Annotated in this window: 39 protein-coding genes (2 of these 39 running past the window's edge); 8 read left to right on the top strand and 31 right to left on the bottom strand. The window is 71.4% G+C overall.

The window, feature by feature from the left end:
• From RWS82_RS09490 to RWS82_RS09415, 16 genes are all read right to left on the bottom strand, one after another.
• A protein-coding gene (locus RWS82_RS09490; RefSeq protein ID WP_314649302.1) for an RDD family protein crosses the window boundary here: on the bottom strand, nucleotides 1–558 show its 5' end (the start). The gene continues 942 nt to the left of window position 1, outside the view; the window shows 558 of its 1,500 coding nt (coding positions 1–558); it begins with the start codon at nucleotides 556–558; its stop codon lies beyond the left edge, outside the window.
• Entirely contained in the window at nucleotides 555–2,972 is a 2,418-nt protein-coding gene (locus RWS82_RS09485) for a transglutaminase-like domain-containing protein (protein ID WP_314649299.1), read from the bottom strand. The genes RWS82_RS09490 and RWS82_RS09485 overlap by 4 nt, the downstream gene beginning before the upstream one ends.
• Complete coding sequence (locus RWS82_RS09480) at nucleotides 2,969–4,231, bottom strand: DUF58 domain-containing protein (protein WP_314649298.1); 1,263 nt, start codon at nucleotides 4,229–4,231, stop codon at nucleotides 2,969–2,971. Before RWS82_RS09480 ends, RWS82_RS09485 begins: the two co-directional genes overlap by 4 nt.
• Entirely contained in the window at nucleotides 4,231–5,202 is a 972-nt protein-coding gene (locus RWS82_RS09475; RefSeq protein WP_314649296.1) for a MoxR family ATPase, read from the bottom strand. Before RWS82_RS09475 ends, RWS82_RS09480 begins: the two co-directional genes overlap by 1 nt.
• A gap of 46 nt (nucleotides 5,203–5,248) precedes the next feature.
• On the bottom strand, nucleotides 5,249–11,332 hold the full coding sequence (locus RWS82_RS09470) for an Ig-like domain-containing protein (protein ID WP_314649293.1): 6,084 nt from the start codon (nucleotides 11,330–11,332) through the stop codon (nucleotides 5,249–5,251).
• 142 nt (nucleotides 11,333–11,474) lie between these two features.
• The gene (locus RWS82_RS09465; protein ID WP_314649290.1) at nucleotides 11,475–12,323 is read right to left on the bottom strand and encodes a hypothetical protein; all 849 of its coding nucleotides are present in this window, start codon (nucleotides 12,321–12,323) and stop codon (nucleotides 11,475–11,477) included.
• Nucleotides 12,320–13,147, bottom strand: a complete 828-nt coding sequence (locus RWS82_RS09460) for a protein phosphatase 2C domain-containing protein (RefSeq protein WP_314649287.1) — start codon at nucleotides 13,145–13,147, stop codon at nucleotides 12,320–12,322. The genes RWS82_RS09465 and RWS82_RS09460 overlap by 4 nt, the downstream gene beginning before the upstream one ends.
• Nucleotides 13,144–14,661 (bottom strand): DUF5684 domain-containing protein, encoded by a 1,518-nt coding sequence (locus tag RWS82_RS09455; protein WP_314649286.1) that lies wholly within the window; start codon nucleotides 14,659–14,661, stop codon nucleotides 13,144–13,146. The genes RWS82_RS09460 and RWS82_RS09455 overlap by 4 nt, the downstream gene beginning before the upstream one ends.
• Nucleotides 14,658–17,207: a transglutaminase domain-containing protein gene (locus RWS82_RS09450; protein WP_314649284.1), complete on the bottom strand. Its 2,550-nt coding sequence runs from the start codon at nucleotides 17,205–17,207 to the stop codon at nucleotides 14,658–14,660. Before RWS82_RS09450 ends, RWS82_RS09455 begins: the two co-directional genes overlap by 4 nt.
• A complete protein-coding gene (locus tag RWS82_RS09445) occupies nucleotides 17,204–18,574 on the bottom strand; it encodes a DUF58 domain-containing protein (RefSeq protein ID WP_314649281.1) in 1,371 nt (456 codons plus the stop codon). The genes RWS82_RS09450 and RWS82_RS09445 overlap by 4 nt, the downstream gene beginning before the upstream one ends.
• Nucleotides 18,571–19,560, bottom strand: coding sequence for an AAA family ATPase (locus RWS82_RS09440; protein WP_314649280.1), 990 nt, complete (start codon nucleotides 19,558–19,560; stop codon nucleotides 18,571–18,573). Before RWS82_RS09440 ends, RWS82_RS09445 begins: the two co-directional genes overlap by 4 nt.
• A gap of 52 nt (nucleotides 19,561–19,612) precedes the next feature.
• A complete protein-coding gene (locus RWS82_RS09435; protein ID WP_314649277.1) occupies nucleotides 19,613–25,537 on the bottom strand; it encodes an Ig-like domain-containing protein in 5,925 nt (1,974 codons plus the stop codon).
• Nucleotides 25,537–26,670 carry a serine/threonine-protein kinase gene (locus tag RWS82_RS09430; RefSeq protein ID WP_314649274.1) on the bottom strand — a complete coding sequence of 378 codons (1,134 nt, stop codon included), beginning with the start codon at nucleotides 26,668–26,670 and terminating at the stop codon, nucleotides 25,537–25,539. Before RWS82_RS09430 ends, RWS82_RS09435 begins: the two co-directional genes overlap by 1 nt.
• A gap of 111 nt (nucleotides 26,671–26,781) precedes the next feature.
• Entirely contained in the window at nucleotides 26,782–27,351 is a 570-nt protein-coding gene (locus RWS82_RS09425) for a DNA-3-methyladenine glycosylase I (RefSeq protein ID WP_314649271.1), read from the bottom strand.
• A gap of 43 nt (nucleotides 27,352–27,394) precedes the next feature.
• Nucleotides 27,395–28,441, bottom strand: coding sequence for an NAD(P)-dependent alcohol dehydrogenase (locus RWS82_RS09420; protein ID WP_314649268.1), 1,047 nt, complete (start codon nucleotides 28,439–28,441; stop codon nucleotides 27,395–27,397).
• A gap of 157 nt (nucleotides 28,442–28,598) precedes the next feature.
• Nucleotides 28,599–29,582, bottom strand: a complete 984-nt coding sequence (locus RWS82_RS09415) for an oxidoreductase (protein ID WP_314649265.1) — start codon at nucleotides 29,580–29,582, stop codon at nucleotides 28,599–28,601.
• A 47-nt stretch (nucleotides 29,583–29,629) separates the two neighbouring features.
• On the opposite strand from RWS82_RS09415, the gene RWS82_RS09410 reads away from it, so the two are divergent.
• Nucleotides 29,630–30,037: a MerR family transcriptional regulator gene (locus RWS82_RS09410; RefSeq protein WP_314649263.1), complete on the top strand. Its 408-nt coding sequence runs from the start codon at nucleotides 29,630–29,632 to the stop codon at nucleotides 30,035–30,037.
• A 60-nt stretch (nucleotides 30,038–30,097) separates the two neighbouring features.
• Nucleotides 30,098–30,298, top strand: coding sequence for a hypothetical protein (locus RWS82_RS09405; RefSeq protein WP_314649260.1), 201 nt, complete (start codon nucleotides 30,098–30,100; stop codon nucleotides 30,296–30,298).
• 16 nt (nucleotides 30,299–30,314) lie between these two features.
• Here the strand turns inward: RWS82_RS09405 and RWS82_RS09400 are convergent, their stop codons facing one another.
• From RWS82_RS09400 to recQ, 5 genes are all read right to left on the bottom strand, one after another.
• Complete coding sequence (locus tag RWS82_RS09400) at nucleotides 30,315–32,375, bottom strand: acyl-CoA dehydrogenase (protein WP_314649257.1); 2,061 nt, start codon at nucleotides 32,373–32,375, stop codon at nucleotides 30,315–30,317.
• Nucleotides 32,376–32,406: 31 nt separating this feature from the next.
• Nucleotides 32,407–33,486 (bottom strand): HTTM domain-containing protein, encoded by a 1,080-nt coding sequence (locus RWS82_RS09395; protein ID WP_314649254.1) that lies wholly within the window; start codon nucleotides 33,484–33,486, stop codon nucleotides 32,407–32,409.
• A complete protein-coding gene (locus tag RWS82_RS09390; protein ID WP_314649251.1) occupies nucleotides 33,483–34,292 on the bottom strand; it encodes a DUF5819 family protein in 810 nt (269 codons plus the stop codon). The genes RWS82_RS09395 and RWS82_RS09390 overlap by 4 nt, the downstream gene beginning before the upstream one ends.
• A gap of 81 nt (nucleotides 34,293–34,373) precedes the next feature.
• Nucleotides 34,374–38,924 (bottom strand): choice-of-anchor G family protein, encoded by a 4,551-nt coding sequence (locus RWS82_RS09385; protein ID WP_314649248.1) that lies wholly within the window; start codon nucleotides 38,922–38,924, stop codon nucleotides 34,374–34,376.
• 254 nt (nucleotides 38,925–39,178) lie between these two features.
• On the bottom strand, nucleotides 39,179–41,215 hold the full coding sequence (gene recQ, locus RWS82_RS09380) for a DNA helicase RecQ (RefSeq protein WP_314649245.1): 2,037 nt from the start codon (nucleotides 41,213–41,215) through the stop codon (nucleotides 39,179–39,181).
• 254 nt (nucleotides 41,216–41,469) lie between these two features.
• On the opposite strand from recQ, the gene RWS82_RS09375 reads away from it, so the two are divergent.
• Together RWS82_RS09375 and RWS82_RS09370 are read left to right on the top strand one after the other, a co-directional pair.
• The gene (locus tag RWS82_RS09375) at nucleotides 41,470–41,772 is read left to right on the top strand and encodes a GNAT family N-acetyltransferase (protein ID WP_314649242.1); all 303 of its coding nucleotides are present in this window, start codon (nucleotides 41,470–41,472) and stop codon (nucleotides 41,770–41,772) included.
• Nucleotides 41,769–42,686 (top strand): pirin family protein, encoded by a 918-nt coding sequence (locus tag RWS82_RS09370; protein ID WP_314649240.1) that lies wholly within the window; start codon nucleotides 41,769–41,771, stop codon nucleotides 42,684–42,686. The genes RWS82_RS09375 and RWS82_RS09370 overlap by 4 nt, the downstream gene beginning before the upstream one ends.
• A gap of 132 nt (nucleotides 42,687–42,818) precedes the next feature.
• On the opposite strand, the gene RWS82_RS09365 is transcribed toward RWS82_RS09370, so the two are convergent.
• From RWS82_RS09365 to RWS82_RS09340, 6 genes are read right to left on the bottom strand one after another with little or no spacing between them, the layout of a single operon-like run.
• Nucleotides 42,819–44,276, bottom strand: coding sequence for a cation acetate symporter (locus RWS82_RS09365; RefSeq protein WP_314649237.1), 1,458 nt, complete (start codon nucleotides 44,274–44,276; stop codon nucleotides 42,819–42,821).
• On the bottom strand, nucleotides 44,273–44,647 hold the full coding sequence (locus RWS82_RS09360) for a heavy metal transporter (protein ID WP_314649235.1): 375 nt from the start codon (nucleotides 44,645–44,647) through the stop codon (nucleotides 44,273–44,275). Before RWS82_RS09360 ends, RWS82_RS09365 begins: the two co-directional genes overlap by 4 nt.
• Nucleotides 44,644–45,375 (bottom strand): LytTR family DNA-binding domain-containing protein, encoded by a 732-nt coding sequence (locus RWS82_RS09355; protein WP_314649233.1) that lies wholly within the window; start codon nucleotides 45,373–45,375, stop codon nucleotides 44,644–44,646. The genes RWS82_RS09360 and RWS82_RS09355 overlap by 4 nt, the downstream gene beginning before the upstream one ends.
• A gap of 9 nt (nucleotides 45,376–45,384) precedes the next feature.
• Nucleotides 45,385–46,563 carry a histidine kinase gene (locus RWS82_RS09350; RefSeq protein ID WP_314649231.1) on the bottom strand — a complete coding sequence of 393 codons (1,179 nt, stop codon included), beginning with the start codon at nucleotides 46,561–46,563 and terminating at the stop codon, nucleotides 45,385–45,387.
• A 23-nt stretch (nucleotides 46,564–46,586) separates the two neighbouring features.
• On the bottom strand, nucleotides 46,587–46,826 hold the full coding sequence (locus tag RWS82_RS09345; RefSeq protein WP_314649228.1) for a YbdD/YjiX family protein: 240 nt from the start codon (nucleotides 46,824–46,826) through the stop codon (nucleotides 46,587–46,589).
• A gap of 1 nt (nucleotide 46,827) precedes the next feature.
• On the bottom strand, nucleotides 46,828–49,110 hold the full coding sequence (locus RWS82_RS09340; RefSeq protein WP_314649225.1) for a carbon starvation CstA family protein: 2,283 nt from the start codon (nucleotides 49,108–49,110) through the stop codon (nucleotides 46,828–46,830).
• A 183-nt stretch (nucleotides 49,111–49,293) separates the two neighbouring features.
• On the opposite strand from RWS82_RS09340, the gene RWS82_RS09335 reads away from it, so the two are divergent.
• From RWS82_RS09335 to RWS82_RS09320, 4 genes are all read left to right on the top strand, one after another.
• The gene (locus RWS82_RS09335) at nucleotides 49,294–51,849 is read left to right on the top strand and encodes an excinuclease ABC subunit UvrA (RefSeq protein ID WP_314649222.1); all 2,556 of its coding nucleotides are present in this window, start codon (nucleotides 49,294–49,296) and stop codon (nucleotides 51,847–51,849) included.
• A gap of 86 nt (nucleotides 51,850–51,935) precedes the next feature.
• A complete protein-coding gene (locus RWS82_RS09330) occupies nucleotides 51,936–52,481 on the top strand; it encodes an ECF transporter S component (protein ID WP_314649219.1) in 546 nt (181 codons plus the stop codon).
• A gap of 162 nt (nucleotides 52,482–52,643) precedes the next feature.
• Entirely contained in the window at nucleotides 52,644–54,347 is a 1,704-nt protein-coding gene (locus RWS82_RS09325; protein ID WP_314649216.1) for an ATP-binding cassette domain-containing protein, read from the top strand.
• A 29-nt stretch (nucleotides 54,348–54,376) separates the two neighbouring features.
• Nucleotides 54,377–55,162 (top strand): energy-coupling factor transporter transmembrane component T, encoded by a 786-nt coding sequence (locus RWS82_RS09320; RefSeq protein WP_314649520.1) that lies wholly within the window; start codon nucleotides 54,377–54,379, stop codon nucleotides 55,160–55,162.
• A 10-nt stretch (nucleotides 55,163–55,172) separates the two neighbouring features.
• Here the strand turns inward: RWS82_RS09320 and RWS82_RS09315 are convergent, their stop codons facing one another.
• The 4 genes from RWS82_RS09315 to RWS82_RS09300 all read right to left on the bottom strand — a co-directional run.
• Nucleotides 55,173–55,544, bottom strand: coding sequence for a type II toxin-antitoxin system PemK/MazF family toxin (locus RWS82_RS09315; RefSeq protein WP_314649213.1), 372 nt, complete (start codon nucleotides 55,542–55,544; stop codon nucleotides 55,173–55,175).
• Nucleotides 55,541–55,762, bottom strand: a complete 222-nt coding sequence (locus RWS82_RS09310) for an antitoxin (protein WP_314649209.1) — start codon at nucleotides 55,760–55,762, stop codon at nucleotides 55,541–55,543. Before RWS82_RS09310 ends, RWS82_RS09315 begins: the two co-directional genes overlap by 4 nt.
• A gap of 54 nt (nucleotides 55,763–55,816) precedes the next feature.
• On the bottom strand, nucleotides 55,817–56,980 hold the full coding sequence (locus RWS82_RS09305) for an acyl-CoA dehydrogenase family protein (protein WP_314649206.1): 1,164 nt from the start codon (nucleotides 56,978–56,980) through the stop codon (nucleotides 55,817–55,819).
• A gap of 139 nt (nucleotides 56,981–57,119) precedes the next feature.
• On the bottom strand, nucleotides 57,120–57,671 hold the 3' portion of the coding sequence (locus RWS82_RS09300) for a M15 family metallopeptidase (protein WP_314649205.1). 378 nt of this gene lie beyond the right edge of the window; only the last 552 of its 930 coding nucleotides appear in the window; the start codon falls outside the window, past its right edge — the gene reads right to left on this strand; the stop codon is at nucleotides 57,120–57,122.

Raw genomic sequence — 57,671 nt, 5'->3', positions numbered from 1 at the left:
AATCGTCGGCGCGGCCGCGCCCGTGCCGGCGGGGAAGGTGCGGAGGTCGGCGCCGCGCGCGGCCTCGCGCGCGTTCGGGGCCGCGCCCGCCGCATGCCCGCTGCGTGCGGCTCGCGCATCGAGCACGACCGACTTCGCCACCTTGTCGTGCCAGCCCTGGAAACGGCCGGAGCCGTCGAAGAGCGGCGTGAAGTAGCCGACCACGATCCCGCCGGCCAGCCCGAAGATGAGGTTGCGCACCAGCGCGCGGCCGAACCCGAGCGGCGCTCCGTCGGTCTCGCGAGCGAGTCGGAGCCCCTGCGCCCGCATGCCGATCGACCCGGCCCCCGACTGCATCCAGGTGTAGACGACGAACCACCCGAGCAGCAGCAGGCCGACGACCGGACCGCCGACCGCCAGGGTGACCAGCGACGCTTCGATACCGCCGGAGAACGAGACGACGAGAGCCAGCACGACGCTGAGCACGATCGCGAGGCCGCCCGCGATGACCGCATCGATCAGATACGCCACCGCGCGACGGGAGATCGGCGCGATCTGGCCGAAGGGGAGCATCGTCATGGGGTCTCGCTCTCGGGGGCGGGGGCGGGGGTGCTGTTCTCGATGGTGCCAGGTTCGCGGCGTCCGCGCGCGCCCGTGTCGCGGACGCGCGCCGTCGCGGCATCCCGGAGGTTCTGCACGGCCTGCGAGACGGCCGTGCCGCCGAGCAACGACCGCAGGTTGATGCGCGCCTTCCAGCGCCGCCAGAACCCGGCCTCCGCACCGAGGCCGCCGACGATCTCGTCGACCTCCTTCCAGAAGGCGTCGACGTCTTCCGGCGTGGGCTCGGTGGGTCCGAAGACCTCGATGTCGGCGCGCTGCGCGAGCGTGGCCGCGCGCGGCACGCCGAGCGTGCCGACGACCGCCGACGCCTCCTCGACGCGGGTCGCACCCGCAGGGAGCCGTGCGCCGTAGTCGACCGCCCGGTCGGCGAGCTCGTCCCACCCTCCGCTGATCCGGTCGCTGGGGCGCGGGGCCGTGCGCCGCGCACGCCTCTTCGCCGCCTTCCACGCCGCGATGACGATGAACGGCGACGCGAGGATCGCGAGGATCGCGAGCGTCACGCCTCCGATCGCCAGGATGACTCCGAGGATGCCGAGCAGGTTGAGCGTCTCGTCCTCGGCCTTGCGGTCGTCGGGCAGCGTGGGTGGCAGGTCGACGGGTTCCTGCGGCGGGGGCGGCGGCTGCAGCACCTGCGGCTTCGGGTCGACGCGCGGCTTCGTGTTCTGGTCGTTGGGCACCTGATCCTCGGGCGGCGTCGGGTCGAACGGCAGCCACCCCACGCCCTCGAAGTTGACCTCGACCCAGGCGTGCACGTCGTCGCCGGTCGCCGCGAACTCGGCGTCGCCGGCATCCTCCTCGTCGGGGTAATACCCCATGACGACGCGGGCGGGGATGCCGACCTCCCGCGCGAGCAGCGCCATCGCGACCGCGTACTGCTCGTCGTCGCCGATCATCTGGTCGCCGCCGACGAGGGTCGAGATGCGCTCGGCCGTGTGTCCGGCGCGCGAGATGACCTCGCCCTCGAGCCCGTGGCTGAAGAAGCCGCCGTCGGCGAGCATGGTCTCCAACGCCCTCGCCTGCTCGATCGGGCTCTCGGCGTCGGCGATCGTCTCGGCGGCGAGCGACGTCAGCTCCTCCGGCACGTTGCGCTGCTTGGGCTGGGCGACGTTGCCGAACGCGACCTCGGCGAGCCGGTCGTCTTCGATCTCGCCGGGGATGACGGTGTCGACCGTGTAGGTGTCGCCCGCCCCGAGCTTCGGGGTCGCCACGGCGGTGCCGGTCTCGGCGTTGTAGAAGGTGCCCCGACGCAGTTCTTCTGCGCGGTCGCCGGTGTATTCGATCTCGTCGACGGCACCGGCATCCGGCACCCACACCCCGGCGTACTCGCCGATCTCGACCTGCAGCGTGACTGGAAGCCCCTCGGCGTCCGGCGCCATGTCGGACCGCAACGGGGTGAACGCGCTCGACGACCCCGGCCCTCCGTCGGTCACGTTGTAGACCATGCCGTCGAACTGATCCATGACGGCGATGCGGATGCGCGCCTTCTCCGGCAGACCGCGCACCGTGAACAGCGTCTTCTCGTCGAGGTCGCGGGTGTTCTTGCGGAAGGACTGCAGCGGGCTCGGGTAGTCGCGGATGTCGAAGGGCGGGATGATCACATCGCGGAACACATGCCGCGTCTCGCCCGGCACCGCGACCGCCGACGAGGCGATCCCCGCACCGGCCGCGATCGCCAGCACGCCGGCGCCGGCGAGCATGCGACGCAGACGCATGCGGGCCGCCCGCGATGGATCGATGTCGCTCACCGAGATCGCGGCGTTCTGCGGCGCCCAGAGCTGCCGCAGCGCCAGCCACACGACCGCGACGAGGGCGACCACGATGCCCTGCACGAGGGGGAACGCCGGCTCGGGCGTGCCGAGGGCGATGACGACGACGAAGAGCAGGACGGCCGGGATCAGCGCCCAGGCCACGGTCGACAGCCGCAGGGCGAGCGACGCGGTGACGACGGCGCCGACCAGCGCGAGGAGGAAGGGCACGAGCAGATGCCCGTCGGCGGCCGACACCGGCGCGACGGTGGTCAGCATCTGCTTCCACGCCGTCACGACGCCGAGCGCGAGCCGCTGCAGCGTCTCGAGCGTGGGCACGAACCCGGCGATCGTCGTGCCGGGCAGCGCCAGCGCGCCACCGAACACGAAGTACACCGCGACCGTGAGCCCGGCGATGGGGAGGATGCCCCACCGTCGCCACGCGCACAGCCCGGCGACGGCGAGGCCGAGCAGCACACCGCCGATCGCGGCGGGGAGGAACGATCCGCCGGCGAAGGTCGGCCAGAAGCCGAGGAGGATGACGGCCACCACGACGCCCGTGGCGCCGAGGTCGAGCAGCCACCGACGCAGCGGAAGCGCGGGCGGCGAGACGGCGGGCGCGCTCACGCGAGCACCTTCTGCAGGGCGAGCGGCAGCTGTTCGAGGGTTCCGACGGTGACCACGTCGGCGTCGCCGATGCGCCGAAGCGCGGGCGACGGCGTCGAGGTGTCGGTGACGACGGCGAGCACGCGGGCGCCGTACGGCAGGCGCGAGCACGCCACCCGGAGGTCCTCGGCGGGCACGCGCCCCCCGCAGACGAGGACGACGACGCTGGCCAGCGGCATGTTGCGCGCCACGACGCCCGCGAGATCGGCGATGCCGCCCTCGCGGGGGCGCGAATCCTCGACCGCCGACAGCGAGTCGAGCAGCTGCTTGCCCGTTCCCGACGCGAGTTCGCGCCCCTGCACGCGCACGTCGACCCGCTGCGAATCGCGCAGCGCGCGCAGGCCGATGCTCCCCGCCACCGAGATCGCGAGCTCGAAGTCGTCGACCGAGGCGTAGTCGCCCGACGATCGCGAGAGGCCGATGACGAAGTGCGACCGCCGGGTCTCCTCGTACTGGCGCACCATCATCGTGCCGGTGCGGGCGGTCGACTTCCAGTGCACGTGGCGCAGATCGTCGCCCGGCTGGTACTCGAGCAGCGCGTGGAACGACACGTCGTCGCGGGAGAGGTCGGTGGCGGGCATGCCCTCGAGGTCGCGCAGGAAGCCCAGCGACTGGCCGTCGAACAGGATGGTGCGCGGGTGCACGAACAGGTCGACCGGGTCGTCGCGGCGATGGGCCCGCTCGAAGAGCCCCAGCGGGTCTCCGCGCACCACGCTCACCGGCCCGACCTTCACCACACCGCGCTTCTGCGTCGGGATCGCGAACAGTTCTTCGGCGCTGGCGCCCGGCGCGAGCCGCTGGATGCCGAACTCCCCGCGCCCCGCACCGACCGGAAGCACGACCCGCGACGGCAGGATCGCGCGGGTGCCGCGGTTGGCGAGCGTGAGGGCGCCGATGGCCCGCTCCCCCACGACGACGCGCGTGCGCGCGAGGTCGAGCGACACGTCGTAGGCCGTGCGCCCGATGAGGAACAGCGCGCAGAGGGCGAGCGTGAGAGCGACGACGAGCCCGACGATGGTGAACTCCCACCATCCGGCCACCTGCCCGAGGACCCAGCATCCGACCGCTGCTCCGATCAGCACCCAGGCGAGTGGGCGGATCGCCGCGGCGATCGTGCGGAGGCGCGCGGCAGCGCGAGCGCCGAGGACGGCGGCGACGTCACGCCAGTCGGCGTCGCGCTCCGTCGTCGGCGACGCCGTCTGCAGGGCCTCCGTCGTCATCAGGCCGCCGTTCGCGCCTGGGGTGCGGGCACCGTCTCGAGCACCCGGGCGATCACGGTCTCGCTCGTCGTGCCCGAGAACTCGGCCTCGGGGTCGAGCAGCAGGCGGTGCTTCCACACCGGCCGCGCGAGCGCCTTGATGTCGTCGGGCAGCACGAAGTGCCGACCGTGCGCCGCCGCCCAGACCTTCGCGATGCGGATCATGGCGATCGCTCCGCGCACCGAGACGCCCAGGCGGATGGCGCTGTCGCCGCGCGTCGCCTCGGCGAGCTCGGCGGCGTAGCGCAGCACCGCGGGCTCGACGTGCACGGTGGCCGCGAGGTCGGCCATGTCGGCGACCGCGCTCGTGGTGATGATCGCGGGCAGCCCGGCCGACGGGTTGCGGTCGGATGCCCCCGCGAGGATGCTCTCGGTGACCGCGAGGTCGGGGTACCCGATCGAGGTCTTGATGAGGAAGCGGTCGAGCTGCGCCTCCGGCAGCTTGTACGTGCCGGCCTGCTCGATGGGGTTCTGGGTCGCGATCACGAGAAACGGGCGGCCGGTCTCGTGCGTCACGCCGTCGACGGTCACCCGCGACTCCTCCATGACCTCGAGCAGCGCGGACTGGGTCTTCGGCGACGCGCGGTTGATCTCGTCGGCGAGCACGATCGACGCGAAGATCGGTCCCTTGTGGAACTCGAAGCGGTGCTGCTGCTGGTCGTAGATCGTCACGCCGGTGACGTCGGAGGGAAGCAGGTCGGGGGTGAACTGGATGCGCGCGCTGGTGCCCTTCACCGTGGCGGCGAGCGCCTTGGCGAGGCTCGTCTTACCGGTGCCGGGGGCATCCTCCAGCAGCACGTGGCCCTCGGCCAGCATCGCCGAGATCACGAGGCCGACGATCTCCTGCTTGCCCTGCACCGCCTTGTCGACGTTCTCGACGAGGCGCTGGAAGGTGCCCTGGAACCAGGCGGCCTGTTCGGGGGTCATGGTCATGGGTGTGTCGTTCCTCGTTCTCGGGGGGCGGGTGCGCGCGGCGGGGTCATTGCCAGACGCGGTGTTCGTAGGCCTTGCCGTCGATGACCACCCACGCCTCGATCGTGCCCCGGCGCATACCCAGGTAGCAGCCGATCTGCTGATCGAGGTTGCCGTTGCCGTCGGTGGTGACGGTGCGTCCGCCGAAGGTGCCGCCGTACGGGACGGGAGCGTTGCTGGCGCACTGCAGGTACATGCTCGTGTTCGCGGGGAAGTTGCGTCCGGTCACGTAGAAGTAGGCGCAGGTGCCGTCGCTGCAGTTGGGCTGGCCGTTCGCGTCGCCGGTGGAGGTGACCCACGCGCGCGGCTCGGGGCGGGGACCAGACGACTGCTGCGCGGAGCGCACGATCCGCTGCCCTGCCGCGTCGGTGACCTCGACGTCGATGGTGTGGCTCTGGCTGTACCCGTCACCGACCGTGCGGTTGCCGGTCGCATTGACGCCCTGCCAGCCGCCGCCGTCGATGCGGATGCGCACCGAGCTGATGTCGCGCCCGTTCGCCGCCGGGCGCGCATCCCACGCGAAGGTGACGCTCGTCGGGTTCTGGCTCGCCGAGACCTCGGGATTGCGCAGCGGACCGTACGGGTTGCCGGCGACCTGGTTCGAGGGGTCGCCGCCGTACTGGGTTCCATCGACGGTGGCGACACCGCGCACCCGCACGTTGTAGTTCTGCCCGTTGGAGAGACCGCGCACGACGTTGTCACCGGGCATGGCCGCCCAGTTCCCGCCGTTGAGCGAGTACTGGTACTGGATCTCGGTGGTCTTCGCGCCGTTGCGCGCACCGGGGGTCCACGCGAGCGTCAGCGCACGGTCGCCCGGGCTCACCGACGAAAGCGACGGCGCGCCGGGCTTGTTCACACCGCGGCGCGGGGCCGACATCGGGCTCCACTCGCCCCACCCGGCCTTGTTGTGCGCGCGGATGCGGAACGTGTACGCCGTCTCCGACGTCTGCACCGTGACGGCCTGCGAGGTGGCACCGGCACCCGGGGTGAGGGTGCTGCGCAGGGTCGACCCCTCGTAGACCTGCAGCTCGAACGCGTCGATGGGGTCGCCGTTGGCGTTGCCGGGCTGCCAGCGCACCTGCATCTGCGCCTGCGACCCCACGCCGGGGATCTCGGCGGTGGTGGGCGCCGCGGCGGGCATCGGCGGGCCGGCGGGAATTTCGGATGCCGACCACCCGCTCCAGCTCGACGGCTCGGGCGCGCGGTTGTGCGCCTGCACCCGTACCTGGTAGTTCGAGCCGTTCTCCAGACCCTCCCAGGTCATCGAGTTTCCGGTGACCTCCTTCTGGGTCACACCGGAGGGCGGCGCGGGCGAGATCTCGAGCGTGTAGCGCTCGACGGGCGAACCGGGGGTCGTGGGCGTCGTCCACGCCACCTTGAGCGACTTGTCGCCGAAGGCGAGGGTCGGCGGGTTCGGGGTGTCGGGGCGGGCATCCGGGCGCGCCACGGCCGACGCGCCGGACGGGTCGGACTCGCCGACGCGGTTCGTCGCCGTGACCTGGAAGCTGTACTCGACGTTGTTCGTGAGCCCGTCGAGGGTGCAGGTGGTCGACCTGCACTCCTTCGAGTAGGCGTTGCCGCTCACCGAGCGCACCGTGTACTTGGTGATCTCGGCGCCGTTGTTCGACGGGGCGCCGAACGAAACGACCACGGTGCGGTCCTGCACGCTCGTGACGGTCGGTGCGCCCGGAGCATCCGGCACTCCCTGCACCGTCACGACGATCTGTCCGTTCGCCTCGCGCTCGGGGTCCTTCGTCGCGTCCTGGATGCGGTAGCGCACGACCATCGTTCCGACGAAGTCCGCGGCCGGGGTCACGACCACGTCGTCACCCTTGACGGCGGCACCGCCGGAGCCCGACTCGGTCGCGGCGGTCATGAGCTTCAGCGGGGTGTCGGGGAACGGGTTGAAGTCGTTCGCGAGCACCGGCACCGTGATGCTCTCGCCCTGGTTCGCCTCCGAGACGGTGTCGGTGTTGGCGGTCGGCAGCGGACGGGTCGATGCGCCGACCTTCACGGTGACGGTGCCCTCGATCGGCTCGGTGGTCCCGTCGGTGATCTCGAGGGTCAGCGATGCCGTCGCGCCCTTCTCGGCGTTCGACGACGCCTCGACGAGCAGCTCGCTCCCGTCGGTGCGCGCGCTGATGCCCTTGCCCGCTCCGCTGATGTAGCGGAACTGCAGCTTGTCGGCGTCTTCGGGGTCGGGGTCGGTGGTGAGGGCGGCGAGGTCGACGACCGTGGGGTCTTCGCCCGGCGCCACGGCGATCTCCGTGCCGATGAACTCGGGCTGCTGGTTGTCGGGCGGCAGCACGTTGATCGGAATGCTCAGGGTGGCCTTCCGGCCCTCGGGGTCGTCGGGGCCCGTGCCGTCGGTCACCTCGAAGGTGATCGCGTCCTGCCCGAAGTAGCCGTCGGCCGAGGTGTACACCAGCGTCGTCTCGTCCTGCACCAGGTCGGCACCGTTGGCGTGCACGGCGCTCACCTTGCCGTGCTCGGTGATGCGGGCGGTTCCGCCCCCGGCGACCGTGACGTACTTCGAGAGCGGGATCTCCTTGGTCTCGCCGCTCATCACCTCGATGGGCTTCGTCGAGTCGAGGATCGGGCGCAGCTCCGACTCGGCCGGCACGAAGATGAAGGCGGATGCCTCGAGCCCGTCCTGGTCGGTGAGGGTGTAGCGGATCAGCTGCATCTCCTCGCCCACCTCGACCCGCACCTTGCCGTTCTCGAGCGCGGTCGCCCCCTCGCCGAGGGTCACGTCGAGTCGGTCGGTGGTGCCGTCCGGGTCCTCGTCGTTCTTGAGGATCTCGATGTCGGCCCGGAGCGTGCCCTCCGTGAGATCGGTCGGTCGCACCCGGTCGTCACGGGCGATGGGCGCCTGCAACGGCACGTCGTCGTCGACGGTGATCTGCAGGGCCGCGGTGGCGGTCGCACCGCGAGCATCCGCGATCGTGTACTGCAGCGAGGTCTCCAACTCGCGATCCGGAGCCTGCACGAGCACGCGGTCGCCCGAGACGCGCGCCTCGATGCCGAGATCGGTGGGCACCTCGAGTCCGTCCTCGACGAGCGAGATCTTGTCGCCCTCCGGGTCGGAGTCGTTCTCCATGACCGGCACGGCGATCTCGCGGCCCGGACGCACGACCACGGCATCCTTCACCGCGTACGGCGCCTGGTTGACCTGCTCGCCCGGGGCGATGCCGACGCGGATCGTGGCGATGCCCTCCTTGCCGAGCCGATCGCGCACCCGGTACTTGAACACGTCGACCCCCGTGGAGTCGTCGAACGCCTCGTACGAGAAGTAGTTCTGCCCCGTCTCGGTGATGCGGCCCTTCGACGGGCTGCTGGCGATGTCGATGAGTTCGACCGAGTCGCCGTCGGCGTCGATGCCGTCGAGAGGGACGGCGATGTTCGCCGTCGAACCCGCCAGCACGCGCGCCACAAGGTCCTGCGGACGCGGGGCCGCGTTGGTCTCCTCGTCGACCGGGAGGATCTGGATCGTGACGTAGGCCGCCGCCTTCTGCTGGCGGGAGTCGACCGCGTCGTACGTGAGGTACACGGTCTTCGCCTCGGGGCCGGCCTTGAACCGCACCGTGTCCTGCGAGACGAACGCCTCGCCGTCTTCCGGGTCGGGCGCCTCGACGAGTTCCGGCGCGACGTGCAGCACGTCGTCGTTCGGGTGCGTGTCGTTGTCGAGCACGGGGATCGTGACGACGTCGCCCGCGCGGACCACCGCCGTGTCGGCGTTGGCGACCGGTTGCAGGATCTCGTCCGACGCCGGGATCGGGATGACGACGACCTCGCCCTCTGCCGACTTCGATCCGTTCGAGATGCGGTAGGTGATGCGCGCCTGGTCGGTGAGCGATCCCTGATCGGTGATGCGCAGGGTCTCGTGGTTGATGACCGACACCGAGATGCCGGAGTCGTCCTCGATCGACACGGACTGCACCACCAGGATGCCGCCGCCGGGGTCGATGTCGTTCGCGAGCACCCCCACGAGCACGTCGCCGCCGGTGGGGAGGAGCGCCACGTCGCGCACGGCGACCGGCGGGAGGTCGCTCGCCGTCTCCTCGCGCACGTCGACGCGCACGATGCCCTCGCCGTTCTCGGGGCCGGCGGTCGCGAGATACAGCACGTAGTAGGTGCCGGGGCTCTGCGCGGTGAACGTGAAGGTCTTGTTCTGGAAGTCCGGGACGATCGTCGCACCGGGCGTCTCGTTCACGCGCCCCAGACGCAGCGGCTCGCGGCCCGAGCTGGTGTCGTTGGCGAGCGGGGCGATCGTCACCTGCTCGCCGACGCGCGTGACGACGTGATCGGCGTTCGTCTTGGGCTTGGTCGACCCCTCGGGCCGCACGTCGAGAGAGATCGACCCGGTCGCGGTCTCGTTGTTGCCGTCGGCGACGGTGACCTGGATTTCCTTGCGGCCCTGCGCGCTCGCCGTCGCCTTGTAGGTGATCTGGCCGTCGGTGCTGAAGTCGACCTCGTCGCCCGGCGCGGGCACGACGTCCTTCAGGTAGACGTCGTCGCCCTCGGGGTCGATCCAGTCGGGGAGGATGTTGTACGAGATCGTGCCGCCCTCTTCGACCGTGAGCGACGTCTTGCGCTTCGGCACGGGGGCGGTGTTGATGCTCTCCTCGTAGACGGTCAGCGTGACCGTGGCGGTGTCCTTCCCGCCGCGGCCGTCTTCGGCTTCGTAGGTGAACGTCGACGATCCCGAGGCATCCTCCTCGACCGCGATCTGCAGCGCCCCACCGTTCTGCACCTGCTGGATGGTGCCGATCGACGGCTGGCTCTCGGCCAGTGTGGCGACGAGCACGTCGCCGTCGGGGTCGTTGTCGTTGTCGAGCACCGGGAGCATCGTCGTGACCCCGGGGCGCACACCGAAGGAGTCGTCTTCGGCGATCGGGGGCGTGTTCTCCTCCTTGCGCTCGGGCAGCGTCGTCTCGACGGTCACCTCGGTGGAGTCGTCTTCGTTCTCGGTCTCGCCCTCCGGCGGAGTCAGGTCGTTCCAGTTGTCGACGCGCTGCAGGCTCTCGTCGGCGAGCCAAGCCGCCCCGCCGACCGCGTCGTTGAGGATGATGACGTCGCGATTCACTCGGAACACGAGGCTCGCGGAGTCCTGCGCGCCCTCGACCGTGGCGTTGACGTCGTTCGCGCTGCCGGGGCACTCGCGGATGAAGGTCGCCGAGCCGGCCCATGCGCCGTAGGTGCAGCCACGCAGGTAGACCGGGGCCGCGGGGGTGCCGGATGCACCGGCGTCGACCGTGGTCGGCTCACTGCCGTCGAGCGGCACGGTCACGAGACCGTCGGCGGTCGCGACGGCGACCGCGTCGTTCTCGGCGGATGCCTGCTGCAGCACCGCATCGCCGGCGCCGCCGACCTCGGTGCGCAGTCCACCGGCGGTCGTCACGACGCCGGCGGCCGGATCGAGCACGACGGCGGTGGCACCGACGGCGGTGATGCTCGCCTCGGACGACGTGCCGTCGTCGCCGAGCGACGCCGTCGAGGGTTCGAGCGCTTCACCCTCGGCGTCGACGGGGACGGTGACGATCTCGCCGCGCTCCGACGAGAGGCCGAACACGGTGCCGTCGGTCGCGACGGCGACATCGGCGTCGGCCCCGAGCTCGGCCACCGGATCCTGCGATTCGGGCTCGAAGCCCGAGACGCCCTGCACCGGGAGGACCCAGAGCTCGCCGGTCTGCTCGTCGAGGATGGCGGTCGTGTGGTGACCGAGGGCGATCTTCGCGGCGGCGGGCACGGCGGCCGAGTCGCCCAGCGAGACACGCGAGGGGTCCACGGCGGTGACGGTGGAGGCGTTCTCGTCGACGACGAGGATGTTCGTCGCATCCTGCAGGATGTCGTAGTCGTCACCCGTGGTGCGCAGGCCGCCATCGAGCACGGTGGACTCGTGGTTGAAGTGCCCGACGAGCAGGCTCGAGGTCTTGGTGATCCAGACGCCGCCGTCGTTGAGATCGACCTTCGTGGTGGGGAAGCCCTCGTACGCGAAGGCCATGGTGGTGATCGCGACCACTCCGACGGTGACGCCCGCGGCGGATGCGAGCGTCTTCGGGCGCGAGCGCATCCACGACATCGCCTTCATCCGGTGTTTCCCCCCACGTGCCCGTGCTCGGCACCCTGCCGGTCGGCTGGGGCCGCACGGCGCACCCTGTCATCCTAACCGCGCCTGGAATACCGAAACATGGGGAGAGTTCCCCACTTCGGGGGACTCGTCCGTCTCTCCGTCAGCCGATGATCAAGAAGACGAGGCCCGTGAGGCCGACGACCGAGACGACGCAGGCGGCGACGAACGCGGCGAGGGTCAGGCGACTCTCGCGCACGGCGCCCTTCGCCACCGACGGACGGGCCGGATCGAGCGTGCGAGTGGGGGCGGATGCCCCCTGCACCTGCACCGGCGGAGCAGACGGCACGAGCGGCGCGGGGCGCGGCTTGTAGATCGCCGGGTTCGTGAGTCCGGCCGGTCGCTCGAACGATGTCGTCGAACGGGGGACGGTGTCGGCCGGGAACGTGTCATCGACGGTGCCGTCGGTGTCTGCGGGCGCCGGGCTGCGGCGACGGAGCAGGCGCGGCCCGCGGCGGGGCACTGCGACGGTTGCCTCGTCGGGCGACGCCTCTGCCGACTGCTCCGCAGGCGTGCTCTCTGCAGGCTGGGAGCGGTCGATCGCGATGGTGCGTTCATCGACGGCGCCATCGGCATCCGGATCGGCAGGGCTTGCGCTCGCCGACTCGTCGGGGGCGGAGTCGGTGGTGGACCGCGAGCGATTCACGACCACCGTCGCCTCGTGCGCGAACTCGTCGTCTGCCGGTGCGTCGGGAGCGGAGTCGGTGGTGGACCGCGAGCGATTCACGACCACGGTCGCCTCGTGCGCGAACTCATCGTCCGCCGGCACGTCAGCGGCGGCAGCATCCGACGACCGCGAGCGATCGACGACCACCGTCGCCTCATGCGCGAACTCATCGTCCGCCGATGCCGGGGCTGCGGACTCGGAGTCGGCGGCGCGGCGACGCGCGCGGCGCGAGACGACGACCGTCTCGTCGACCTCGACCTCGACCTCGTCGCCCGGAGTGCTCATCGCGCGCGTACCGGCACGGTCGTGCCCTCGAGCATCGTCTCGGTGCCGATCGAGACGGCCAGACGTCCGGCGGTGTCGTCGTCGCGGCCCGCCCGCAGACCTCCCGAGACCACGTCGACCACCACGACCGACACGTTGTCGCGACCGCCGGCCTGCAGCGCTCGACGGATCAGCGCGGCGGCGGCCGTCTCGGGCCGCCCGCACATCGTGAGCGACGCACGGATCGCCTCGTCGCTGACCTCCCCACTGAGCCCGTCGGAGCACAGCAGCAGGCGCTCTCCGTCGACCACCGGCACCAGCCAGCTGTCGGCGGCGCTGTCGGTGGCGCCGATCGCGCGGGTGATGATGTTGCGCTGCGGGAACGTGGCGAGGTCTTCGGGTCGCATCTCGCCGGCATTCACGAGCTCCTGCCCGAGGGAGTGGTCGACGGTCAGCTGCACCAGCTCGTTCGCCTGGTGCCGGTAGACGCGCGAGTCGCCGACGTTGAAGATCAGCCAGTGCGGAACGCCCTCGTGCTCGACGAGTGCCGCGCCCGCCACGGTGCTCCCCGCGCCTTGCCGGTGCGCGGCCGCGATCGCCTCGACCACCGCGGCCGCACGCCCGAGCGCGATGCGGATGTCGTCGACCCCGACGGAGGTTCCGCTCAACGGCGCGAAGGCGTCGACGACCGCGGCGCTCGCACGGTCGCCCGCCTCGTGCCCGCCCATGCCGTCGGCGACGAGGAAGATCGGCGCAGCCGCCAGCACCGAGTCCTCGTTGGCGGCGCGTTTGAGGCCGGTGTCACTCAGGGCGGCGACGTTGAGGACGACGGACGAGAGGGTCACGACATGCTCTCCGCGACGACATGCATACCGACCTCGCCCAGCACGAAGCGCCCGGTGCCGAGCACGCTCTCGCCCGGATCGAGCAGCACCTCGGTGCCGTCCTCGGCGACGACCACCACGCCGTTCGTGGCGTGCAGGTCGGTGAGCCGCCACTCGTCGTCGGTGACGACCAGGCGCGCGTGGGTCTTCGAGAGGGTACGGGTGGCATCGGTGATGGCGAGACGCTGCTCGCCCGGTTCGCCGACGGGGTTGCGTCCGATGACCACGCTCGCACCCGACAGCGCGAAGGTGCGGCCGTCGTCGAGCACGAGCGAACGACGCACGCCGCGCTTGCGCGCGACGATCACCGTCGCCTCGAGGTCGTCGTCCTGGCGGCGCGGCACCACGACGGTCTTCGCCACGTCTTCGTCGAGCGCATCGGTCGGCGGTGCGGGGACGATCGGCGTCGGCACCGTCGGCGCCGCCGGTTCGGCGGGCGGCGCCGGATGCGTGAGGGGCGATGCACCGGGGGCCGCGAGCACCTGCGGGGTGAGCACATACGGCTCGGATGCCGACGCCACCGGGCCGGCAGCCGGAACCTCCGGCGCAACCGGCGAGGACGCCTGGGCGTACGGCGCGGCGGGCGGGGGTGCGGGAACCGTGTCGAGAGGCGCCTCCGAGGCGACGGGCGGCGCGAACGGCGACGGGGCCGGCACGGATGCCGTCGGAACTGCGGGAGCCTCAGAGGCGGGGGCTGCCGGAGCCGGTGCGGCGGACGGGGCCGGGAACGGCGAGCCCTCGAAGGGCGCCGCCGGGGCCGGCGTTTCCGCGAAGGGCGCCGGGGTGGTCGGCGTTTCCGCGAAGACCGGAGTGGGGGCCGGAGCCGCCGGGGCAGCCGGCGCCTGGGGCGGGGACGGGGGCTGCGGCGCGGGCGCGAAGGCCTGCCACTCGGGCGGGAGCGCCGACGACGCGGCCGGTGCCGTGGGCGCCGAGGGGATGAACCCTCCCTGGGGCGACGCGCCAGCGTGGCTCGTCGCGAGGCGCTGCGGCGCGGGCGGCGCGAGCAGTCCGCGAGACCCCTCGGCGTCGTCGCTCGCGTACGGCTGCGGCGTGCGACGCGGTCCGGGAGGCTGGAGCGCCGCGAGGCGATCCCCTTCCGGGTACGGCGGCGCACCGACGGCGAGCACCGTCGCCCAGACGGGCGGCAACAGGATCGCGAGCACGGTCGACCCCGCTCCACGGCCGAACTGCTGGTTGATGCGGTGCGTCGCCCTCACCTTCAGGTAGATCCCGTAGAGCTGCACGATCGGGATGAAGTAGAACACGACCGACCACGCGGGAACCCCGCCGCGCGCCAGGATCTCGGCCTCGTTGAGAACCGGCACCCAGCCCTTCCAGGACTCGCCGCCGATGCGCGGGAAGAGCCGCGACAGCGCGATCGCGTACCAGACGTAGAGGCCGATGGCGATGATCAGCCCGACGCCGATCGCGACGAGGAAGGTCGCGATCGCATCCGACGCTGCCGACGGTGTCATGGGGTCCCCTTCTCCCGGTCGTGTGGCGGACCGGCTACTGCGAGCGTACCGATGCCGAGACGCCGACCCGCGAAACCGCGCGCATCGACCGGGCGGGCCCGCCGGAGGAACGAGGCCGGTCGCAGCCGCACGCGCAGCCGCTTCCACCGACTCTGGTCGGCGACGAGGGCGGTGCGTTCAGCATCGACGATGCGCCACCCGGCCTCGGCCTGGTCGGCGCTCGGCGGGTCTCCCGCGAAGACACCCTGGTCGACGAGCGCCGCGAGCCGCAGCGCGGCGCCCCGGTCGGTCGAGCGCGCCCGCTGCACGCGGGTGCCGTGCACGTCCATCGCGATGTCGTGGTCGGCGTAGAGGTCGACCAGCTCCTCCCATGCGCCCGCCAGACGGGTCTCGGGGTCGTCGGCCTGACGACGCGAGCGGGTGCGCCGGCGCTTCGCGAAGAGCAGCACGAGCAGCGGAAGGGCGAGCAGCGCAAGCACGAGCAGCCCCAGACCCGCCGCACGCAGGATCGGGAGGAGGATCGCGAGGAACCCCGACTCCGGCGCCTCGAGCGGGGGCGCGTCGTCATTCGAGTCGCTCTGCGCCTGGGGCGGGTCGAGCGCCTCGGAGCGTGGCTGCTCGGGAACGGTCGGATGCTCCGGCAGCTGCTCGCCCTCGGTGATGGCGCTGGGCAGCATCGCGAACTGGGGGGTGACGTCGATCGGCAGCCAGGCGCCGCCCTGCGACCGCACCTCGACCCAGGCGCTCATGTTCGCCCCGGTGCACACCTCCTCGCACGCGGGGATGCCGGGCACCTCGTCGGCCGCGGGGGTGCGCACGCCGACCACGACGCGGGAGTCGAGGCCCCAGTGCCGCGCGAGCAGGGCCGCCGCGGCGGCGAACTGCTCGTCGTCGCCCACGGCCGACACCAGCAGTTCGGGCGCTGCGTCGGAGCCCGCCCGGCGCTCCTGGTCGATCAGCGTCGTGAAGACCTCTTCGACGCGCGCCGCCGAGTGCCCGGCGTAGCTCGCCGCGAAGGAGTACCCGTCGCTCTGCTGGAGCGCACCCACCCACGCCGCCGCCGAGGCGTCGTCGAGCAGGGCATGGCTGAGGTAGCCCCGGGCGCGCAGCCGATCGACGAGCTCGACGAAGCCGGCGCCGGTGCGCGGCTGCTCCTGCATCTCGGCCCACTCCACGAGCGCCGGGTAGGCGTCGGCGTCGAGGGTGGAGTCACCTCCGCGCAGCTCGGTGATCCCGTCGCTGCGTGCGGGCGCGTCGGCGAGCACCGTGTAGGCGTCGCCGGGCACGAGGCCGTCGCCGGCACCGGGGGCATCGGCCACGGTGAGCGCTGTGTCTCCGTCGACGTCGACGTGGAAGCCGTCGGCCAGAGCATCCGCCCGCGCCCCCGAGAAGCGCGGTGCCTCGGCCAGCCCGGCCGGAGCCGGCACCCAGATGCCGCGGTAGCCGTCGCCGACCGTGACGTCGATGGTCACCCGACCGTCGGCCGGCGGTGCGGTGCGCGGAAGGCGACTGAACCGCTCCTCCGGTGCGACATGGAAGTCGTCGCCGTCGTACGCGTCGAGGGTGACGAAGCGGATGCGGTCGACCTCGCTCACGTCGCCGCCGAGCTCGATGACGGGCGTCTCGAGGCGGTCGGCGGTGAACCATCCGCGGTATGCGCTGAGCGGGCTGGTCTGCCGCTGCACCACGACCATCGGCTCGACCTCGTCGCGCAGCACGGACCGGTCGGTCCATCCGGCCGCGGCCGGGGCGATCGCCAGACCGGCGACGAGCGCCACCACGACCAGGGCCCCGGACAGCAGGTGGCGACGTACGGCGAGCCAGACGGGCGCGCCGCGGCGACGCACTCCCGTGGCGGCGACCAGCCGCAGCGAGCGTGCGCGCTGGATGCGGGAGCGCCCGACGAGCCAGACCAGCGACGCCGCGAACAGTGCGACGCCGATGAGCCACTCCCGCGGGGCGGGCACCTCGACACCGGCGATCGTGACGCCGTCGCTCGTCGCACCGAGGCCGAACGCGATGCCGAACACGGTCATGGCGGCGACGATCGGCGTGGCGATGATGGCGCGGCGTCCGGTGCGCAGTGCGAAGGAGGTGGCGAGGAACGCGCCGAACAGCGACACCACCAGGAAGGGGATGAGCACCGCCTGGTACTCGCCGAGGGGCGGGCTGAGCGTGAGCATCTGCTTCCACCCGAGCACGACGCCCAGCACCGCGTCGCGCAGGCCGCCGAGCAGCCCGGTCGGTGAGAGGGCCGAGGGGATCGCGAGCGGCACCGACACGACCAGATACGCGCCGACCGCGACGAGGGCGCCGAGCAGCAGCCCCCAGCGCAGCAGACGGGCGATCACCGCGACCGCGGCACCGAGGGCGCCGCCGACGAGGCCGACGAGCAGCACGCGCGGGGTCTGGTAGACGGGCCAGGCCGCCGCCGTCGCGAGCAGGATGCCGACGAGCACGTAGCCGAGGGCCCAGACCTGCAGCGCCGTGATGCGGCTGTCGGCGTCGCGCGGGAGGCGGGTGCGCGTGGTCGCGGGGGCGCTCATCCGAGGGCTCCCCTCGCCAGCATCTGGGGCAGGTCGCCGAGCGCGCCGAGCGTCATCACCGACAGTTCGCGCGCCGTCTTCATCGTCGGCTCCTCGCCGAGCTCGGTGCGCACGGCCACCGCGTCGACCGCGGCGGGGAGCTTGACCGCGGCGAGGCGCAGACGATCGAGAGGGGTGCGCGAACCGGTGAGCAGGAACCCGATCGACAGATCCGGGTACGACTGCGCGGTCAGTGCTGTCACGGCTTCGAGACGCATCACGCGGTCGGCCGCGTCGAGGGTCGACGTGGCGTCGAGGAGCGCCTGCGGGGTGACGGTCGGCAGGGTGCGGATGGAGAACACCTCGGACCGGCTCTGCTCGGGGATCTCGTCACTCACGACGAACAGCACGTCGCGTCCGTCGCGGACGCCCTGCAGCGCGAGCGAGGCCGCCGCACTCACGGTGCTCTCGAACTCGTCGTCGGTCTCGTACGATTCGGCGTCGAGGTCGAGCACGATGGCGATGCGCGCATGACGCGATTCCTCGTACTGCCGCACCATCAACCGCCCGGTCTTCGCGGTCGACTTCCAGTGCACGTGGCGCTGCGAGTCACCGACGACGTATTCGCGCACGGCGTGGAACGACAGGTCAGCGTCGACGAGGGTCGTGCTGGGAGTGCCGTCGAGGTCGCGGATCAGGCCGGCGCTCGTGCTGGGGATGCGCACGGTCACCGGGTGCACGTGGATGCGCTGCACCTCGGGCCAGCGCATCTCACGGCGCAGGATGCCGATGGGGTCGCCGCGCGTGATGGTCATGGGGCCGACGTCGATCACGCCGCGGCGGCGTGCGGCGATCGTCAGCTGCTCCTGGTGCTGGGCTTCCGGGCGCAGCAGGGGCACGTGCGCCTCGATGAGTCCTTCGCCGACGGGCACGTCGACGACACCCGGCAGCGACAACCGCGCACCGTTGTTGCGCACGTCGAGGGTCGCGGCGATCTCGGATCCGGCGACGACGCGGTCGCGATCGAGCGTCAGGCGGATGCCGTAGTCGTGCGCGCCGAGGATGAAGGGCACGCAGACGACGAGGAGCACGAGGGCGATGGCGGCGACGGCCCAGCCCTCGATCCAGCCGAACGCCAGCCCCGCCACGACACCGAGCACGAGCGCGACGACCGTGAGCATCCCGGCAGCCGTGACGGTCTCGCGCACCCACCCAGCCGTCCGCCGGGCCGTGCGCGCCGTCGCGCGCGCCGCGCGGCGCAGCCCGAAGACCGCGCCGCGGACGGGGCCGCGTCGCGTGCGGGTGTACCGCGTGACCGTCGCCGTGCGCGTCGAGGTCGACGTGCCGGCGGCGGTGCGCGTCAGGCGCGATTCGGTGGTGAAGCTCACGCAGCGCCGTTCTCGCGGGGCGGTTCGACGTCGAGCAGGATCTGGCCGATGACGGCCACGGCGGTGACGCCGTCGAACTCGGCCTCGGGCTCGAGCACCAGGCGGTGGGCCAGCGCCACGACGGCGAGCTCGCGTACGTCGTCGGGGGTGACGAACGTGCGACCGTTCTTCGCGGCCCAGGTCATCACCAGTCGGGAGAGCGCGAGCGCGCCGCGCACGCTCACCCCCAGGCGCACCTCGGATGCGCGTCGGGTCGCATCGACGATGCGCATGATGTAGTCCGAGATGAGCGGGTTGACGTACACCCCGCGGGCCATCTCGCCCATGGTGAGGATCGTGTCGGTGCCGACGAGGCCGTCGAGCACGCGCGGAGGCTGCGCCGCACCCTGAAGGATGCGCATGGTCGCGGCCTCGTCGGGGTAGCCGATCGACGACTTGATCATGAAGCGGTCGAGCTGCGCCTCGGGCAGACGGTAGGTGCCGCCCTGCTCGATGGGGTTCTGCGTGGCCAGCACGAGGAACGGCGAGCCGACGGGGCGGGTGACGCCGTCGACGGTGACGGTGCCCTCCTCCATCACCTCGAGCAGGGCCGACTGCGTCTTCGGGCTCGCCCGGTTGATCTCGTCGGCGAGCACGATGTTCGCGAAGACCGGTCCGGCGTGGAACTCGAACGTGCCCTCCTTCTGGTCGTACACGGTGATGCCCGTGACGTCGCCGGGGAGCAGGTCGGGGGTGAACTGGATGCGCGTGCTCGTGCCGCGGATCGTCTGGCCGATCGCGCGCGCGAGCGCGGTCTTGCCGGTGCCGGGGAAGTCCTCGAGCAGCACGTGACCGCCCGTCACGGCGGTCGCGAGCACGAGCTCGACGATGTGCCGCTTGCCGAGCACCACCTGCTCGACGTTGCCGGTGAGGATCGAGAACGTCTCGGCGAACCACGTCGCCTGCTCGGCGGAGATGGTCACGGGTGCGGTGGAGGCAGCGGGCATGGCACTCACAGTCCTGGAGTCGAGGGGCGGGGATCGCGGGAGCGGTCGGTCATCACGGGCACACACCCGTCACGCGGTGGGTGATCGGTTGCAGGGAGCCGTAGGCGCCGTTCCAGCTGACGGTCACGTCGACCGCGCCGGGAACGTCGGCGACGGGTACGGGGTTGCCGACGCGGTAGGAGCCGCGCGCGGCCGCCGAGACGGTCACGACGTCGTCCTTGTCGGCGGGGAGGCACGCCTGGAACTGCACGTTCACGACCGTGGGCACCGTCTCGGCCGAGATGGCGACGGGCGCGGAACACGACAGGGTGAACGTCGTGTGGCACGCGCGCGCGGTCGGCTGGTTCGGAGCGGTGTCCGGGCTGAGCGCGAAGTCGCGCTTCCACTCGTTGTAGAGGTTGTACTGCGCGGCGAAGCCGTCTCGCACGGTGATCGACGGCGCCGACTCCAGTCGGTACTCGTACCGGTTGCCGTCGACCTGCGGGGTCGTCGCCACGCGGTAACGCGCCTGGCCCGACGGGCCGTCGACCGAGGTGAAGGTGAACACCTGCGTCGTGTTCGACTCAGCGACGCCGTAGCCGTTCGATGCGCAGACCTTCACGTTGTAGAGCTGGTACTCGGCCAGCCCCGTGATCGACGGGCTCGCCGACTGCGCCTCGGCGCCCGAGACCACGAGGCCGCCGTTCGCGTTGGCCGAGCACGACACGTTGCCCGAGCGCCACGCGACGTACACCAGCTGCACGCCCTGGGCGCTGCCGTTCGGCTGCGCGGAGGTCGGCGAGGTCACGCTGATGGAGGTGTTCGATGACGCCCCCGCCTGGGTTCCCGCGTCGAAGTACGGCGCACCCGCCACCGTCACCGAGGTCTGGAAGGCACCGCCCTCGTTGCTGCCGCCGCCGGTGGGAGGCTGGAACTGGCTGATGGGCACGATCGTGAGGGTCTGCGCACCGGGGGCGAGCGAGATCTCGGCCGTCGTCGTCGGGCCGGTGCGGTCGATCACCTGGCCCGTCTCCTCGACGCGGAAGGAGCGCGCGTCGTCGGAGGCCGCGATCGACAGAGCGACCACTCCGCGGCCGCGGTCGCTGCCACCCGGACGGTAGACGGGCGTCGCCGTGGCGTTCGAGACCACCGGTGCGGCGTACGCCCAGCTCGTGTGCGCCGACGTCGGCCCCGACGTGCCGACCGCGTTGACCGCAGCGGCGGAGAAGGCATGGCGTTCGCCGTTCACCAGGCCCGACACCGTGCACTGGTACGACGACCCGCTCGACGGCACGCACGACGCATTCGAGGGGGCGCCGTCCTGCAGGATCGTGACGCCGCTCACGGCGGGATGCGCGCGCCCCGCCTCGCCGAGGGGAACCTCGAGCACGACGGAGGAGCGGTCGTAGGCGACGGTCGTGACGCTCGCCGGCGCCTGCGGGAAGCCCTGGAGGTCGAGGGTGAGGGTGCCGGTGCCCGTGCGGCCCTGCGCATCCTCGACGACGAACGGCATCACGCACTGCCCGCCGGGCGTCTGCCCGCCGCGCGGCCAGGTGGCGGTGACGGCGCGGTCCCCCGACACGGTGATCGACGCGACGTCGCAGCGCGCGCCCGCACCGAGCGAGACGAGCCGCAGACCCGCACCCGGCTTGCCCGCGAACGGGTCGTACTCGCCCGCCGCGTCGACCAGGTCGATGGAGCAGCTCGGGCTCGTCACCACGCACTGCCGGGTGAGGGTGGCCCCGCGCGGAGCATCCGGCGGCGCCTGCGCGACGACCAGCCGGATGGATGCGGTGGGCTCGCCGTACTGCGGCACGCTCACCGTCACGGTCTCGGCGGTTCCCGGCCGGGCATCCGCCCTGGCTTCGACCGTCAGCGACGCACCCTGCTGCGTGACGACGAACGCAGTGCCCGAGTAGACGGTGCGGAACTCGAGCGACCGGGCGTTGCCCTCGCGTCCGCCCTCCCACGACGCCATGTTGGCGAAGAGGTCGAACTGGGCGGATCCGCCCGGCGCCACGGTGTGGGCGATCGACGAGAGCAGCAGCTGGGGCTCGGCGGGACGGATGCTCACGGGCACGTCGACGTACGACCACCGCTCCTGCCCCGCGAGGCGCACGGGCACGAGGCACGTGTCGGACCAGGGCGCATCACGGCCGGCGGTGTAGGTCGCGCGCCCGGCGCCTTCCGGTACGCACGAGGCGGCGGCCCGCTGCGCGGTGAAGTCGTCGGAGCCGACCTCGATCTCGTCCGATCCGCGCAGGTCGACGTAGTCGCGCACGGCGAACGACGCCGAGGCGTCTTCGTCGACGACGACCGGAGTGGCGCCGGGACGGATCTGCACCTGCATGTCGTCGAACGCGGGGATGTGGAGGAAGCCGTAGGCGACGATGTCGCGCCCGCCCGCCGCGGTGCCGGTGAGCTGGAACGGCACGAGGCCGCCCTCTTCGGGCGCCGGGCCGACGATGCGATTGCCCTGCACCGAGTAGCCCGGCTGATCTCCCCACAGGCTCAGCTTCAACGAGCTGACATCGCCCGAGGGCCACCGCACGCGATCGGAGACCACGTCGACGCCCCGTTCGGGCAGATCGGTGCGGTCGCGGGCGGTGAGCACGGTGTCGGCGACGGTCGGCTGATCGGTGACGGCGCCGTCAGTGACGGTGACGACGATGAGTCCCTGCGCCGTGCTCGCGGTGCGCGACGAGCGCACGGTGTAGAAGTACGAGTTGGTGCCGGCCACGTCGCCGGCGCGCAGCACGACACGACCGTCGGGCAGCGACGTGTCGGAGTCGATGAGTCCATCGAGCCGCCCGTAGAGGGGATTGCCCTCGACGGCCGGGGCGTTGGGCACGAGCTCGGTGATCTCGAGCTCGCCCTGCGCGGGGTCGAGGTCGTTCGACCGAGGGTCGAGCACCACGGGGGTCGACGAGCCCGCCTCGACCCGCACGTAGTCGCTGAACGTCACCGGAGCGGTGTCGTCGACCTCGGCATCGAGCACCCCGATGCGCACGAGACCCGTGCCCTCTTCACCCTGCGGGTCGCGCACGGTGTAGCCGAAGCTCACCTGCCCGCCGTCGACGCCGCCCGCCGGGGCGCGGTAGACGATCGCGTCGCCGCGCGCCGAGATCGTCGCCGACCCGGCCCCCTTGCCCGGCTGATCGATGCCCGCGAGCACGACCCGGTCGCCGTCGCTGTCCATGCCCGTCGCGGGAACGGAGAGCGTCACGGTCTGCCCGCTGAGCACGCGACCGGTCAGCGTCGTCGGCGTGGGAGCCCGGTTGGTGCCCGGCGGCAGCACCGTCACGGTGACCGCGCCGTCGTCGGAGAGGGTCGGGTTGCGCTCGAGCGACACCGAATAGGTGAGGCGGTAGGTGCCGGGCGTGGAGGGGGCAAGATAGCGCAGCGCGTTGCCGTCGGCGAAGACGAGCTCGCCCGCCTCGCCCGATCCGGTCACCTCCGGTCGCACCACGAGTGGCTCCCCGCGCGGGGCGACGTCGTTCGCGGTCACCGGGATGCGGGTCAGCGACCCCGCCCGCACGGTGGCGGCGTCGGCGAAGACGATCGGGCGCGTGACCGTCGACGGCGGTGTGAGGAACACCGTCACCGATCCCCTCACCGCCGCTCCCGTGCCGTCCTCGACCGTGACCGTCGCCCGGCCGATGACCCCCGGCGTTCCGTCCTCGGTGATGCCGCTCACTCGCAGGCTCTCGTTGTTCACGACCCGGGCGCTGAGCTGCGGCGTCGAGCTCTCGACGCCCGAGAGCATGAGCACGCGTCCGCTCGTGTTCTGCACGGCGCTGAGCACGTCGACCGTCGTGTCCTCCCCCTCCCGCACGAATGCGGTGAGGGGCGCCATCGCGAGGGGCGCGGCACCGTCGACCGCGGTGATGCGGATGACGGCGGACTGCTCCGCCTGCGTCAGCGTGTCCTGCGCGGTGTACGTCACGACATACTGACCCGGCTCGGCGACCGTGAGCTCGACGTCGCCCGATGCCAGGTTGGGGGCGACCTCCAACCCGGGCGCCGTCGCCGCGGTCTGCACGGCGTCGACGAGGCGGTACGAGCCGGAGCCGCCGGAGAGGTGATCGGCCACGGTGATCGACTGCGCCTCGCCGATCCGAGCGGTGACGGCCACGGGAGATGCGGTGAGCGCCGGGCTGCCCGTCACCTGCACGTCGAGCGTCTTCTCGGCGCGCGCGCCCCGCGAGTCCTCGACGACCACGGTGACGGGAATGACGGCATCCGTCGCGTTCGGGTCGGTGTGCCGGATCGCGACCCGCCCGTCGGCCATCGGGACGACCATCACGGGAGCTGCCGGATCGGCCTCGTAGGCGTCGGCGAGCACGAAGGGGTCTCCTTCGGGGTCGACCCAGGCCGACAGTGCCGAGACGATGGTGCTCCCGCCGGGCAGCAGCTGCGGAGTGGGCCAGTCCTGCCTGCAGGCATCGACGCCGCACCACACCGGCGCGGAGTTCACCCCGGTGTCGACGACGGTGAGGGTGACGGTCGCCGGCGGCGAGACCGCCGAGCCGTCGGTCACCGAGTACGTGAAGCTCGCCTGCCCCGAGGTCGCCGCCACGTCGACGACGATCGCCTGCCCGTCGGCCACGAGCGACAGTTGCCCGAACGCAGCATCCGAGGTGCCCGAGACCGACGACGGCTCGATCGTGAGCACGTCCTTCTTGTTCGGGTCGTGGTCATTGAGGAGCACGGGCAGGAGCACCTGCTCACCGGCGCGCACGCCGAACGCGTCGTTCACGGCAACGGGCGGGAGCTGCTCGGCCACGTCCTCGACGATGACCGTGCCCTCCTCCTTCTCGGTGTCGTCTTCGAGCGCCCACTGCTCCAGCGGGATGAGCGTGCCGTCCGGCGCCGTCCAGAGCAGGCCGGTGCTGACCTCGCTGAGCACGGCGCGATCGCCGTTCGCCCGGAAGACGGGCACGATGCTCGCCGATTCGAGCGTGTCGCCCGGCACCTCGAGCGTGCGGGATTCGCCGTCGACCCAGAGGGTTCCCGCCCCGGTGTCGAGCCACGCGGCATGGAGGCGGTCGCGCACGACGATCGGCGTCGCGGGCACGCCCGTCGCCTCGACGACACGCTCCTCCTCGCCCGAACCGAGGTCGACCGACACAAGGCCGCCCGAGTCGGCGATCACCACTGCATCCGCCTGCCCTGCGCCCTGCTGCAGTCGCGCGTCGTCGGCGACGTCGAGCGAGACGGGCTCATCGCGGCCCGAGAGCCAGAGGGCGCCGTCGCCGGACTGCAGAAGCGCCCACCGGTCGCCGATGACCGTGAGAGCCACCCCATCGCCGCCGTCCGGGGCGTCGGTGATCTCCGCGGCGTCGCCGAGGAAGCGGTGCTCCTCGATGTCGAAGCGGCGCACCGCGCCCTCTTCGGCCGAGTACATGGCGAGCACGCCGTCGGGCGAGAGGCCGATGGCGTCGGCGGAGTACGACGGCGGATCCTCGCCCTCGGCGACCTCGATCTCGGCGAACGGGTCGACCGGCGCGGTGGCCGCTCCGGCGTCGAGCGTGGTGACCGAGACCTGACCGGTGTCGGTGCGGTAGGCCGCGTACGGGCCGGCCGAGACGATCTCCCGGGTGCCGGCGGGCGTCGGCTCGGACGCCGAGGGCGCGCCGGAGTCGGCGGCGTCGCTGAGCAGGTTCGCGGGCCTCGCCGGGTCGAGGTCCCACCGCTGTCGGTTGCCCTGCGAGTAGAGCACGGCGGATGCCCCGCTCTGCCACACGGCTTCGGGGTCGTCGACCTCGCGCACCGTGTCGATCTCGCCGAGGTCGGTGTTCACGCGGGCGTACTGCCCGCTGTCGCGCATGACCCACACCGTCGACTCGAGTCGTGGCACCTCCTGCGACTGGTAGCCCTGAGCGGTGACCGCGAGGGTGACCACCACGGCGAGGGCAGCAACACCGGAGAGCCCGGCGATCAGCCGACCGCGGGAGCGGGGCTTCGCGGCGGTACGGTCGCGGTCTCCGATCGCCATCAGATCACTCCCGTGAGCAGCAGCACGCCCACGCCGACGGCGGCGATCACGGCGGCTCCGACGACGGCACCGATGATCCCGGCGACGAGCGGGGAGCGCGTGCGGGGGCGCGACGCGACGGGAACGTCGTCACGATCGCGGGGTGCGCCGTGCTGCTTGGCGGCTCGCGCCGCGCGTCGCGAGTCGGGCGCCACGGTGGTGATGACGGGGCCGCGCGGGGCGGAGTCCGAGAAGCTCACGGGAGCGGCCGCGGCCCACTCGGCCGATGCGGCCTCGAAAGCCGTCGGCACGAGACCGAGCTCGTACTGGGCGTGCCGCAGACGCTCGGCGAAGGCCGCCATGCTGGGGAACCGCCGGGCGGGGTCGCGCTGCATCGCGGTGGCGAGGATCTCGTCGACGACCGGGGGCATGCCCGAGAACGGCAGCGTGGGGTACTTCGCGCGGATGATGCGCTGGGTGAGCTGCTCGCGCGTGTTGTCGGCGCGATCGGGCTTCTCGAACGGGCTGCGCCCGGCCAGCAGCGTGTACAGCGTGGCGCCGAGGCTCCAGATCTCGCTGGGCACCGAGCCGGACACGCGCTCCTGCAGCACCTCGGGTGCGCTCCACGGCACCGACATCGCAATGGTCTCGGGGTCGCCTTCGTCGAGCACCGCTGCGGCGATGCCGAAGTCGGCGAGCACGGGCGCTCCGAGCGAGTTCACCAGCACGTTCGACGGTTTGATGTCGCGGTGCAGCAGGCCGGCGCGGTGCACCGTCTCGAGCGCACCCGCGATGCGCACGCCGATGTCGAGCACCTCGGGCAGCGGCAGCGGTGCCTTCTTGTACCGGGCGCTCATGGTGTCGGGGCAGTACTCCATCGCGAAGTACGGGCGCCCGTCCGACGAGATCGAGGCCTGGTAGATCGTGACGATCGACGGGTGCGCGCTGAGGCGGGCCGAGATGTCGGCCTCGACGTTGAACGAGCGCAGCACCTCGGGGTTGACCGCATCGGCCAGGAGCACCTTCACCGCGGCGACCCGACGGGGCATGTCCTGCTCGTAGAGGAAGACATCGGCGAATCCGCCGGATCCGAGCGGGCGCACATAGCTGTAACCGGCGAGCACGGGGGGCGTCGAGGCAATGCGCTTCGCCACTCGTCCTCCTCCGGCTCCGGATGCGTCATCGACGGGGGTCGCGCGAATCGCGCGACGGCAGTGCGGCGCCGGTCCCCCCGCGCACGAGTATAACCGCGGCGCGGCGGATGCTCAGGCGCGCCAGCATCCCTCGATGTGGTCGTCGACCATCCCCGTCGACTGCATGAGGGCGTACATGGTGGTCGCGCCCACGAAGCGGAAGCCCCGACGACGCAGCTCCTTGCTCATCGCCGTCGACTCCGGGGTCACCGCCGGGACGTCGCCGAAGGCCGTCGGCCGCTCCGCGCGCGGGGGCGGAGCGAACGACCACATGAGCGCGTCGAGCTCGCCGTCGGACATGTCGCGCACGAGGCGGGCGTTGCCGATCGTCGCGAGGATCTTCGCCCGATTGCGGATGATGCCCGCGTCGGCCATGAGACGCTCCACGTCGTCGTCGCCGAACTGCGCCACGCGCTCAGGATCGAATCCGTCGAACACCTCGCGGAACCGGGGACGCTTGCGCAGGATCGTGATCCACGACAGCCCCGCCTGGAAGCCCTCGAGCGACATCTTCTCGAACAGCGCACGGTCGCCGTGCAGCGGGGTTCCCCACTCCTCGTCGTGGTACCGGCGGTACTCGTCGTCGTCGCCGACCCACGCGCAGCGGGCGCGGCCGTCGGGGCCGGTGAGGAGGGAGGTCATGCGCACCACGCTAGCGCCGCCCTCCGACACCGGCCCCCGCACCTCAGGCGTCGAAGGTGGCGGCGTCGATCACGAAGCGGTAGCGCACGTCCGAGGCGAGCACGCGCTCGTAGGCGTCGTTGATGTCGGATGCCGGGATGACCTCGATCTCGGCGGCGATGCCGTGCTCGGCGCAGAAGTCGAGCATCTCCTGCGTCTCGCGGATGCCGCCGATGTTCGATCCGGCCACCGAGCGGCGTCCCCCGATGAGCGATCCGACGGTCAGCGCGAGAGGCTCGGGCGGGGCGCCGACGCACACGATCGCGCCGTCGATGTCGAGCAGGCCGAGGTAGGCGCGCAGGTCGATCGGGGCGCTGACGGTGTTGAGGATGACGTCGAACGACTTGCGCAGCGTGCGGAACGTCTCCTCGTCACGGGTGGCGTAGTAGTGGTCGGCCCCGAGACGCAGCCCGTCGTCCTTCTTGCCGAGGGTCTGCGACAGCACCGTCACCTCGGCACCGAGCGCGTGGGCGATCTGCACGCCCATGTGGCCGAGACCGCCCAGACCCACCACGGCGACCCGCGAGCCCTCGCCGACCTTCCAGTGGCGGAGCGGCGAGTAGGTGGTGATGCCGGCGCACAGCAGCGGCGCGGCGACATCGAGTGCGAGCGCGTCGGGGATGCGCAGCACGAACGACTCGGTCACGACGACCTGCTGCGAGTACCCGCCCTGGGTGATCGTGCCGTCGCGGTCGACCGCGCCGTAGGTCATCGTCGCGCCGTTCTCGCAGAACTGCTCCTCACCGCGGCGGCACTGGCGGCACTCGCCGCAGGAGTTGACCATGCATCCGACGCCGACGCGATCGCCGACCGCGTGCCGCGTCACCTCGGAACCGACGGCGGCGACGGTGCCCGTGATCTCGTGTCCGGGCGCGAGGGGGTACTGCTGCGGACCCCAGTCGCCGCGCACGGTGTGGATGTCGGAGTGGCAGATGCCGGCGAACGCGACGTCGATCAGCACGTCGTGCGGACCGAGCTCGCGGCGCTCAATCGTGGTCTTCTCGAGGGGTGCGGCTTCTGCGGGGGCGGCGTAGGCGGTGACGCTGGTCATGGATGCTCCGTTTCGGGTGGGGGTGCGAGCGACGTTACGTCACCGCGGAGGGAGGGGTTCACAGGCATATCGGATAGAGGTGGCTCCGGTCGCGCCGGCGGCCCGGTCGCGCGAGGGCGCTCCGGTCGAGTCGGCAGGCCGGTCGTGGGAACGGCGCTCAGGCAGCGAAGGGGTCGAGGCCGGTCGCCTGCACCGACAGTGCCCACAGGCGGTCGGCGGCGTCGACGTCGACCGCCCACTCCTTCACTCCTCCCGCGGTGAGGTCGGTGGCGTCCTGGGGCACGACGCGCGCGACCGCGCAGTCCTCGCAGTAGACGCCGCCGCGGTCGGCGAGCTCGGGTGCCGTGGCCGCCCAGAGCCCGGTCGACGCCCCTTGCGCGGGTGTCTTGAAGCGCGGATTCGGGGTGCCGTCGGCGTCGATCCACTGCCGGCGGACCATCTCCTCCCGCGGCAGGTGGCGCTGCAGGTCGGTGAGGATGCCGCCGGGATGCACGGAGTACGCGTGAACACCGCGCGCGGCCGCACGGGCGTCGAGGCCGACGGCGAACAGCGCGTCGGCCGTCTTCGACTGGCCGTAGGCGACCCAGGGGTCGTAGGGGGTCTCGGCGAAGTTGACGTCGTCGAACCGGACGGGCGAGCGGAAGTGCGCACCCGAGGAGTAGGCGATGACGCGGGCGCCGTGAGAAAGGAGGTCGGCGACCCCGGCGACGAGCGCGAAGTGCCCGAGGTGGTTCGTGCCGAACTGGGACTCCCACCCCTGCGGGGTGAGGGCGAACGGCGACGCCATGACCCCGGCGACGTTCATGATCAGGTCGATCGGCGCCTGCTCCTCGCGCATCCGCTCGGTGAAGGCCGCGACCGACTCGAGGTCGCCGAGGTCCAGCGGATGCACGCGCACGGACGGAAGGTCGGCGAGCGCCGGGGCGGCGACGTCGGGGCGACGGGCGGGCACCACCACGTCGGCGCCCGCACCGACCAGCGCGCGCACCGTCTCCAGTCCGAGACCGGAGTATCCGCCGGTCACGATCGCCCGCTTCCCCGCCAGGTCGTGGCCGGCGATGACCTCGGCCGCGGTGGAGCGGTAGCCGAAGGCCGACGGGAGGGACTGCTGGCGGGAGAGCATCTCGGACTGCGTGATCATGATCGTCACCCTACGATCTAGAGTTGACTCGAAGTCAAGGAGGCCCCATGACCCTCAGTGCGACCGAAACCCGACGCACCTACAGCATCGGCGAACTCGCCGAGATCACGAACCTCAGCGTGCACACGTTGCGGTGGTACGAGACGCAAGGGCTGTTCCCCCGACCGGTGCCGCGCACCTCGGGCGGCCGGCGCGCCTACGACCAGGAGACGATCGGCTGGCTCTCGCTGCTGACACGGCTGCGCGAATCGGGGATGCCCGTCGCGGAGATGGCGAAATACGCAGACCTCGTGCGCGCCGGCGCGGGGAACGAACGCGAGCGGATCGCTCTGATGGAAGCGCACGCCCAGGCTCTCGACGCCCAGATCCGAGAGCTGATCGCCTGCCGCGAGGTCATCGACCACAAGATCGACCTCTATCGCACCGCACTCCGCGAGCGCGGCGTCGACGTCTGAGGCCCCGCGGCTGCGGGTCTCGCCCTTCCCGTGGGCGCACGGCATGGCTAGGCTCGCGCCATGACTCGGGAGAAGAGCACCGCCCTCACCCTCATCATCGTCGGAATCGTCATGGGGGTGGCCGCCGTCATCCTCGATCTGAACGGCGTCGGCGACTGGATCCATGCCCTCACCTGGGTCGGGGGTGGATCGTTCGGCTACGGCCTCGTCACGTGGATCCGCCTCAGCCGCGCGAAGGGCCCTTTCCCGCCCGCGCGCTGACCGAGACGGCGCGGGTTCAGCGCTTCTTCTCGGCGCGGAGCGCCTTCTCGGGGATCGGCGCCTCGCCAGACGCTGCCAGGTCGGCGTAGTACGCCCGAGCCTCGTCCTGCCGCGCCTGCTCCGCGCCCGACGCGATGGGGGCGCGCACGTGCTCGGGCTCGTAACCGAACGCCTCGACGAGGTCGAGGGCGTGCGGGCGCAGCCGTGCGCACAGGCGGTCGATGTAGCTCGACACCGCCTGGGCACGCTGCATCGACAGCCGCCCGTTCATGAGGTGCCAGGCGAGGTGCTTCTCGATGAGCTGCAGGCCGAAGAGGTCGCGCAGCCAGGTGAGCACGGCCTTCGTCTGCGCGTCATCGACCCGGTGCACGGCATCCGTGAAGGCCTCCCATTGCAGCAGCTCGCCGTGCGCACGGGCGGCCTCGATGAGCTCGGCCTGGTTCTCGTTGAACAGGCGGGCGCCCAGCTCCTTGTCCTTCGCGCCGGGGCGCAGGCGTCCGGCGACGTCGGCGATCATCTGCTGCACGCGCTCGGCGAGCAGCTCGTGCTGCTGCTCCTCGCGCAGGCCGTTCTCGACCGAGCGCGACACCTGCCCGAAGTCGGCCACCGACTGCCCGAACTGCCGCAGACCCGCTCCGTGGAAGAGCTTGCCCGCGGTCATCCCGACGGCGAACCTGGCGAGGCTCGCGGGGTCCTTGCCGGTGAACTGCTTCGCGTAGTCGCCCAGCAGACGCTTGCCGACGAGCTGCAGCAGCACGTTGTTGTCACCCTCGAAGGTGACGTAGATGTCGAGGTCGGCGCGCAGGCCGACGAGCCGGTTCTCGAACATGAAGCCCGCGCCGCCGCACGCCTCGCGTGCCTCCTGCAGCGTGTCGAGCGCATGCCACGTCGACAGCGGCTTGAGGGCGGCGGCCAGCGTCTCGAGGTCCTCGCGGTCAGCGGGGGTGTCCGTCCGGCCCGAGAACACGCCGTCGAACTTCTGCAGGAACTCATCGTGCGCGAAGATCTGGGCGTAGGTGGTGGCGAGGCGCGGCAGCAGTCGCCGCTGGTGCTTGCCGTAGTCCATGAGCACGACCTCGTGCCCGTCGACACCGTCGAACTGGCGGCGCTGGGTCGCGTAGGTGATCGCGATGTGCAGACCCAGGGCGGATGCCCACGACGCCGCGCCGTCGAGCGAGACGCGCCCCTGCACGAGCGTGCCGAGCATGGTGAAGAAGCGACGACCGGGGCTGTCGATCGCGCTGGTGTACGTGCCGTCGGCGGCGACGTCGCCGTACTTGTTGAGCAGGTTGGTGCGCGGGACGCGCACGTGATCGAAGCTCAGGCGGCCGTTGTCGATGCCGTTGAGACCGCCCTTGAGGCCGTCGTCCTCGCGGCCGATGCCCGGGAGGTCGACCCCGTCGTCGCCGCGCAGCGGCACGTAGAAGCAGTGCACACCGTGGTTGACGCCGTTCGTGATGAGCTGCGCGAACACCGTCGCGGCGACCCCGTGCAGACCCGCGTTGCCGAGGTACTCCTTCGTCGCCCCGCGGAACGGGGTGTGGATGACGAACTCCTCCGTCTCGGGGTCGTAGGTCGCGGTCGTCCCCACGGCGGCCACGTCGGACCCGTGTCCGATCTCGGTCATCGCGAACGCCCCCGGGATGGAGAGGTCCATGATGCCCGGCAGCCACTTCTCGTGGTGCTCTGCCGTGCCGAGCTGTAGCACGGCCGACCCGAAGAGCCCCCACTGCACGCCCGACTTGATCTGGAGGCTCGGGTCGGCGACGACGAGTTCCTCGAAGCCGGAGATGTTGCCGCCGTTGTCCTCTTCGCCGCCGAGCGACTTCGGGAACGCGCGGTGCACGGCCTTGTTCTCGACGAGCAGGTGCAACTGGCTGAGCACGCGCTCGCGGTGCTCGTCCATGCCGAGGCCGTCCTGACGCCAGAACGCGGAGTCCTTGAGCATCTCGCGCGCCTGCCGACGGATGTCGGCCCAGGTGCCGAGCAGCAGATCGTTGACGAGCGGCACGTCGATCGCGGGGCGCGTGGCCTCGACGGTCGGGGACTTCGTGGGGCGGACGGCGGCGTCGACCATGAGTGTTCCTCTCAGAGACGGTGGAATGCTCTCATGGTAGGACTCCGACAACGTCGGGCGAAGCGGGCTGTGGCTCTCCTCCAACCGCTGCCGGGGCCGGGGCGTCGCGTCGTTGTCGGGTGCTCACAGTCCCCCGCGCGCGCAGCGCGCGCCATCGCGAGCGCACACCCCTCTCGACGCGCCGCCAGGTGACGTCGCGCACGAAGATCATGTCGCTGAAGATCATCACCAGGGAGAAGAACGGAAGCGACATGAGGATGCCGATGCCGGCGTGCATGCCCGTGATCGCGACGAGACCCACGATGCGGGTCCACCGGTTCAGCAGCGTGAACGGGAACAGCAGCTGCATGTAGACGCTCAGCCACGAGGCGATGAAGATGCCCGGGGTGATCTGCCAGACGATGTCGTTCAGCCACGGGAGGAGGATGAACTGCTCGAGCCGCAGGGGGTAGTAGGCCGCGATCCCCTCGGTCCACATCGTGCCCTGCAGTTTCCACAGCGCGCTCGTGATGTACACGATGCACAGCTGTGCGCCGATGAGCACGACCGCGATGTTGTTCGACAGGATCGGCACCCAGCGGGGAAGACTGCGCCCGCGGAACGTGAGCGGATGCTCCGCCCCCGAGCGCGCCCGACGCCTCGCGTCGAGCGACCATCGCCGCGACGTGTCGGCCAACAGCAGGAACAGGAGCATCACCCGGAAGGTCTGGTAGTGGCCCGTGTTGAGCACCAGCGGGTTCGTCGAGGCGTAGCCGAGCCAGAGAACCGCGAAGAGCGGCGCGATCACGCGCATCCGCCACCCGAACATGAACGCCGCGGCGACCGCGACCAGCACCGCGAGTTTCAGGAAGGTCAGCCAATCCGGGTCCGAGCGCGAGAACAGCCCGGAGAGCGGCCAGACGTAGTCATTGACCGGGCTCGGGCGGTAGAGCGACTCTCCCCACCGCGACCCCTCGCCGAACGTGTAGGAGTAGTCGGGCAGATACAGCAGGATGCTCGCGATGGTCATGCCGCCGAAACCGATGCGCATCACCGCGAGCCCGTACGTGGCGTGCCGGCGGTCGAGCAGCCAATGCAGAAGGGCGTCCCACAACCGCGTCACGACGGTCATCCGTCCTCCCCCTCGTCGTCGGTGAGCGATCCGCTGACGCCGGCCGCCTCGGCCCAGTGCAGGAACGTGCGGGCGAAGGCATCCGTGCTCTGCTGCGACCACTCGAGCGTGGGACGCCAGCCGAGCTCGGTGTACGACGACGCGGGGCGCTCGGCATCCGGATCGAACCGGTCGTCCCACCGCACCACCGGGCTGTACACCGCCCGCGTCTGCACGGCCAGAACCTCCCCGTCGTCCGACCACAACGCCTCGGCGGCCTGCGTCGCGTAGGAGGTGGTGTAGTTCGTCGCGCGGATGAACGAGCGCACGTCACCCGGATTGCCGTCGTCGGCATCGAGGAGCGCCTCGTTCAAGTCGGCGAGGTCTGCGCTGTCGTGGAAGTTCTCCCCCACGACCGTCTTCTGCTCGGGAGTGAGCCTGTTGTACGAGGTCATCAGCTGCTCAGCACCGATCACCGTCAGCTGCTTGCGCAGCACCCGACGGTAGGGCTCGGCGAGCTCGATCGCCGTGACGTCGACCCACTTCGTCTCGACGCGCTCGCCCTCGGGCGTCTGCACCCACGCCCGCACCCACAGGTTGCGGTCGGCGCTCGCCGGGTCGGGGGCGAAGATGCGGTAGTCCTGCAGGAAGTACGGCTTGATCCAGGCATCCGCCGCCCGGCCCGGCAGCGGGCCGTACTTCACCTCGCTCGACGGAACGTTGAAGACGGCCGTCATCGCGATATGCACCGCGACCACGGCCAACGCGATGGCACTGACCACCTTCGCGGCGGTGGGAATGGAACGGCTGGTCGAGGGGGAAGTCATGGCGTCCTCTGCTCATCGTGCGGCGGAGACGGACGGACGGCGGCACCCGGGGTGTTCCCGGATGCCGCCGCCCGTGACGGATCAGCTCGTCGACATGGTCGACCGCCTCTTCCGTGCGCCTGCCGCGAGGAGCGATCCGGCGAGCAGCAGTACCGCACCCCAGGCGAGGAACGGTCCCGCGTCGCCACCGGTCACCGCCAGGCCGGATGCGATCACCCGGAACTGGATCGAGATGGAACCGGACTCGGCACCCGTGAGGGTCACCGTGTGCTGTCCGACCTCGAAGTTCGCCGGCACCGTCCAGGTGAAGGTCACCTCGCCCTGGGCGTTCGCCACCCGCGACCCGAGCGAGATCGGGTCGGACTGGGCCACGCCCGTCACGACCTCACCCGGACGGAATCCGGTGCCGACCGTGACCTGCGTCTCGCCCTGCGCCACCACCGGGTAGCGAATCGAGATGCCGAGCTGCCGCCCGGGGTTCGTACCCGGATCGGTTCCGGTGTCCGTACCGGTGTCGGTTCCGGTGTCCGTACCCGTGTCGGTGTCCGTTCCGGGGTCAGCGGTGGTGTCCGTTCCGGGATCGGTGTCCGTTCCGGGATCGGTGGTGGTGTCCGTCCCCGTGTCCGTGTCCGTACCCGTGTCCGTGTCCGTCCCGGTGTCCGTGTCCGTACCCGTGTCGGTGTCCGTTCCGGTGTCGGTGTCCGTGTCCGTCCCCGTGTCGGCATCCGTCCCCGTGTCGGCATCCGTCCCGGTGTCCGTATCCGTACCCGTGTCCGCGTCGGTACCCGTGTCGGTGTCCGTACCCGTGTCGGCATCCGTCCCGGTGTCCGTGTCCGTACCGGCGTCCGTGTCCGTATCGGTTCCCGGGTCCGCGCCGGTGTCGGTTCCCGGGTCGGCGCCGGTGTCCGTGTCGGTGCCCGTGTCCGTCCCGGTGTCCGTGTCGGTACCCGTGTCCGTCCCGGTGTCCGTGTCGGTACCCGTGTCCGTCCCGGCGTCCGTCCCGGTGTCCGTGTCGGTGCCGGTGTCCGTGTCGGTACCGGTGTCGGTGTCCGTCCCGGTGTCCGTGCCCGTGTCCGTGCCCGGGTCCGTACCCGTGTCGGTACCAGGGTCCGTGTCCGTGCCCGTATCGACGTCGGTACCCGTGTCGGCATCCGTGCCGGTGTCGGCATCCGTGCCGGTGTCGGCATCCGTGCCGGTGTCGGCGTCCGTACCGGTGTCGGTGTCCGTACCGGTGTCGGTGCCCGGGTCGGTACCGGTGTCTGTGCCGGGGTCGGTTCCGGTGTCGGTGCCCGGATCGGTACCCGTATCCGTCCCGGGGTCCGTGTCGGTACCCGTATCCGTGTCGGTTCCGGTGTCGGTGTCCGTACCCGTATCGGTGTCCGTACCGGTGTCCGTGTCGGTCCCGGTATCCGTACCGGTGTCGGTGTCGGTGCCCGGGTCGGCGCCGGGGTCGGTGCCCGGGTCGATCGCGGTCTCCTCGACCACCAGCTCGGCGTCGACCGTGGTGCCGATCTCGTCCGTTCCGACGACGGTGTAGGTCCCCGCCTCGACCGTGGCCGGGACCGGCAGCACCGTGCCCGCCGGCACGGCACCGGCTTCGTCGGTCGTCACCGTCACCGTGGCGCCGAGGATCGGGGTGCCGTCGGCATCCTCGAGCTCGAACGTCACCTCGGTCAAAGGCGGCCACCCGCTCGACGTGATCGCCGTGTCGGCGCCGGCCTCGACCGGGGTCGTGACCGAGAGGATCGGCGTCCACGCCTGCACGGTGACGTCACCCTCGCCCGTGTTGCCCTGGGCATCCGTGCCGACCACCGTGAAGGTGCCCGGCTCGGCGTCGGTCGGGATCGCGACCGTCGTTCCGGCCGGAACGTTGCCGTCGCCGTCGGTCGTGACGACCACGGGCTCTCCGACCGGGTCACCGGCCGCGTCTTCGAGCTGGAAGGTGACCTGCGTGTTCGGCGGCCACCCGCCCGACGTGATCGTCGTCGACTGCCCCGGCTTCACCGGCCCCGAGAGCGCCACGGTCGGCGTCCACGGCTCGACCGTGATGTCGGCCTCGCCGGTGATGCCCTCGACGCCCGTTCCGACGAGCGTGTAGGCGCCCGGCTCGGTACCCACCGGCACCGTGACCGTCGTCCCCGCCGGCACGTTGCCGTCGGCGTCCGTCGTCACATTCACCGGGTCGCCCACCGGCGTACCCTCGGCGTCTTCGAGCTGGAAGACGACGGGGGTCAGCGGCGGCCACCCACCCGAGGCGATCGTCGACGACTGTCCCGGCTTCACCGGATCGGTGGCCTCCACCGTCGGCGTCCACGGCTCCACCACGAGCGGACCCTCCGCCGTCGCACCCTCCGGGCCGGTCGCCACGACGACGTAGTCGCCGGGGTCGGTCGAGAGCGGCACGGTCAGCGTGGTCCCCGCGGGGATGTTGCCGTCGGCATCCGTCGTCACCGTGATCGATTCACCGACCGGAGCGCCGCCCTCGGTCTCGATCTGGAAGGTCACGTCAGAGGTGGCCGGCCATCCCCCGGAGGCGATGGTCGTCGTCTGGCCCGGCTTCACCGGACCGGATGCGGTCACGGCAGGGGTTCCGGGTGCGGCGAGCACGGTGAACGTGCCCTCGGCGGTGTTGCCGAACTCGTCCTCGCCGAGCACGGTGTACTCGCCGATGGCCGAGCCCGCCGGCACCGCCAGCGTCGTGTCGGCGGGGATCGCCCCCGTCGCGTCGGTCGTCACCGTGACCGCGGTGCCCACCGGGTTCCCGGTCGGGTCCTGCAGCTGGAAGGTGACGTCGGCCGTCGCCGGCCATCCGGTCGAGGTGAGGGTGGTCTCCTCGCCGACCGTGATCGGGCCCGTCGCCGCGATCGTCGGCGCATACGGTGCGACGACCAACGCCGCCTCGACGGTCAGACCGCCGGCGGATGCCGTGACGGTGTAGTCGCCGGCCGGAGCCGTCGCCGGAACGGTCAGGGTCGTGTCGGCGGGGAAGGCGCCGTTCGCGTCGGTGGTGACCGTAATCGGATCGCCGACGGGCTCGCCGTCGGGGTCCACCAGCTGCACCGTGACGTCGGTCGCCGCCGCCCAGCCGCCGGAGGTCAGGGTCGTGTCCTGACCGGGCTTGACCGGGGTCGTCGCCGTCAGCGTCGGTGCGAGAGCGTTCGGTCCGGCCTCGGCGCGGGCGAGGACGAGGGTGCCCACACCGCCGCCGCCCGCGAGAGCGCCGACCGTGAGCACGAAGGCCTCTTCGCTGTAGACCCCGTCGGCTTCGCCCTGCACGTTGCCGCGCAGCGAGACGACGCCGTTCAGCAACGTGACCGCCGGGGCGATCGCCGTGACGATACCGCTGACCGCGCTGGTGACGGTCGGAACGACGGTGTTCACCACACCGGTCGCGCCGAAGAGCGTCGTGTTGAGGGGCGCCGCGAGGGCGGCCGTGAGCGTCGCCACCGAGACCGGCACGTTGGCGCCGGCGACCTTGACGGTGATCGTCGCGGTGGGCGCAGGCGAGCCGACGGCCCCGACGATGCTGCCGAGGGTCTGGTTCGGAACCGAGATGATCACGCCGGTGCCGATGTCGAGGCCGGGAGTCGTGCAGGTCGCGCCGGTACCGACCACGCAGACGGTGCCGCCGATGTTCAGCACGGCCGCGTTCAGCGTGCTGGTGAGCGCCGACTGCACGAGCCCGGGCACGGTGTTGAGCAGCGCACCCACGCGGTTGATGAGGTTCGTCAGCACAGGCGCCGAGAGCACCTCTTCGCCGGGGTTCAGGCTGTTCAGACCACGGCTGGTCGTGTTGGCGAACAGTGCCGCGAGGTCGGCGGTGACGACTCCGGTGCGCAGATTGACCGACACGATGCCGTCGCCGAGCGGGGTGTCGAGGATGCTGTTGAGCGCCTGCGGCACCTGCGTGGTGATCGTGATGTTCAGGCCCGGGTTGCCCAGAACGGGAGCCAGCGCGCTGTTGAGGCCGGCGATCGCGCCGGCCAGGAGACCGTTGGGCCCGGTGAGGGTGTTGACGGCCGCGTCGACCGTCGAGGCAACGCCTCCGGTGCCCACGAGGGTGTTCGTCAGGCCGGTCACCGCGGGCAGTTGAAGGGTCACGGTGCCCCCGGCGACGTTGTAGTCGCGAGTGACCGTGCCGTCGGCGGCGAGCGCCACCTCGGCACTGATGGCGCCGAGCGTGAGGTCGAGATCGCCGACGACGCTCGTGACCGTCGAGCCCAGAAGACCCTGCAGGTTGAGCGACGCGTTCGCCGGGTAGGCGCCCGCGCCGGTCGTGTCGACCGTGCCGGTGTCGCTGACGGCGCCGGTGGCGGCCCGGCTCGACCCGTCGGGGTTCGACTGCGAGTACTGGTTCACCGCTCCGAGCGTGAGGAAGTTCGACAGCGCGGGAACGCTGAGGCCCCCGGGGATGCTGACGTTCAGGGCATTGAGCACCGTGAGGTCGAGGGTCCCCGTGTCGACCTGCTGCTCTCCTGTGCCATCGCTGCTCGTCTCGGCACCCTGGAGCGCCGCGACGGTGTCGAGCGAGGTGCCGCCGAGGAGCAGGCTCCCCGACAGGAAGCGCGAACTGGAGGTCGATTCGTCCCCCGGCGCGGCGATCGCTGCGGTGGGGGCGATCACACTCCCCACGACGACTGCGCTGACCGCAGCTATCGCCAGAACCCTGCTTTTGGGCAGAGTTCGCCTCTTGGTGCCTAGCATGTGCCCTCCCGTGATGCGAACGAAGTCCGTCGTCACAAGGCCCCCCCAGGAATCGGCATCGTCGCCGATCGAGCGCAAGTACAGACTTTCTACGGCAGACGCACAGGAATGTCCATGGATTTCAGGAATTCCATTTTTGGAATATCGGAAATCACGCGAAAGACGCGTTTGAGGAGGTGACCTCAGTTCGCGGCGATGACGGCGAGGACGGAGTCTCCGTAGGCGTCGCGCTTCTTCGCCCCGATGCCCGTGATGCCGTCGAGCTGGTCGAGAGACGCAGGGCGGTGCTCGGCGAGCGCGCGAAGCGTCGCATCACCGAAGACGATGTACGCGGGTACGCCCTGCTCGCGGGCCTGCTCGGCGCGCCACGTGCGGAGCGCCTCGAAGAGCGTCCGGTCACCGGCATCCACCGTGTCGGCGGCCGTCGACTTGCGGGACCGTGCCGGGCTACTGGTGCGGCCGATCGTGTCTTTGCGCAGCGGCACGGGAGTCTCGCCGCGCAACACGCCCGCCGCCTGCTCTCCGGGAGCCAGGGTGCCGTAGTCGCCCTGCGCCACGAGAATGCCGCGGGCGAGCAGCTGCCGCACCACGCTGCGCCAATCCTGATCGGAGAGGTCGGCGCCGATCCCGTACGTGGCGACCTTGTCGTGCCCCTGCTGGCGGATGCGTTCGGTCGACGCGCCCCGCAGGATGTCGATGAGATGCCCGGCGCCGAAGGCCTGGTTGCGTTCGCGCTTGAGCCGCACGATCGTCGACAGCAGCTTCTGCGCCGGAACGAGCCCGTCGAACGTCGCGGTGTCGTCGAGGCAGGTGTCGCAGTTGCCGCAGGGCTGGGACTCCTGGCCGAAGTAGCCGAGCAGGTTCTGCCGACGGCATTCGACGGTCTCGCAGAGCGCGAGCATCGCGTCGAGGTGCTGCCCCATGCGCATCTTGAAGGTGCGGTCGCCGGGACTCTGATCGATCAGACGGCGCTGCTGCACGACATCGCCGAGGCCGTACGCCATCCACGCGACCGCCGGGTCGCCGTCGCGGCCGGCGCGGCCGGTCTCCTGGTAGTACCCCTCGACCGACTTGGGCAGATCGATGTGCGCGACGAACCGCACGTCGGGCTTGTCGATGCCCATGCCGAACGCGATCGTCGCCACCATGACCACGCCGTCGTCGCGCAGGAACCGCGACTGGTTCGCCGCGCGCACTTCGGCCGGGAGGCCCGCGTGGTACGGGAGGGCGTCGAGCCCCTGCGCGGCGAGGTACGTCGCCGTCTGCTCGACCGACTTGCGGCTGAGCGCGTAGACGATGCCGGCGGCCCCCGGCTCCTGCGAGCGGATGAACGACACGAGCTGCTTGCGCGGGTCGACCTTCGGCACGATGCGGTACTGGATGTTGGGTCGGTCGAAGCTCGCGACGAAGTGCGCGGCGCCGTCGAGGTGCAGGCGCTCGGTGATCTCCTGGTGCGTGGCGCGCGTGGCCGTGGCGGTCAGCGCCATACGCGGGACGCCGGGGAACCGCTCGCCGAGGTCGCCGAGGGCGAGGTAGTCGGGGCGGAAGTCGTGACCCCACTGCGACACGCAGTGCGCCTCGTCGATGGCGATGACGCTGAGCGTGCCCCGCTGCAGCAGCGCCGTCGTCTGGGCGTTCGACAGGCGCTCGGGCGCGACGTAGATCACGTCGAGCTCACCGCCGACGTACGCCCGCTCGACCTCGGAGCGCTCCTGCGGCGACTGGGTGGAGTTGAGGTACGCGGCCTTGACGCCGTTCGCCCGCAGCGCGTCGACCTGATCGTGCATCAACGCGATCAGCGGGCTGATCACGAGACCGGTGCCCTCGCGCACGAGGGCGGGCACCTGGTAGGTGATGCTCTTGCCGCCACCGGTGGGCATGAGCACGACGGCATCGCCGCCGGCGATCACCTGGTCGACGATGGCCGCCTGGTCTCCACGGAACTCGTCGTACCCGAAGACGGTGTGCAGCGCCTCGCGGGCGGTGGCGTACCGGCTCGGGGTCGCGCGACGCACCGCCGGCTGCCGCGGCGGCGCCGGTGCGGAGACGGTGGACACGGGCGTGGAGGGCCCGGGTCCCCAGTCGAGCGGAGGTTCGAAACCTGCTCCCTGCGGCTGCCAGTCCATCGGCTCGGGCGGGGCGCTGGACTCCCAGCCGTCGTCCCACGGCTCGTCGGCGTACGGCAGATCCGCGTACGGGTCACGGGGTGTCTGCGGCATCCCTCCAGCGTAACGACCCCCACCGACGCGGGCCGCCGCGATCCACAGGTCGCTCACTCGCCGGCCGCGTGCCCCGCATCGGCGGAGATCTCGCGCAATGAAGGAGCCATCCGTCGCTTTCGGTCCTGCAGAACGAGAGACCTCCTCCCCAGTGCGCGTCGGCGAGAACCCCGCCATGCGCGGCTCGGCGACGGGGAGGTCCGTCGCGAGTCGGGCGGGCGTAGGTTTGGACCAGACGCCCGAAGGAGCATCCGATGACCGACATCTCCGTCACCCGCAACGACGACGCCTCGCGCTATGAGATCCGCACCGACGATGTGCTCGCCGGGTTCGCGGAGTACGACAAAAAGCACGGGCAGATCCGGTTCACCCACACCGAGGTCGACCCCGCGTTCCAGGGCCAGGGCCTCGCAGGCAGACTGGCGAAGGCGGCGCTGACGGATGCCGCGGCCACGGGCGACGCGATCGTGCCCCTGTGCCCGTACATCGCGAAGTACCTCGAGACGCACGAGATCGAGGGCGCCGAGATCCGCTGGCCGAAGCGCCCGGGCGAATGATCGGGCCCCGCCGCATCGTCCTCGAACCGCGCGAGGTGCCGCTCGGCGGCGTGCGGGGCATGAACGTGCTGCGCGCACTGCCGCACCGCAACCTGCCGACGATCGGCGCCTGGTGCTTCCTCGACCGGTTCGGCCCCGCCGACACGCGCATGCGCGTCGAGCCGCACCCGCACATCGGCCTGCAGACGGTGACCTGGCCGCTCGTCGGCGAGATCCGCCACCGCGACTCGCTCGGCAGCGATACCGACCTGCGGCGCGGGCAGCTCAACCTGATGACCGCGGGCAACGGCATCTCACACTCCGAGTACTCCGTCGGCGACGGCCCTGTTCCCCTCGACGCGCTGCAGTTCTGGGTGGTGCTGCCCGAGTCGGCACGGCACGGCGCTGCGGGGTTCGAGCAGCACACCGCACTGCCCGGGCTCACGCTGCCGTCGGAGCACGGTGCGGATGCCTCGGCCACCGTCGTCCTCGGCGAGTTCGCCGGCGTCCGCTCCCCCGCGACCGTGCACACGCCGATTGTGGGCGCGGAGATCGTGGTGCCGGCCGGCACGCGGGTGCGGTTGCCCCTCTCCGCCGACTGGGAGTACGCGATGCTCCTCGTCGAGGGCGACGCGATCGTGGCGGAGCATCCGCTCTCCGTCAACGAGACCCTGTACCTCGGCGACTCCCGCGGCGAGGTGGAGGTCGAGAGCGCGACGGGGGCACTGCTGTTCCTGCTCGGCGGCGAGCCGTTCGCCGACGAGATCGTGATGTGGTGGAACTTCGCCGGGCGCACGCACGACGAGATCGTCGAGGCCCGCGACGAGTGGGAGGCGGCATCCGCCCGCTTCGGCGAGGTGGCGGGTCACGACGTGCGCATCCCCGCCCCTCCCCTTCCGCCCGTGCGCCTCATGCCCCGCGCCCGCTCCCTCTGACGGCGGCGAGTAGCGTCGGCGGCCAACCCGCCCCATGCGAAAACGGAGACCGCTCGGCTTCCCATCGGCGTGTCGACCGTTGACACGCCGGTGTGATCGCACATCCTCCGGGTTTTGAACCGTCGTACGCGGTCAGTCGCGCTCGGGGGTGTGCACCCGGGCGAGGAAGCGATCCGTGCGCGGCGACGGTCCCCGCGGGTCGGTCCGCGACACGACGACCGCGACGGCCGTGGCGAGCGGGATCGTCCAGGCGGCGGGTTGTGCCAGGTAGGGCGCCGCGACGCCCACTCCCCCGACGGCCGCGTGCACCAGCAGCGCGAGCGCGCACGACACCCCGCCGGTCACCATGCCCGCGACCGCCCCGCGTGCCGTCAGCCCCCGCCACCACACCCCCAGCAGCACGACGGGCGACAGGGTGGATGCCGCGACCACGAACACCACGCCGACGCTCGCGACGAGACCCGCCGGGGCGGTCAGCAGCGCGACCCCGAGCGGCACCAGCGCGCACAGGGCGGCCGAAAGCCGGAAGGAGCGCACCGAACCCGAGAATACGTCCTGGCTGATCACCCCCGCGAGCGACACCACGAGCCCCGCGGTCGTCGCGAGGAAGGCGGCGAAGGCCCCCGCGACGATCAGCGCGGTGAGCACCTCGCCGACGGCCCCGGGGAACACCCGCGACGGCAGCTGCAGCACCACGGTGTCGGCGAGCCCGGGCTGCGCGAGGTCGGGGGCGGCGATGCGGGCGAGCAGGCCCATGCCGCTCGACACGGCGTAGAACGCGCTGACCATCACGATGACGATCACGGTCGTGCGCCGGGCCGCCACCCCGTTTGGGCTCGTGTAGAAGCGCACCAGCACGTGCGGCAACCCCATCGTGCCCAGCAGCAGAGCCAGCAGCAGGGATGCCGTCTCGTAGGCGTCGAACGCCGACGGCCCCGCCTCGGCCGGGAACACCAACGCCGGGTCGAACTCGTGCGGCCCGCCGCTCAGCGCGAACGCGATGAGCACGAGCGGCACGAGCAGGGCGACCAGCTTCAACCAGTACTGGAACGCCTGCACGTAGGTGATGGCCCGCATTCCTCCGGCGGCCACCGTGGCGGCGACCAGCACGGCGATGGTCACCGCACCGACCCACTCGGGAAGCCCGGCGACGACGACGAGCGTGATGCCGGCGCCGTGCAGCTGCGGAACGATGTAGAGCCATCCGATCACCAGCACGGCGATGCTCGTGACACGTCGCGCGACCGGCGACTCCCACCGCGCCTCGACGAAGTCGGGGATCGTGTACGCCCCGCTGCGCCGCAGAGGTGCCGCCACGAACACGAGCACCAGCAGGTACCCCGCGGCGTAGCCGATGGGGAACCAGAAGCCGCGCGCCCCGTCGAGCAGCACGAGTCCGGAGAGTCCGAGGAAGGTGCCGGCCGACAGGTACTCCCCGCTGATCGCCGACGCGTTCCACACGGGGCGAACGGTGCGCGAGGCGACGAAGAAGTCGTCGGTGGTGCGCGAGATGCGCAGGCCGTAGACGCCGATGAGTACCGTCGCGACCACCACCAGCGCGATCCCGACGAGGTCGAGGGCGGCGTTCATCCGCCGTCTCGCAGGGCACGGTACCGGCGTTCGTTGCGGGCGGCCGTGCGCACGTGCAGCACCGCGAACACGATGATCACCGGGTAGAACGCGAACGCCTGCAGCAGCCACGACAGGGGCACCCCGGCGATCACGATCCCGTCGATTTCGGGGATCAGCGCGATGACCAGCGCCAACGCGATGACGACCAGCACGAACCCCGAGATCGTGCCGAGGGCGAGCCGCAGCTGGCTGCGCCGCAGCGCCCGGGCGTACACGGCGTCCGCCTCGTCGACGGGGGATCCGGGAAGGGCGATGCCGCGCGTCTGCACCGAAGGGCGGCCCGGCGGAGCATCCGCCGTCACCCGCACCCGCTTCGGAACCTCGGTCATCCGGCCTCCCCGCGCAGCAGGGCCTCGCGCACACCGGGCACCAGTCGGCGACTCACGGGCAGCACCGTCTCACCGATCGAGACCGCGGGCTCCGCCCCCGAGAGCCGCGCCCCGGTGACCGCCGATGTGCGCACCAGCGTCGACCGGTGGATGCGCAGGAAACCCGCCTCGGCCCACCGCGCCTCGAGCTCGGAGATCGGGATGCGCACGAGGTGCCCCGCACCGTCGTCGCCGTGCAGGCGGGAGTAGTCACCCTGGGCCTGCACCCAGAGAATCTCGCTGCGTCGCACGAAGCGGACCGACGCACCGAGGGTGACGGGCAGCACCTCGTCGTCGCCGCCGGCCGAGGTGCCGCCGGGCGAGGTGCCGGCGCGCTCGACCACCCGATCGACGGCCTGACGCAGGCGCAGCCCGCGCACGGGCTTCAGCAGGTAGTCGACCGCGCGGAGTTCGAACGCCTCGACCGCGCGAGCCTCGTCGGCGGTGACGAAGACCACTGCGGGCGGGTCGGCGAGAGCGAGCAGGGAGCGCGCGAGGTCGGTGCCCCGCAGCCCCGGCATGTGGATGTCGAGGAAGGCGATCCGCACGGAGCGCTCGGTGAGCAGTCGCAGCGCCTCGGCGCCGTTGCGGGCGGTGACGATGTCGCCGACCCTCTCGTCGGCGCGCAGCAGATGCACGAGCTCGTCGAGCGCCGGTTTCTCGTCGTCGGCGACGAGCACGTCGATCATGGCCGCACCTCAGTCGTCGTCCGGGTCGTTCTGCGGCTGCGACTTCGGCACCCGCATGCGCACCAGGGTACCCGCGCCGGTGTTCGTCTCGACCACCAGTCCCCCGTCGGGCCCGTAGACCTGTCGCAGCCGCGTGTCGACGTTCCGCAGCCCGACGTGCAGGCCGTCATCGGCGGCCGTGAGGGTGGCGCGCAGAGCATCCGGCTCCATCCCGACGCCGTCGTCCTCGACCGTGATGACCGTATGGGTGCCCTCGTCGCGCGACACGATGCGCACCTCGCCCCCGTCCGCGCCCGGCTCGAGGCCGTGGCGCACCGCGTTCTCGACGAGCGGCTGCACGGAGAGGAACGGGATGACTGTGGCGAGCGTCTCGGGAGCGATCTGCAGCGTGACCCGCAGCCGGTCGCCGAATCGGGCGCGCTCCAGGGCGAGGTACGAGCGGATGCTCTCGAGCTCCTCTGCGACCGTCGTGAACTCGCCGCGGCGACGGAACGAGTACCGCGTGAAGTCGGCGAACTCGAGCACCAGGTCGCGCGCCCTGGACGGATCGGTGGTGATGAACGACGCGATCGCGGTGAGCGCGTTGTAGATGAAGTGCGGCGAGATCTGGGCTCGCAGAGACCGCAGCTCGGCCTCTGCGAGCTGGGTGCGCGAGGCGTCGAGTCCGCCGAGCTCGACCTGCGCCGCGCACCACGACGCGACCTCCTCGGCCGCCCGCACGAGCGCCGCCCGCACCGGGGCGGAGAAGGCCACGACGACGCCGATCACCCGCCCGTCGACGATGATCGGCGCACCGACGCCCGCCACCTCGGCGTCGATCGGCGCGGGAAACACCTGCCGCCGGCCCGACTCGCGCACCTGCGTGGCGATCCGCACGGCAGCCGCCTCCAGCCCGTCGATGGCGCCGTCCGACGACACCGTGCCGTCGTCGGCGACGATGGCGACGGCTGCGCTGCCCAGCAGAACCCGCAGGTGACGGGCGGCCTTCGCGACCGTCGGCGAGGAGAGTCCCGAACGCAGGTCGGGGGCCGCGAGGCTCGCATGGTGCAGCGCCCGCAGTGCCCCCCGTTCGGCATCGCTGCCGAGATCGGTCGACCCGCGCCCCAGCCGCCGCGCGAGCAGCAGCAGCACCGTCAGCGCGATGCCGCCCAGGGCACCCAGCACGGCGGCCAGAACGACGTCGGTCATGCCCCCAGCCTAGGCACGGCGGCTCAGCAGCATCGGGCGCCCGGATTGCGGTCCTGGTCGTCCATGCGCTGACGCCAGAACTGACGTTCGGTGAGCGGCTCCTCGTGCGGATGGTGGCGGCGGTGATGGGCGACGTAGGTCGCGTAGGCCGTGTCGCCCATCAGCGTCGTCATGTACCAGCGGATGCCCCGCCCCACCCGCGCCACGGCACCGAGCAGTGCACGCAGCGGGGTGGGGGCGGCATCCGTGCGATGGATCACCATGTCAGTGGCTCGAGACCTTGCGCTCATCGGCCAGGATCGGCTCCCACTTCTTCTCGAGCTCGCGCTCGTCGGCACTCGGCAGGAATCCGGCCGGGGCGAACCGACGCGAGGCGACCGGCTCGTCCTCGGTGTTCTCGCCGCCGCCGTTGCGGATGGCTTTCACCGTGGTGATGATCGCCGCGATCATCACGATCACAGCGAGCGTGACGAAGATGATCGACAGCGTGCCCTGCACCGCGGTGTTGCGGATGACCGCTTCGAGCACCTTCGGCTCGCCGAGCGACGTGTCGCCCGTGTTCAACGCCTCGAGGTAGCGGAAGTGGTTCGCCCAGTATCCGATCGCCGGCACCGGCGAGAGGATCTTGTAGAGCGACGCGGTGACCGTGACGACCGCGGTGAACGCGAGCGGCAGACCGATGATCCAGAGCCACTTCACGTAGCTGCGGCCGCGCTTCGCGACGATCGCGAGCACCACGGCGAGCGCGATCGCGGCGAGCAGCTGGTTGGCGATGCCGAACAGCGGGAAGAACGTGTTGATGCCGCCGAGCGGGTCGGTGACGCCGAGGATGAGGATCGCTCCCCACCCGGCCACCATTATCGCCGTGCAGATCCACACACCGGGGCGCCATGACACGTCGCGGAACTTGGGGAACCACGCGCCGATCGAGTCCTGCAGCATGAAGCGCGCGACGCGGGTTCCGGCATCCACCGCCGTGAGGATGAACAGCGCCTCGAACATGATCGCGAAGTGGTACCAGAACGCCATCAGCGCCTGCCCGCCGAGAGCCTGCTGCATGATGTGCGCGAGGCCGAGGGCCAGCGTCGGGGCACCGCCGGTGCGCGACACGACCGTCTCCTCGCCGACCGCCGCCGCGGTGCTGGTGAGCATCTCGGGGGTGAGGTTCACGCCGGTCAGGCCCAGCGAGTTGACGAACGCCACCGCCCCTTCGACCGTGCCCTGCGTCGCCGCCGCCGGTGCGTTCATCGCGAAGTAGATGCCCTGGTCGATCGAGATCGCGGCGACGAGCGCCATGATCGCGACGAACGACTCCATGAGCATCCCGCCGTAACCGATGAAGCGCGTCTGGCGCTCCTTCTCGACCAGCTTGGGCGTGGTGCCCGAGGCGATCAACGCATGGAATCCCGACAGGGCGCCGCAGGCGATCGTCACGAAGAGGAACGGGAAGAGGGGGCCTGCGAACACCGGCCCCATGCCGTTCTCGCCGAAGATGCTGACCGCCGGGACGGTGATCTCGGGGCGCACCAGGATGATCGCTCCCGCGAGCATGACGATGACGCCGATCTTCATGAACGTCGACAGGTAGTCGCGCGGGGCGAGCAGCAGCCACACCGGCAGCACCGCGGCGACGAAGCCGTAGATGATGATGCCCCACGCGATCGTGGTGCGGTCGAGGTGGAAGATCGCCTGGCCCCATTCGGTTCCGGCCACCCAGCCGCCGCCGATGATGGCGGCCATGAGCAGCACGAAGCCGATGATCGAGACCTCGGTGACCTTGCCGGGGCGCAGGTAGCGCAGGTAGACGCCCATGAAGAGCGCGATCGGGATGGTCATCGCGACCGAGAACACGCCCCAGGGGCTCTCGCCGAGCGCGTTGACGACGACGAGGGCGAGGATCGCGACGATGATCAGCATGATGAGCAGCGACGCGATGATGGCCGCGGTGCCGCCGAGCTTGCCCAGCTCCTGTCGCGCCATCTGGCCGATGGTCCGACCGCCGCGGCGCATGGAGAAGAACAGCACCGTGTAGTCCTGCACGGCACCGGCGAGCACGACGCCGACGATGATCCAGATCGTGCCGGGCAGGTAGCCCATCTGCGCGGCGAGCACGGGGCCGACGAGCGGTCCGGCGCCGGCGATGGCGGCGAAGTGGTGGCCGTAGAGGACGCGACGGTCGGTGGGGACGTAGTCCTTGCCGTCCTGCTTCACCTCGGCGGGGGTGGCCCGACGGTCGTCGGGGCGGGTGATGTACCGCTCGATCACCTTCGAGTAGAAGCGGTAGCCGATGAGGTACGTGCACACGGCGGCGAACACGAACCAGATGGCGTTCACGGTCTCGCCGCGCACGATGGCGAGCATCACCCAGGCGACGCCGCCGAGCAGGGCGATGGCGGCCCAGAGCAGGATCTTCGGGAGCGTCCAGCGACGGCTGCGCTCGTGCTGCTCGTCGCTGAGGGCGACGGGAGGGAGGGACGGATCGGTGACGACGACGGGATCGTCGTCGACGGTGCCGGCGCCGCGTCGGCGCGACGAAGGTGCGGTCATGGGGTTCTCCTCGGGGTACGCGTCGTTGCGTCTTCCCACGCTAGGAAGAGGGCGCGCGCGGTGCTCGGCGGCCGGGGGCGCGGTGCGACGAGCGGCATCGCCCCTGCGACGAGCGGATGCCGCGGCATCCGCTCCTGAACGCCACCCAGGAGAGCGTCCGAGGTCGCGGATACACTCGGCCCGATGCCCTCCTCCTCACCAGACGCCCCCGATTCCTTCGTCCGCGTGCGGGGGGCGAACGAGAACAACCTCCGCTCCGTCGACGTCGACATGCCGCGCGATCGCATCGTCGCCTTCACCGGGGTCTCGGGGTCGGGCAAGTCGTCGCTGGCGTTCGGCACGATCTTCACCGAGGCGCAGCGCCGTTATCTCGAGTCGGTCGCCCCGTATGCGCGGCGTCTCATCCAGCAGGGGCACGATCCGCACGTCGACTCGATCTCGGGGCTTCCCCCGGCGGTCGCCCTGCAGCAGCGGCGCGGAGCTCCCAGTTCGCGATCGAGCGTAGGTACGGTGACAACGCTCTCGAACTCGCTGCGCATGCTCTTCTCTCGCGCGGGCACGTTCCCCGAGGGGTTCACCACCCGCCTCGACTCGGACGCCTTCTCGCCGAACACCGTCGCCGGCGCCTGCCCGCAGTGCCACGGCATCGGCGTGGCCCACACCGTCACCGAGGACTCGCTCGTGCCCGACCCCTCGCTCAGCATCCGCGAGGGGGCGATCGCCGCGTGGCCCGGCGCCTGGCAGGCGAAGAACCTGCGCGACATCACGATCGCCCTCGGCTACGACGTCGATCGACCGTGGCGCGACCTGCCCGCCGCCGACCGCGAATGGCTGCTGTTCACCGACGAGCAGCCCGTGGTGCAGATCACGCCGCAGCGCGACCGTGTGGCGAAGCCCTACAACGGCACCTTCTGGAGCGCGAAGAAGTACGTCTTCCACACGCTCGCCGACTCGAAGAGCCAGATGATGCGCAGCAAGGTGCTGCAGTTCGTGCGCTCGGGACCCTGCCCGCTGTGCGGCGGAACCGGACTCCGCCGCGAAGCCCTCGCCGTCACGTTCGCCGGCCGCTCGATCGCCGAGCTCAACGCGCTCCCGCTGACCGAGCTGGCCGAGGTCATCCGCCCGACGACACGGCTCACCGAGGTCTCCCCCGCACTCCCCACGACTCTCTCGGGAGAGCGCACCGACGTGGCCGTCGCGCTGACCACCGACCTGCTCGCCCGCATCGAGGTGCTCACCGATCTGGGGCTGGGCTATCTCGGCCTGGGGCGCGCGACGACGACGCTGTCACCGGGCGAGATGCAGCGCCTGCGGCTCGCGACCCAGCTGCGTTCCGGGCTCTTCGGCGTCGTCTACGTGCTCGACGAGCCCTCGGCGGGGCTGCATCCGGCCGACGCGGAGCAGTTGCTCGACGTACTGCAGCAGCTCAAGGACTCCGGCAACTCGGTGTTCGTGGTCGAGCACAACATGGACGTCGTCCGTCGTGCCGATTGGATCGTCGACGTCGGGCCCGGGGCCGGTGAGGGCGGGGGCCACGTGCTGTACAGCGGCGAGGTCGCGGGTCTCGCCGAGGTCGAGGCATCCGTCACCCGGCCCTTCCTGTTCGACGACGGCAGTCGGGCCTCGGCCGCTCGTCGCGAGCGGCGCGAGGCGACGTCGTGGCTCTCGGTCGAGGGCGTCACCCTGCACAACCTCGTCGACCTCGACGCGTCCGTACCGCTGGGCACCCTCGTCGCGGTCACGGGTGTCTCGGGGTCGGGCAAGTCGACGCTCGTGAGCCGCGTGCTGCGCGACATCGTGCGCGCGCACCTGCGCTCCGACGACGCCGTCGATGAGATCGACGATGCGGCGGACGGCGAGGGGGACGGCGACGATCGGATGCTCGCCGAGGCGACCGTGCCGGATGCGGGGGCCGACACGCTGACGGTGCGACGCGTGCGGGGTCTCGAACACGTCGACCGTCTCGTCCGCGTCGACCAGAAGCCGATCGGCCGAACGCCGCGCTCGAACCTCGCCACGTACACCGGACTCTTCGACGCCGTGCGCGCCGCGTTCGCCCGCACCGATCTCGCCCGCGAGCGCGGTTACGGCGCGGGCCGCTTCTCGTTCAACGTCGCCGGCGGCCGCTGCGAGACCTGCCTGGGCGAGGGGTTCGTGTCGGTCGAGCTGCTGTTCCTCCCCGGCAGTTACGGCCGCTGCCCCACGTGCGACGGCGCCCGCTACAACGCCGAGACGCTCGACGTCACCTACGAGGGGCGCACGATCGCCGACGTGCTCTCGCTCACCGTCGAGCACGCGGTCGAGGCCCTCGCATCGATTCCGGCCGCGGCCCGGAGTCTGCGCACCCTCGTCGACGTCGGGCTGGGCTACCTGCGGCTCGGCCAACCGGCCACCGAGCTCTCGGGCGGCGAAGCGCAGCGCATCAAGCTGGCGACCGAGCTGCAGCGGGTGCGGCGCGGGCACACCCTCTACCTTCTCGACGAGCCGACGACGGGACTGCACCCCGCCGACGTGCAACGCCTGCTCGCCCAGCTGCATGCCCTCGTCGACTCCGGCGACACGGTGGTCGTCGTGGAGCACGAGATGGATGTCGTCGCGGCGGCCGACTGGGTCATCGATCTCGGCCCCTCGGGCGGAGACGCGGGCGGACGGGTGGTCGCCTCGGGCACACCGGAGCAGGTCGCGCGAGAGGCCGCGAGTCGCACCGCGCCCTATCTCGCGGCGCGCCTCGGGGCGTGATCTCGGTCCGCGCACCCGCTGCTCTTCCGCGCATTTGCACGGCGCCCCCGCGACCGCACCGTGAGGCGCGCAACTAGGCTGGAACCGTGGCCCGACCCCCTGCCCTCCCGACGCGCGTGCTGCTCGTCTGCGCCGCGATCGGTGTCGCCACGGGCCTGGTCGGAGGGGTCGCGGGGTGGATCACGCCGCTCGTGCTGGCGAGCCCGCTGCTGTTCCTCTACGGCCTCGTGCTGGGCTCGCACGTGCTCCCGGGCATCGTCGCGCAGGAGGTGCTGCGGCGCCCCCTCGTCGCCCTCATCACGCACGTCATCGCGGCGCTCGTCGCGTCGGCGTTCAACCCCGCCTGGGCGCTGCGGTTCCTCGGCACCGCCCTGCTGTTCGGCGCCATCCAAGAGGGCGTGGCCGCCCTCACCCGCTACCGGGCATGGGGCGCCTGGCGGTTCTTCGTCTCGGCGGCTCTGATCGGTGTCGTCGTGGCGGTGGCCGTGTTCTTCGCCGCGCACCTGGGTACGCTGCCCCTCTGGGCGCAGATCGCGTACCTCGCGGTCTCAGTACTCGGCCCCGTCGCCTGGACGGCGATCGGTCTCGCCGTCGGCACGGCGCTGACCCGCGCCGGCGTCGCCCGCCGCTGAGCTCCTGTCCCCACGCCGCTCGCGTGAGGGGTCGAGACACGCCGTATCCGCGCCTGGGCACGCGGCCTTTCGTGACCCCTCACCCGCGTCGGGACCCGGGCGGGCGGCAGGTAAGGCTGGGCTAAATTGAAGGGGTACGTTCCATCGACCCGGGGTTCCGCCGTGCGCCCATCCGCGCCTCTCCTCCGCGTGCGTGAGCTCTCGCTCACCCACGCCGGTGCCGCGCACCCCTCGCCGGGCGACGTGACCTTCGACATCCACCCCGGCGAGGTCGTGCTGCTGCTCGGCCCCTCGGGGTCGGGCAAGTCGACGCTGACGCTCGCCCTCAACGGCCTCATCCCCCACGCCCTGCCCGCCACCATGACCGGCACGGTCGAGGCGGGTGGCTTCGACACCGCGGCGTCGTCGACGCCCGAACTCAGCACGCGGGTCGCGATGGTCTTCCAAGACCCGGATGCGCAGATCGTCACCGGCTCGGTGTTCGACGAGGTGGCCTTCGGGCCCGAGAACCTGCGCCTCTCGGTCGACGAGGTCACCGCGCGCACCGAAGACGCCCTCCGTCGCGTGGGCCTGTGGGAACGACGCGCCGAGAACCCCGACCGGCTCTCCGGCGGCGGTCGTCAGCGCCTGGCGATCGCTTGCGCCCTCGCCCTGGCGTCGCCGCTCATCGTGCTCGACGAGCCGACGGCCAACCTCGACCCGCAGGGGATCGACGACGTCTACGCCGCGCTCGCCGATGTCGTGGCCGCGGGCGACGGTGCGGTGCTGCTCGTCGAGCACAACCTCGACGCCGCGATGGGGTTCGTCACCCGCACGATCGTGCTCGACCGCGAGGGACGCGTCGCTTTCGACGGTCCCGCGCGCGACATCCTGCGCGGCCACACCGACGAGCTGCTCGAGATGGGCGTATGGCTGCCCGCGGCGACGCTCGCCGCGCTGCGGCTGCGAGACGAGGGCATCCACTTCGACCCCCTCCCGCTCACGCCGGAGGAGCTCGCCGCGCAGCTGCCGACGACCCCCGCCGTCGCCGCGGTTGTGGTCGGCCGAGCGATGCCTCGGGGGCTGCCGGCCCCGCGCGAAGAATCCGCCCCGGCCGCGGGCGCGGGCCCGCTCATCCGCGCCCGCGGTCTGACCGTTCGACGCGGACGCACCGAGATCCTGCATGCGGTCGACCTCGACGTCGATGCGGGCACCCTCACCGCGGTCGTCGGCACGAACGGCGCCGGCAAGACGACCCTCATCCACGCGCTCGCGGGCGTCGTGCCACCGCCGCGCGGGCGGGTGTCGATCGACGGACTCGACCCGGCGAGCGCCTCCCCGCGCGAGCTGGCGGCACGCATCGGCTTCGTGTTCCAGAACCCCGAGCATCAGTTCATCGCGCACACGGTCTTCGACGAACTCGCCCACGGTCTGCGACGGCGGCGCACCCCGGAACCCGAGGTCGTCGAGCGCGTGGGTCGGATGCTCGAACGATTCGGTCTCGCACACAAGGCCGACGTTCATCCGTTCCTGCTGTCGGGCGGAGAGAAGCGCCGACTCTCGGTGGGCACGGCGCTCATCTCGCGGCCCGCCGTGCTCGCCCTCGACGAGCCGACCTTCGGCCAGGACCGCGCCCGCGCCGCCGAGCTGCTCGCGCTGCTGCAGGACCTCCGCGCCGAGGGCACCACCATCGTCATCGTCACGCACGACCTGCAGCTCGTCGCCGAGCAGACCACCCACACGGTGGTGCTCGCGGACGGCAGGGTGCACGCCGCCGGCCGCACGGGCGACCTCTTCCGCGACGACGCCGTGTTCGCCGCTGCCGGGTTGCGCCTGCCCCCGGTGCAGCGGGTACTCGCGGGTCACGGGCGGAGGGCCGAGGCGTGAGCTCCCGCACGATCGACCCGTACGCGCGGATGACGGCGACGTCCGCGCACCAGTTCCTCTACGCCCTCAACCCGCTCGCGAAGGTCGCGGCGTTCGTGCCCGCCATGGTGCTGCTCGTATTCGTGCGCGACCTGGTGACGCCCGCTGCCTTCCTCGCTCTCGCCGTCGTGCTGCTCCTCGTCGGCGCACGGATCACCTGGCGGCTTCTGCTGATCCTGGTTGCACTGCCCCTCGGCATGGCCGTGATCGGGCTCAGCTTCGCACTGTGGGTCGACACCGCGCAGGTCAACGGCACCCCGCCCGTGCTGAGCATCGGCGAGTGGACGCTCTACAGCGGCGCCCTGATGCTCGGCCTCGCGACCGCGCTCCGACTCGGCGCCATCGTGGCTCTCGCCCTCGTCGGCGGACTCACCACCAGCGGACCCGACCTCGTGCGCGCGAGCATCCAGCAGCTGCATGTGCCGTACCGCATCGGTTACACGGCCCTCGCCGCGTTCCGCTTCGTGCCGCGCTTCGGGTACGAGCTGTCGGTCATCCGCGCCGCGCACCGGGTGCGTGGCCACCACGGCGGCCGTGGACCGTTCTCCCGCATCGCCCGTGGCTGGGGCTACATCGTGCCCCTGCTCGCCGGCGCCATCCGGCATGCCGAGCGCGTGGCTCTGGCGATGGACTCCCGCGCCTTCGGCGCGCATCCGACCCGTACCGAGCGGCACCTCGTGCCGTTCCGGCGGCGCGACGTGGTCTTCCTCGCGCTCTCGCTCGGCGCGACCGCGGCGATCTTCGTGGTCGCGTCGCCCTGGCATCCCGCCGCCTGACGGCGACTGTTCACAGCGCGAGATGCAGGCGCAGCGACTCGTCGAGTTCGCCCATCAGCTCGGACGGCACCCATCCGACCGGTCGCACGATCCGCGCGACCGCGATCGTGCGAACCTGCTCGGCCTGCGCTTTCGAGTCCACGTCGAGCCCCGTGACCGCCGCGGGCAGCAGCACCTGGAACGGCAGCACGCGCGCCACGTTCGAGGTGACGGGCACGACCGTCACCGTCGCTCGGTCGTGGCGCAGGGCAGCGGTGTTGGCGGTGTTGTTGCTGACGATGACCGCCGGACGCGTCTTCGCCGCCTCGGCGCCCACCGCCGGATCGAGGGAGACCGTGACAATCTGGCCGCGCCGGAGCAGGGGAACGGATGCTCCGTTCACGCTGTCGCGAGCCCGTCGCCGGCCGCCGCGTCCCACTGGTCGTCGTAGCCGTCAGCGAAGGCTTGGGCGTAGGCGTCGGCGAGACGGCTCTCGCGCAGGAGCGCCACGGCATTCTGAACCGCCGCGGATCGCGTGGGGTACCGGTTCGTCGCCACCTCGCCGTCGAGGAAAGCGAGGTCGCTCGCACTCAGGCTGAGACTCACCTTGCTGCTGGTCATGACGCGATGCTACCCGGGTAGCAAAGATGTTGCTACCCGGGTAGCGTCCGCTCGTCAGCGCTTGCCGGCGATCTGGCGGCCGACGATCTCGCGCATGATCTCGTTGGTGCCGCCGTAGATGCGGTGCACGCGCGCGTCGAGGAAGGCCCGCGCGATCGGATACTCGGTGATGTACCCGTACCCACCGTGCAGCTGCACGCCGGCGTCGAGCACCTCCCACTCGCGCTCGGTGGCCCAGAACTTGACCTTCGCTGCCTCCTCGGCCGACAGCTTGCCCTGCGAGTAGGCGAGCAGGGCCCGGTCGATGTACGCCCACAGCGCGTCGACCGTGGTGGCCATGTCGGCGATGGCGAAGCGGCTGTTCTGGAAGTCGATGATGCGCTCCCCGAACGCCTCGCGGTCCTTCGTGTACGCGATGGTCCAGTCGAGGGCGGCCTGCGCGGCGGCGGCACCCGCGACGCCGATCGAGAGGCGCTCGAGCGGCAGGTTCATCATGAGCTGCACGAAGCCCTTGCCCTCCACCCCGCCGATGAGGTTCTCGTCGGGCACGAACACGTCACTGAACGAGAGCTCCGCGGTGTCATGACCCTGGAAGCCCATCTTGTGCAGCTTCTTGCCGTGGTCGAAGCCCTCCATGCCGTTCTCGAGCAGCACGAGGCTGAAGGCATCCGGTCGGTTGCCCTCGCCGGTCTTCACGAACGTCACGACCAGGTCGGCCGTCGCGCCCGACGAGATGAACGTCTTCGCGCCGTTGACGATGTACCCGCCGTCGACCTTCCGGGCGGTCGTCTTGATGCCGCGCAGGTCGCTGCCGGCGCCGGGCTCGGTCATCGCGAGCGCCCCGATCACCTCGCCGGTGGCCATGCGCGGCAGCCACTTCTGCTTCTGCTCCGCCGTGCCCATGTGCACGAGGTAGGGCACGGCCAGGTCGTCCTGGATGCCGAAGGCCCCGGCGAGCGAGCCGGCTCCGGCGGCGATGATCTCCTCGTTCACGACCGCGCGGAAGCGGTAGTCCTGCAGCATCCCCGCTCCACCGAACTCCTCGGGCACCGAGAGGCCGATGATCCCGGCCTCCCCGGCGGCGAGCATGGTCGCGCGATCGACCTCCCCCGCGGCGTCCCATCGCTCGATGGCCTCGTGGCTCACGTGGCGCTTCGCGAAGTCCCTGACCAGCTCGCGGAAGGCCTCGTGATCCTCGTCGTAGATGTCGCGTTCCATCGCGTCCTCCTGAATCTCGGCGTCGTTGCTCCTGGGGAGTCTATGCGCGAGGGCGCTGCCGAGACAGTCGATTGTGGGAATGCATCCCAGGGTGAGTGACACTGGGTACCGCGCTTGTGGAATGCCGCAACGGCCCCGATCAGGGGGTGTAGTCGGGTGCGGGCGGGAGTCCGAAGAACTCCTCGAGGGTGTGGTATCCGCCCTCGTGATAGGCCGTCGCGAGATCGACGCCGACGTACCGCAGATGCCAGGGCTCGGGCGCATAGCCGGTGATCGGCGACCCGCCGTCTTCGTACCGCACGATGAACCCGTACTGCCACGCATTCGCCGCCACCCAGTCGCTCTGAGGCGTGCCGCCGAAACCGTCCAACCCACCGCACGCCGACCCGCAGGCGACGACATCGACGGCCAGGCCGGTCTGGTGCTCGGAGTGCCCTGGGCGGGCAGAACCCGCATCGGCCTCCGCCTGCCCCTGATCGTGCACGTGGGAGGCGTAGGTGGTGACCTGCAGGCCGTACGACCGGTACCCGTTGTTCGCCCCGATCCGTCCGACCTGATCGTCGGCGGCATCCGCCATCTGGCCGACCGCTGCCGCCACGTCTGAGCGCACCTGGCCCGAGGGCGTGGTGGTCTGCAGAGGTACCCCGATCAATCCGCTCGGAGCGAAGTCGGCCGGATCGAGCGGCCGGAC

The sequence above is a fragment of the uncultured Microbacterium sp. genome, from assembly GCF_963528945.1.
GTDB lineage: Bacteria > Actinomycetota > Actinomycetes > Actinomycetales > Microbacteriaceae > Microbacterium.
Note: the sequence above shows the minus strand (reverse complement) of the source record. Positions and strands in the feature narration are given on the sequence as shown.

Bases quoted from the DNA above. Each gene is read 5' to 3' on its own strand.
- RWS82_RS09390 (WP_314649251.1), bottom strand. From the start codon at position 34,292: ATGACTTCCCCCTCGACCAGCCGTTCCATTCCCACCGCCGCGAAGGTG.
- RWS82_RS09420 (WP_314649268.1), bottom strand. From the start codon at position 28,441: ATGACCAGCGTCACCGCCTACGCCGCCCCCGCAGAAGCCGCACCCCTC.
- RWS82_RS09365 (WP_314649237.1), bottom strand. From the start codon at position 44,276: ATGAACGCCGCCCTCGACCTCGTCGGGATCGCGCTGGTGGTGGTCGCG.
- RWS82_RS09470 (WP_314649293.1), bottom strand. From the start codon at position 11,332: ATGAAGGCGATGTCGTGGATGCGCTCGCGCCCGAAGACGCTCGCATCC.
- RWS82_RS09370 (WP_314649240.1), top strand. From the start codon at position 41,769: ATGATCGGGCCCCGCCGCATCGTCCTCGAACCGCGCGAGGTGCCGCTC.
- RWS82_RS09305 (WP_314649206.1), bottom strand. From the start codon at position 56,980: ATGGAACGCGACATCTACGACGAGGATCACGAGGCCTTCCGCGAGCTG.
- RWS82_RS09335 (WP_314649222.1), top strand. From the start codon at position 49,294: ATGCCCTCCTCCTCACCAGACGCCCCCGATTCCTTCGTCCGCGTGCGG.
- RWS82_RS09465 (WP_314649290.1), bottom strand. From the start codon at position 12,323: ATGAGCACTCCGGGCGACGAGGTCGAGGTCGAGGTCGACGAGACGGTC.
- RWS82_RS09405 (WP_314649260.1), top strand. From the start codon at position 30,098: ATGACTCGGGAGAAGAGCACCGCCCTCACCCTCATCATCGTCGGAATC.
- RWS82_RS09475 (WP_314649296.1), bottom strand. From the start codon at position 5,202: ATGACCATGACCCCCGAACAGGCCGCCTGGTTCCAGGGCACCTTCCAG.
- RWS82_RS09415 (WP_314649265.1), bottom strand. From the start codon at position 29,582: ATGATCACGCAGTCCGAGATGCTCTCCCGCCAGCAGTCCCTCCCGTCG.
- RWS82_RS09355 (WP_314649233.1), bottom strand. From the start codon at position 45,375: ATGATCGACGTGCTCGTCGCCGACGACGAGAAACCGGCGCTCGACGAG.
- RWS82_RS09350 (WP_314649231.1), bottom strand. From the start codon at position 46,563: ATGACCGACGTCGTTCTGGCCGCCGTGCTGGGTGCCCTGGGCGGCATC.
- RWS82_RS09480 (WP_314649298.1), bottom strand. From the start codon at position 4,231: ATGACGACGGAGGCCCTGCAGACGGCGTCGCCGACGACGGAGCGCGAC.
- RWS82_RS09455 (WP_314649286.1), bottom strand. From the start codon at position 14,661: ATGACACCGTCGGCAGCGTCGGATGCGATCGCGACCTTCCTCGTCGCG.
- recQ (WP_314649245.1), bottom strand. From the start codon at position 41,215: ATGCCGCAGACACCCCGTGACCCGTACGCGGATCTGCCGTACGCCGAC.
- RWS82_RS09320 (WP_314649520.1), top strand. From the start codon at position 54,377: ATGACGGCGACGTCCGCGCACCAGTTCCTCTACGCCCTCAACCCGCTC.
- RWS82_RS09310 (WP_314649209.1), bottom strand. From the start codon at position 55,762: ATGACCAGCAGCAAGGTGAGTCTCAGCCTGAGTGCGAGCGACCTCGCT.
- RWS82_RS09395 (WP_314649254.1), bottom strand. From the start codon at position 33,486: ATGACCGTCGTGACGCGGTTGTGGGACGCCCTTCTGCATTGGCTGCTC.
- RWS82_RS09360 (WP_314649235.1), bottom strand. From the start codon at position 44,647: ATGACCGAGGTTCCGAAGCGGGTGCGGGTGACGGCGGATGCTCCGCCG.
- RWS82_RS09400 (WP_314649257.1), bottom strand. From the start codon at position 32,375: ATGGTCGACGCCGCCGTCCGCCCCACGAAGTCCCCGACCGTCGAGGCC.
- RWS82_RS09450 (WP_314649284.1), bottom strand. From the start codon at position 17,207: ATGAGCGCCCCCGCGACCACGCGCACCCGCCTCCCGCGCGACGCCGAC.
- RWS82_RS09375 (WP_314649242.1), top strand. From the start codon at position 41,470: ATGACCGACATCTCCGTCACCCGCAACGACGACGCCTCGCGCTATGAG.
- RWS82_RS09425 (WP_314649271.1), bottom strand. From the start codon at position 27,351: ATGACCTCCCTCCTCACCGGCCCCGACGGCCGCGCCCGCTGCGCGTGG.
- RWS82_RS09440 (WP_314649280.1), bottom strand. From the start codon at position 19,560: ATGCCCGCTGCCTCCACCGCACCCGTGACCATCTCCGCCGAGCAGGCG.
- RWS82_RS09340 (WP_314649225.1), bottom strand. From the start codon at position 49,110: ATGACCGCACCTTCGTCGCGCCGACGCGGCGCCGGCACCGTCGACGAC.
- RWS82_RS09410 (WP_314649263.1), top strand. From the start codon at position 29,630: ATGACCCTCAGTGCGACCGAAACCCGACGCACCTACAGCATCGGCGAA.
- RWS82_RS09345 (WP_314649228.1), bottom strand. From the start codon at position 46,826: ATGGTGATCCATCGCACGGATGCCGCCCCCACCCCGCTGCGTGCACTG.
- RWS82_RS09435 (WP_314649277.1), bottom strand. From the start codon at position 25,537: ATGGCGATCGGAGACCGCGACCGTACCGCCGCGAAGCCCCGCTCCCGC.